This window comes from Pseudomonas sp. N-137 (assembly GCF_034555295.1).
Taxonomy (GTDB): Bacteria; Pseudomonadota; Gammaproteobacteria; order Pseudomonadales; family Pseudomonadaceae; genus Aquipseudomonas; species Aquipseudomonas rhizophila.
In genome coordinates, this window is sequence record NZ_JAXUDQ010000032.1 from 1 (window position 1) to 57,671 (window position 57,671).

A 57,671-nucleotide genomic window follows, 5' to 3' on the forward strand; every position below is an offset into this window, starting at 1 on the left:
CCCCATGTGAGAGTAGGTCATCGTCAAGATTAAATTCCGAAACCCCTATCTGCTGACGCAGGTAGGGGTTTTGTTTTAGTAGACGTTATCGATTTTCGCTGGCACGTTGCTGTTGAACGGGCCGGTCACAGAATTTCTTGACGACCATAGAGCATTGGAACCACCTGATCCCATCCCGAACTCAGCAGTGAAACGATGCATCGCCGATGGTAGTGTGGGGTTTCCCCATGTGAGAGTAGGTCATCGTCAAGATTGAATTCCCAGAACCCCTGTCTGCTGATGCAGACAGGGGTTCTGTCGTTTTGGGCCGGTAATCGGATCGCCCCTCATGATTGCTGGCCACACACGGCAAACCCTGTGGCCATTGCTATGCTGTGATAGTCGGGGCATCTGAAAAATGGCCCGCGACGTCACTGGTCATGGGGATTCCAATAATGAAAAACCCTTATGCTCCTGGCTTCTGGTGCGCCCTCGCAGCGTTGGTGTTGCTTTCGGCCACTTATTTCTATGGCGTCATGCTGACTCACCAGATCGACAAAGCACTGATCTTCCTCGATAGCGCGGCTGCGCTGATCGGTGTGATATCCATCGCAATCGTGGCCTGGGCATCACTCCAAGGGCAACGCATCAAAAAAAAGCATCTTGAGCAGGGCAAGACTCTAGTGCTGATCTGGGATACCAAGGTTGCATTACGCCGGGTCGAAACGGTCTTCGATCGTTACTTCTGGGGCAGTTACTGGCAGCCTGGCCGCACATTCCAGGAAGTCATGGGTGAACTCACCGGTACTCCATTGGAAAAAAGTCTCGAGGCCTTGAAGACCCAATGTGCGGCATTGGACAAACAGGTCGCCGAAGACGACTGGCACTGGCTGAGCAACGCTCGTGAGCTCTGCGACGTCGCTAACGCTATGGCCCGGGAGCGCTATCAACTGGACTTCTGCGATCCTCGCGCGGACTCATCGGGCGCGACGGTGATCAATCGTGATTTCGAAGTGTTGGTGTACACCTGGACGGCACGGCTGAAGACGTTCGACCATCAACTCGATGAGATTGAAGTTCAATATTCGTAGACCCTCTCTCAAGAAAACGCTTCCCCCCTTTAAACATTGGGCCCGCTGGCATGCCTGATGGTAATCTCCCTCCACTTCGCGGCGTCGAGCCACACCCTTAGCGGTGTCAGGGAAGACGACGGCTTTTTCAACCATGGATATTGATCGGATCACTCATGAATAAATCAGCAAGCGTACTTCTGGGAATCGTTGTGGTCGTCGGTGCAATCAGCGCGGGTGGCGCCTGGTACACCGGAACGAAACTCGAAGGAGTGCTGCAAACCGCCATTGCCGACAGCAACAAGCAAATGCAAACGGCCCTGGCCGGGTCAAATGGCACGGCTTCGATCGAGCTGGTGTCATTGGACCGTGGGACTTTCAGCAGCACCGCCCATTATCGCCTCAAAGGTGAAGGCGAGATGTTTGGTGATGAACCGGTTGAATTGCTGTTCGTCGACAACATCGAACATGGCCCGCTGCCGTTCTCGCGCCTGATGACGCTCAAATGGTTGCCGGTCATGGCTACCAGCCACACCGAACTTGAACGCACGCCGTTGACCGAGAAATGGTTCGTCGCTGCCAAGGACAAGTCGCCGCTCAAAGGTGTGGTCAACCTGGGCTACGACCAGTCGACCCACGGCACGTTCGAGTTGCTGCCCCTGGACACCAAGCTGGATGAACAGTCCCAGCTCAGTTTCTCTGGCCTGAAGATCGACCTGGCCTCCAGCGCCCAGGCAGAGAAAATCAAGGCTGACGGTTATATGGACAGCTTCAAGCTGACCACTGTTGCTGAAGACCAGACGCCGGTGCAAGTCGAGCTCAACGGCCTGACGCTCGCCAGCAACCTGAGCAAGAGCACTTATGGTTATTACATGGGTGATAACGTTTTGATGCTCAGCAACAGCAAGACTACTTTTGGTGAGCAGAAGTCGGTCTTGGGCCTGAAGAACTTCGAAATGAAGAACAACAGCACCGAAAATGGCACCAGCGCATCGGGGCGTGCTGATTACAAGGTCGGTGAGTTGTCCTTCAACGATAAGGCTATCGGTTCTGCGCAGATGGCGGTCAGCCTGAAGAACCTGGACATCCCGGCCACCATGTCGCTCATGCAGGTCTATCAAACCAAGCTGCAACCCTACGAGCAGGCGGCGGCTGAAGCGGCAGCAGCCGGTGAGCCAGCGCCAGAGCTGGTGCTGAGCGAGGCTGAGGAGGCGCAGGTCAAGGCCGACCTGGAAAAACTCCTGGCCGGCGGCCCGCAAGTGGCACTGGAAAATCTGTCGTTCACTACAGCCAATGGCGAAAGCCGCGCGACGCTGGTCATCGACCTTACCAAGCCGCAATCCATGGACCTGCCGCCTGATCAACTGGGTCGTCAGTTGCTCGCCTTGCTGGATTTCAATTTGAAAGTCTCCAAGCCGATGCTGGTTGATCTGTTGACCGTGCAGGCGCAAATGGAAGGCCAGACCGACGCCAAGTTGATCGCCGATCAGGCCACTGCCACCAGCGATATGTTCAGCGCGATGGCGGTGGGCACAGAGCTGGCAACGCTTGAAGGCAACGATGTGGTCACCAAGCTGCACTACGCCAACAATCAAGTTGATTTCAACGGTCAGAAGATGACAGTCGAACAATTCACCGCGTTTGTGATGAACAAGTTGGGTGGCGGCGTAACCATCCAGTAATCGACTGGAGCAACATCCAAAGCCCGGCCTGTGCATTGCGCACAGGCCGGTTTTTTTTGCCCGCGAAAATCTGCATCGATTCTGAAGAATTATGGCGTTTTGGAAAACGACCCGCTCCAGAGTGCAAAACTAGGTCCATTAGAGCTTGGCTGGATTCCTTTGATCCGGCTTCCTGTTTGATGGGCAAGGGGGCACTGCGACCCGGCTGGCCATGTAAGGATGCTGACGAATGCCGCGTACTGTGGGTCCCTTTATTCAATGTGGTTTGCGCCCGTTGTTTCGCCTCGCGCTGTGCAGCCAATTGTGCTGGCCGGTGCTGGCGTTTGCCGATACCGCCTATGACCAGATGGTGCATGACGCTCGCGCCGGCCATTACACGCCTGCATTGACCGCCTTGCGCCAGGTCCCGGCCGATCAGGCCAGCACCGCGCAAATCAGTGACCATCTGCAGATTGCCAGCTGGGCCGGTTTTGATGCCGAGGTGGTGAAAGTCTATGAAGCCCAAGGCCGCTATCGCGACCTGCCCGTTGCGGCGCTGACTGCAACGGCACGTGCCTATCGCAATCTCAAGCGTTGGGACTCGGCCACCGCGCTCTATCGCCAGGCTTTGATAGTCGAACCTCAGAATCCCCATCTGCAACTGGGTCTGGCCTTAACCCAGGCCGACGCCGGTAAACCCGACGAAGCAGTCAGTCGTGCCAGGACTATGGTCGCAGCCAAACCTGAGGACCCGACGCGTCGACTGGCCTTGGGATATGCCCTGACCCGTGCCAACAGTCCACACGAGGCGCTGTTCGAATACGACCAGGCCTTTACTCGCGCCGGCAACAATCTCGAGGTCGCCCGCGAATACATCATTGCGCTGCAACGTGCCCGCTTGCCTGAGCCGGCCTTGCGCCTGGCTCGTCTGCAACCCGGGTTGATCGATCAGGGCGTGCAGCGGCGACTGGAGGGCGATGTTGCGGCTGAACGGGTGCGCCTGGCGGACATGGCGAGCCGCAGCGAGAAGGATCGCTTCGTTATCGCAGACCGCGCCCTGGCCGATTACGACAAGCTGCTCGCCACCTGGACTCCGGTGGCCGAGGCTCATGACGATGTACTGCGCTGGCGCATCGACCGTATCGGCGCCCTGAACGCCCGTGCTCGACGAGCTGAAGTGATTGCTGAATACCAAAGGCTGCTCGCTGAAGGGGTTGCCATTCCCACTTATGCCTTGCGCTGGGTGGCGTCCTCCTATCTGGAGCAGCGTGAACCGGAGATTGCCGTCGACCTGTACCGCCGGGTACTGACGGCACCTGACGCCGATCCGGCGGACCGCTTCGAAGACAGCACCGCGCTCTACTACGCACTGCTGGAAAGTGAAAAATCCGAAGAGGCCCGTGCCCTGGCTGAAGACTTGGCCAAATCCCAGCAACCACGCGTCGAGCTCAAGGGGCTGCCCATCGGCAACCCCAATGACGAATGGATGGACGCACAACAACTCGCCGCTCAGGCCGGCACATATGGCGCCGACCTGCCCACCGCCGAGACGCGTCTGGCGACCCTGGTCAATCAAGGCCCCGGCAACATCGGGTTGCGACTGGCCCAGGCTGATTTGTACCAGGCCCGGCAATGGCCGCGACGTTCTGAAAGCCTGCTCAAGGAAGTCGAGACCACGACCCCGCGTAACCGTGAGCTGGAAGTCGCCCAGGCCCGCGCCGCCATGGATCTGCAGGAGTGGCGGCAGATGGACGCGCTGACCGATGACGTGGTCGCCCGGTACCCGGAGAACGCCCACGTCAAACGCCTGCAACGCCAGCGCGAAGTGCACGACATGGCTGAACTGCGTATCGAAGCCTACACCGGCAAGAGTTATGGCGGCGGCAGCGGCGATGCCGGTGCAGTCACCGGTAGTCGCGACTTCGGCATTGAAACGCTGCTCTACAGCCCACCCATCAGTGAAGACTGGCGGCTATTCGGTGGCGTCGGTTACGCCACCGGCGATTTCGAAGAAGGCACCGGCCACCATCGCTGGCAGCGTCTGGGTGTGGAGCGCCGCACCCGTGACATGACGCTGGAAGCGGAAGTCTCCAACCACTCTTACGGCTCCGGTGACAAGCAGGGGGCGCGCCTGGCCGTGGCCCGGGACATCAACGATCACTGGCAGTACGGTGGCAGCCTGGATTACCTCTCGGCCGCCACCCCGCTGCGGGCGCTCAACAGCGGTATCCGCGCCAACGGCGGCAGTGGTTTTGTTCGCTGGCGTGCCCATGAAAGCCGGGAGTGGCAACTGGCGGTCAGCCCATCGCATTTCAGTGACGGTAACAACCGTCTCGAAACCCTGCTCACCGGTCGCGAAGGCATTTACAGCGCTCCGCGGCTGCAAGTGGAGCTGGGCCTGGAAGTGGGTGCCAGTCGCAACAGCGGCTCTGACGAAGTCCCCTACTTCAACCCCAAGTCAGATCTGAGCGTCATGCCGACCGTCAGCGCCAATCATGTGTTGTACCGCCGCTACGAAACGACGTGGAGTCAGCAGTTCCAGGCCGGCGCCGGTACCTACAGCCAGCGCGACCACAGCACCGGTGCCATGGGCCTGCTCAGCTACGGCCAGCGTTTTATCTGGAACGACGTGCTTGAGGCAGGTGCCGCACTGAGTTGGCTCAACCGCCCCTATGACGGCGACCGCGAAAGCGATCTGCGCCTGCTTGTCGACCTCACCTACCGCTTCTAGAAGAGTTTGAAGATGCCTGTCATTTCGCGATTCATCCTTCTGCTGGGGGTCTTGCTGATCAGCGCTTGTGCCCAGCAAGCCCCGGCGTTCACACCGCCCTCACAGCGCCCGCTGGCGGCCAACGACGCCCCGTGGCCGAAAAACCATGTGCTCGGCATCGCCTATCACGACGTGGAAGACCGCGACCCCGACCAGGCGCTCGTGGCCGTGCGTACCGAACGCCTGATCGAGCAATTGGCTTGGCTGCGGGAAAACAACTACCAGCCGGTAACCGTGGACCAGATCATCACCGCTCGCAACGGTGGCCCGGAACTGCCGCCGCGGGCGGTGTTGTTGAGTTTTGACGACGGTTACTCAAGCTTTTACACCCGCGTCATGCCGATCCTGCGCGCCTATAACTGGCCGGCGCTATTGGCCCCGGTCGGTAGTTGGATCGACACGCCGTCGAACCAGCCGGTGGACTTCGCTGGAGTGCCGCGCAAGCGCTCCGAGTTTTTGACCTGGGAGCAAATTCGCGAGGTCTCGAAATCGGGCCTGGTGGAAATCGCCGCCCACACCGACGCCAATCACAAAGGGGTACTGGCCAACCCGCAAGGCAACCTGCAACCGGCGGCGACGACCCGGCGCTACGATCCCGCCACCGGTCGTTATGAAAGCGAAGCTGATTTCCAGGCTCGCCAGCGCAAGGACGTGGTGGCCATTTCCGAGAAGATCCGCAAGGTCACCGGCTACAGTCCGCGCGTGTGGGTCTGGCCCTACGGTGCCGCCGATGGCACCGCCTTGCAGGTGATTGGCAGCGAAGGCTACCAAATGGCCCTGACTCTGGAAGATGGTCTGGACAGTCTCAATAACCTGATGAGTGGCCCGCGTTTTCTGGTGGCCTCCGATCCGGATGGTGCGCACTTCGCCGAGAGCGTCGTCGGCGTGCAGACCATGGACCCCCTGCGGGTGGTCCATGTCGACCTGGATTACGTCTATGACCCGGATCCTGTGCAGCAGGAAGCCAATGTCGGCAAGCTGATCCAGCGCATCTACGACCTGGGCGCCAACACCGTTTTCCTGCAAGCCTTTGCCGATCCGAAAGGTGATGGTCTGGTGCATTCGCTGTACTTTCCCAACCGTCATCTGCCGGTACGGGCCGATCTGTTCGATCGGGTTGCGTGGCAACTGAAAACCCGGGCCAACGCCAAGGTCTTCGCCTGGATGCCAGTGCTCAGTTTTGGCCTGGATTCGAAACTGCCCCGCGTACAACGTTGGGACCCGGAAACCGGCCGCACGGGTGTGGACCCGGATCAGTACGTACGCTTGTCGCCCTTCGATCCGAGCGTGCGACGTGTCATCGGTGAAATCTACGAAGACCTGGCACGGATGAGTTCGGTGGACGGCGTTCTGTACCACGACGATGCCGTGTTTTCTGACTTCGAGGACGCCGGCCCCGCCGCCCTGAAAGTCTATGCCGCCAACGGCCTGCCGACGTCCATCGCCGCCCTGCGGGACGACCCAGCGGCGATGCAGCGCTGGACTCGTTTCAAGAGCCGCTACCTGATCGACTTCACCCACGAGCTCACTGCCAAGGTCCGCGCGATTCGTGGCCCGCAGGTGCTGACAGCGCGCAATATTTTTGCCGAACCGATGCTCAATCCCGAAAGCGAAGCCTGGTTCGCCCAGAACCTGGACGACTTTCTTGGCGCCTACAACTGGACGGCCCCGATGGCCATGCCGTTGATGGAAAAGCAGACCCGCGAGCAATCCGGTCCCTGGCTTGAGCGCCTGGTGGAGACCGTCAAGGCCCGCCCCGGTGCGCTCAAGCGCACGGTGTTCGAATTGCAGGCCCGTGACTGGCACAGCAAACCGGTCAGCGACATCGACGGCGAACAATTGGCCGAATGGATGGGACGCCTCAAGCGTTCAGGCGTGACCAGTTTCGGCTACTACCCGGACAACTTCATCGAAGACCAGCCCGCTGTGAAAACCGTGCGGCCGGCGCTCTCCAATAAGTGGAATCCTTGACATGCTCGACAGACTGCTCGCCCTGCTGGTGCTGGCGATCGTCCTTGGGGTGCCCCTGGGCCTGATCTTCCTGGTCACCGGGCAATTCCTGATGGACTTCGTGTTCTTTTACCCGCTGTTCATGTCCGGGCTGTGGATCGCCGGCGGCCTGTATTTCTGGCTGCATTGGGAGCGTCACTGGCCGTGGAAGGACGACACCCTGCCGCCGCCGCTGGCCGGGGAACCGCTGATCAGCATTCTGATTCCGTGCTTCAACGAGGGCGACAACGTCGCCGATACCATACACGCCGCGCTGGGCCAGCATTACCCGAACATCGAGGTCATCGCCATCAACGACGGCTCGAAAGACAACACCGCCCAAGTGCTCGACCAACTGGCGGCTGATGACCCGCGCCTGCGCGTGCTGCATCTGGCGGAAAACCAGGGCAAGGCCGTGGCCCTGCGCATGGGCGCCATCGCGGCGCGCAGTGAATACCTGGTGTGCATCGACGGTGATGCGCTGTTGGCACCCAACACTTGCGCCTACCTGGTGGCACCGATGCTGGACAATGCCCGCCTCGGTGCAGTGACCGGTAATCCGCGTATCCGTACTCGTTCGACTTTGATCGGCCGGGTGCAGGTTGGCGAGTTTTCCTCGATCATTGGCTTGATCAAGCGTACCCAGCGCGTCTTCGGGCGGATCTTCACCGTCTCCGGTGTGATCGTCGCCTTCCGTCGTACGGCCCTGCACCGGGTCGGCTACTGGAGCCCGGACATGATCACCGAAGACATCGACATCAGCTGGAAGCTGCAACTGGACCACTGGAGCATCTTCTACGAACCCCGTGCCCTGTGCTGGATCCTCATGCCCGAAACCCTGCGCGGCCTGTGGCGGCAGCGCCTGCGCTGGGCCCAGGGCGGGGCCGAAGTGCTGTTCAAGAACATCCGCGGCATCTGGCAATACCGCCACCGCTACCTGTGGCCGCTGCTGTTCGAATATTGCCTGTCCACCGGTTGGGCGTTCACGTTCCTGCTGTCGGTGATCTTCTGGGGCGCCGGTAAATTCGTCGAAATGCCAGCGGCCATCGCGGTCGATCACCTCATGCCACCGGCCTTCACCGGGTTGCTGTTGGCGGTGGTGTGCCTGATGCAGTTCGCGGTGAGCATCCTGATCGATCGCCGCTACGAAAAAGGTTTGTGGCACATCATGTTCTGGGTGGTGTGGTACCCATTGGTGTTCTGGCTGATCAGTCTGTTCACCACCTTGGTGAGTTTCCCGAAAGTGCTGTTCGGGCAGCATCAGAAACGCGCGCGCTGGGTCAGCCCGGATCGCGGCATCAAACCGTTCGATGACGAAGAAGAGGAAGTGATCCGATGAAAATTATCAGGACCCGACAAAGACCTTTTCTGGTGGTCATCGATGCGCTCTTTACCGTGCTGGCGTGGCTGGGCCTGTTGTATCTGTTGGTCAACGGGCTCTGGCCCCTGTTTGACAGCCAGGCAGGCCCGCGCCTCGGTGGCTCGCTCATGGACACGCTCGGGACGTTGCAGATATATGGCTGGATCGCCTTGGTCAATGCGGTGATCCTGATTACCTGGGCGCGCTATCAGCAGCGCAAAAGCCGCAGCTTCGCCCAGCGTCGGCTGCCAGCGCCGGTGGTGGACGATCAAAGCTTGAGCGAAAGCTTCAAATTGACCGACGCGCGTCTGGACACGTTGCGCCGGCCCGGCTCCAAGATCATCCATAACAACCAGGACGGTGATATCAGCCACGTCGTGGCGCATTTCCATCTGCTGAGCCCGGAACTGCAACCGCCGCCACTGGCACCACTGGAAAGGCCCCGGGTGATTCACCTGCCGGTCGATCACTCGGTGTAAGCGCTGCCGCAGGCTGTGATTGTTGATCTTGTTGCTTTCCAGTTCCTCGGAGATTTCCTTCAAAACGCCGCGTTCGCTCCCACAGAGTACGGTCAGCACAAATCAAAATGTGGGAGCGAGCCTGCTCGCGATAGCGGTATTTCAGTCAACATGGATGCCAACTGAACCATCGCCATCGCGAGCAGGCTCGCTCCCACAGGGGGATGGGTGATGTCGCGAATCACGGTCAACGCAGATCGATGTGGCGGATTCGAAGTTCATCGTAATTGTCACTGAAACCTGGCAGGCGCTGCGGCTATAGTTCGCAGGCCGTCCATGGCCTGATCTGCATAAGGTGCCCGGTATGACTCGATCGACTTCCCTTACTCCCTGGCTGGCGGCCATCGCCCTCGTGCTGTGCGCACAAGGGGCGGCCCAGGCTCAGGAACGTTTCACCCTCAGCATGCCAGGTGTGTCGGATAACCGGCTGTTCACCGCGGCGGCCGCCAGTGACGCCAACAACTGCGGCGGTAAGAACATTTCCCCGGCCTTGAGCTGGACAGCGGGCCCGCCCGGCACCCTCAGCTACGCCATTGTCATGCACGACCCGGACGGCCAGAAAGGCCAGGGAGTCGACCACTGGGTTCATTACGGCATCAAGGCCAGCACGCGGCATATTCCGACCGGCATGGGCACCCAGTCCGCCCTTGAAGGCGTAAGCGGTACCAACAGTAAAAACACCCGCGGCTATATAGGCCCTTGCCCACCTATCGGCGACAGCGCTCACCATTACCTGATTCAGATATACGCGCTCGACCTGCCCCCGCACGCCTTGCCAGCCGGCCTCACACGCCCTCAACTGATGGAAAGAATCAACGGTCACGTCTTGCGCAACAGTAGCGTAGTGCGTCGCTACCACCGCTAATCCAAGCAACAGCTCCCTGTGGCCAGGGAGCTTGCTCCCGCTGGGTCGGGCAGCAACCCTCAACCACAAAATTGGCATCACGCGCCAAAAGCGAGCACTATCGAGCCCCTGTTCATTCATACCGGAGGATGGCGATGACGCAGAAACCCGACGGCATCGCCCGCCTCAAGAACTGCCCCACCAAAGGCGACGAAATACGCCGGGCCATCGCCCAGAGCCGCAAGGATTTCCTGCCTGCTGAAGAGGCCGAAGACGCTGAGCCAGACCAACCACCGGCACGGCCCATGGACGACGGCCAAGACGCCTGAACCGTCCTTCTCAAAAACTTTTCTTGTTTAAATCTGCCCATGACTGCCACAACTCATCTGCCAGACGCCCGATTCAGCCGATCCGACTACAAAACCCTGGGCCTCGCCGCCCTGGGTGGCGCGCTGGAAATCTACGATTTCATCATCTTCGTCTTCTTCGCCCTGGTGCTCAGCCAACTGTTCTTCCCGCCGCAAATGCCCGAATGGCTACGCCTGTTGCAAAGTTTCGGGATTTTCGCCACCGGCTACCTGGCACGGCCCCTGGGTGGCATCCTCATGGCGCACTTCGCCGATCGCCTGGGGCGCAAGCGGGTGTTCAGCCTGAGCATCCTGATGATGGCCTTGCCTTGCCTGCTTATCGGCGTGATGCCGACCTACGCGCAAATCGGCTATTTCGCCCCGTTGCTGCTGCTGGCGCTGCGCATCCTGCAAGGCGCGGCGGTGGGCGGCGAAGTGCCGAGCGCCTGGGTGTTCGTGGCCGAACATGCACCGCTGCAGCATCGCGGCTACGCGCTGGGTTTCCTCCAGGCTGGTCTGACCTTCGGCTATTTGCTGGGCGCCCTGACCGCCACGGCGCTGGCGCAGATATTCACGGCAGCAGAAATTCTCGATTACGCCTGGCGCTTGCCGTTCCTGCTGGGCGGGGTCTTCGGTGTAATCGGCGTCTGGCTGCGCCGCTGGCTGAGCGAAACGCCGATCTTCATGGCCCTGCAAGCCAAGCGCGAGGGCGCGACGGAACTGCCGCTACGCACCGTGCTGCGGGACCATCGCCACGCCTTGTTGCCCGCCGCCATCCTCACCTGCGTGCTGACGTCCGCCGTGGTGGTGTTCGTGGTCATCACCCCGACCGTGATGCAAAAAAGTTTCGGCATGACCCCTAGTCACACGTTCGCTTTGAGCAGCCTGGGCATCGTCTTCCTGAACATCGGCTGCGTTCTGGCCGGCCTCATCGTCGACCGCATCGGCGCCTGGCGCACTGTCATGCTCTACAGCCTGCTGTTGCCGATGGGCATCGCCGTGCTCTACGCCAGCCTGATCAGCGGCGGCGCCTGGCTGGGCCTGGCCTACGCTGTGGCGGGCCTGGGTTGCGGCGTGGTCGGTGCGGTGCCATCGGTGATGGTCAGCCTGTTTCCGCCGAAAATCCGCGTGTCCGGCATCTCGTTCACCTACAACATTGCCTATGCCTTGTGGGCCAGCGTGACGCCTTTGGTGCTGATCGCACTGATGCCGTGGAGCCCATGGGTGTGCGTGGGGTATTGCGTGGTGATGGGCGCGGTGGGTGTGGCTGCGGCGGCGTATTTTCCCGCCCGGCATTCGAAGACCGCGCAGGCCTCGTTGGCCTGTGAATCGTAAGGACTCTGCCCCAGGTGCACGACTACACTCATGAATGACCCCGTTTCCAACTTGAGGAGGACGGCCATCATGAAGGCGCACAAGCACGACCTGCTGGAACAAGTCCTGATTGCCCACGGCGGTCTCGAGCGCTGGAACACTTTCAACACTGTCCAGGTCACTCTTGTGACCGGCGGTTCGTTGTGGGCCATGAAGGGGTTAACGCAAGACAATGCTCCACGGCAGATGACTGTCTGGCTGCATGAACAGCGCGCCTCGGTCATGCCGTTCGGTGCGCTGAACCAGCGCACCGCCTTCACGCCTGATCGCATCGCCATCGAAACCACCGAGGGCAAAGTGATCGCTGAGCGTTCGGACCCCAGGGCTTCGTTCTTCAAGCACGAGCAAACCACTGCGTGGGATCCGCTTCACCGTGCCTACTTCAATGGATATGCGCTCTGGTCCTACCTGACCATGCCGTTCCTGTTTACTTTTCCGGGTGTCACCAGCCAGGAGCTGGAACCCTGGAAGGAAGGTGGCCAGGTCTGGCGCCGCTTGCGGGTGAACTTCCCGGACACCCTCGCCACTCACTGCCCGGTCCAGGACTTCTACTTTGGCGATGACTATCTGCTGCGCCGGCATGATTACACCGTGGACGTGAGCGGTGGCCTGCCGGCGGCCCAGTATGTGGAGGACTACATCAAGGCCGATGGGCTGTGCATGCCCAGCAAGCGCCGGGCGTATCGGCGGGATGCGGACGATCAGGCGGTGGAGGGGGAATTGCTGGTGGCGATTGATATCAGTCAGGTTCGTTACGCATAACCGGCTGCTCAAAGACGCTCGCGCAGAAAATCCACAAAGGCGCGAGTTCTTGCCGAGCGGCGCCGGTCTTGGCTGAACACGGCGCTGATGGGCAGCGCTACGGGTTGATAAGCCTCCAGCAGGCTGGACACGGTTCCCTGGCGAACATCCGCGGCGAATAACCACTGCGGTGAAAGCGAAATGCCCAGCCCGCTAAGAACCATCTCGCGAATTGCCTCGCTGCTGTTGCTGGTGACATTGCCCTTGATCGTCACTCGGTGCTGTTTGTCCTGCTGGTCGAAACGCCAAACGTCGTAATGCTCCAGCAGCGTGAAGCCCAAGCAATTGTGGCGGGCAAGATCCGCCGGCTCCAGCGGTGTGCCGTGTTGTTGCAGGTAGGCGGGAGCGGCATACACCCGGCGCGGACTATCGCCGAGGGAAACCGCGACCAGCCCTTCGTTTTTCACCACGCCGATACGAATGGCGACGTCGATGTTTTCTTTCAGCACATCTTCATTTTGGTCGTTCAGTTTCAGGTCGATGTGAACCTGTGGATGGCGCGCCAAAAACTCCCTCATCAAGGGCGCAATGCACAGCCGCCCGAAACTCACCGGGGCGGCCACACGCAAAGGGCCGGCGATCTGCTCCTGGCCACGGGTGAAACTGAGCCGGGCCGTGTCGAGGCTGCTGAGTATTTCCTTGCTGTGGATATAGAAACGCTGGCCTTGGTCGGTCAGCGCAAGATGGCGAGTGCTGCGGGCAAACAACGCACCGCCAAGGTGTTGTTCCAGCGCGCGGATCTGCTTGCTAACCGCTGGTTGACCCAGGTTCAGCTCCCGGGCGACCGCCGAGAACGAACCGCGCTCTACCACTCGCACGAACATCTGCATCGCGTCGAATAGATTCATCGGGATTTGGCCTCTGGTTGGAATAAATCCTATCCATAGTTGCTTACTTATCGGAATGCGTCGACGGCCGCAACATGTACTCACCCACTCATTGGAGGTTTACTGTCATGAACAACACCATGTTCGCCGCCATTGCCCAAACCGCTCAGGCTCCGCTGGTCGTTCGCCACATTCCCCGGCCTGTTCCCGGCAAAGGACAGGTATTGATCAGGGTTCACGCCGCAGGGATCAATCCTCTGGATACCAAGATCGCGGCAGGTGGCGGCGCTCATGCCCGCCAGCCGCTGCCCGCCGTACTGGGTATCGATCTGGCCGGAACAGTCGTTGAGCTGGGAGAGGGCGTGCACGATTTCGCCCCCGGCGATGACGTGTTCGGCATGGCCGGCGGCATCGGCGGCGCCCAGGGTGCGCTGGCCGAATACATTGCCGTCGATGCTCACCTGATTGCGCTCAAGCCCGGTTCGTTGAGCATGCGCGAAGCGGCAGCCTTGCCATTGGTCTTCATCACCGCCTGGGAAGGGTTGGTAGACCGGGCCAATGTTCGGGCCGGCCAACAAGTGCTGATCCACGGCGGCGCGGGCGGCGTCGGTCAAATCGCCGTGCAAATTGCCAAGGCCCGCGGCGCCGAGGTCTATGCCACCGGCTCGGCCACCAGCCTGGATTTCATCCGTGAACTGGGCGCGACCCCTATCGACTACCGGGCGCAGGACACTGACAGTTATGTGGGCCTGCACACCGATGGCGAAGGTTTCGACATCGTTTACGACACCGTCGGCGGCTCGACACTGGATGCGTCCTTCAACGCAGTGAAAACCTATACCGGCCACGTACTCAGTTGTCTCGGCTGGGGACAACACAGCCTGGCACCGTTGTCGTTCAAGGGGGCGAGTTATTCCGGGGTGTTTACCTTGATGCCGTTGCTGACCGGCAAGGGGCGCGAGCACCATGGTCGGATATTGCGCGAAGCGGCGGCTTTGGTTGAGGCCGGGGTACTGCGCATCAAGGTAGACCCACATCGGTTTGGCCTGGGAGACGTGAATGAGGCGTTTGCGCAAGTAGCGCAGGGGCGTGGGCAAGGGAAGACGGTGGTAGAGATGGCGGGGGAGTGACGCGGTCTGCAACTGTTATCCGGAAGCCGCACCCATAAAATCGCCCCGGTCTGCAACGGCCGGGGTTTTGCCGCCATCCGCTGCCGCCAAAACTTGAGAACCCGTCCAAACTCCGTAGAATGCCGCTGTCACTATGCCACTACCTTTCAGGGACGAATTCAGACATGCGCGTTTTTGCCATATTCCTGGCCCTCTGCCTTATGGCGGGCTGTGCCTCCAAACCCGATTACTATGTCTCCGCCACTCCGGTAACGATTCCCCAAACCGCCACCTTCTGGATCGACACCTTCGACGTTGAAGTCGTAGGCAAGAACGATCGCTTTTTGCCTGACGAAAAGGTCCGTGAGCAATTGCACACCGACCTGATCGGCCGCCTGCTCGAGGACAATCGCTATGCCTCCAGCAAGGAAACCGCCGACTATCTGCTGGACGTCAACAGCGTCTACGCGCGACGTATTCAAGACACCCAAGGTGGCTTCATGAGCAAAATCGTTGCCGATGGCACGTTCCTCGCCAGTGTCGATTTCAGCTATCAGGTCAAGGTGAAGAAGGCCGGCGCCGAGGTCTTGCACTTTGCCCAGGCCCGTCAGGGGCTGATGCCGGGCGGCGCGATCGGGCAATTTCAGAACATGAGAAGCATGGTGGGCGCTCTGACCAACAGAGGTAACTCGGATGTCGAAGGCTTTTACACCGGCCAACTGAGCCGCTTTATCGCCGACGACCTGCGGGCCATTCCGTCCCGCTAGGCATGCTCGCGTATTAAAAGAATATCGTGGTCGTTAACCCGAACCACGAGTGCCTCGCGTCTGACCCTGTGAACGGATCATTCATTCACGAGGTTCAACCCATGTCCTGTCCTCCTTCATTCCTACGTCCTGCTGCCCAGGGCTTCGCCGTGACCTTGCTGGTGGCATTGGCCGGTTGTGGGTTGTCTTCGTCCCGGGAGGCTGCCACGCCGGCCGAACCACCGTCTGCGTCCCCCGCCCCGGTGCGGCAAAGCGAAGTTGCTAACGTGCGCGAGCCTCTGGTCAAGCGTATGGCCGCTCCGGCTTCGATGCCCTCGCCAAGGGTGAGGACCGATGCTGTCGCGGGGGATTACCGCGCCGAGCCCCGCGAGCAGTATGAAAAACTGCAGGACAATCCTATTCATAGTGTTGCCGAAACGCCGGTCTCGACCTTCAGCGTCGATGTCGATACCGGCAGCTACGCTAATGTGCGACGTTTCCTCAATCAAGGTAGCCTGCCGCCCGAAGGCGCCGTACGACTGGAGGAAATGGTCAACTATTTCCCTTACGACTATGCCTTCCCCACCGACGGTTCTCCCTTCGGCGTGACCACTGAAGTGGCCCCGTCGCCATGGAACCCTCACACGCGCCTGTTGCGTATTGGCATCAAGGCGAGCGATCGCGCCGTGGCGGACCTGGCGCCGGCCAACCTGGTGTTTTTGGTGGATGTTTCCGGCTCCATGGACCGACGCGAGGGCCTGCCGCTAGTCAAGAGCACCCTGAAGTTATTGGTGGAGCAATTGCGCGAGCAGGACCGGGTGTCTCTGGTGGTGTACGCCGGCGAATCCCGGGTGGTGCTCAAGCCGACCTCGGGCCGCGACAAGGTCAAGATCCGCAACGCCATCGATCAGTTGGACGCCGGCGGTTCCACCGCAGGTGCGTCGGGGATCGAGCTGGCCTATCAGATGGCTCAGGAAAGCTTTATCGACAAAGGCATCAATCGCATCCTGCTGGCCACCGATGGCGACTTCAATGTCGGTGTCAGTGACTTCGACAGCCTCAAGCAAATGGCGGTGGACCGACGTAAAAGCGGTGTATCCCTGACCACGCTGGGCTTCGGTGTGGATAACTACAATGAACACCTGATGGAGCAATTGGCCGATGCCGGTGATGGCAACTACGCCTACATCGACAACTTGCTTGAAGCGCGCAAGGTATTGGTGGACCAGCTCAGCTCCACCCTGGCGGTGGTGGCGCGGGATGTGAAGTTGCAGGTGGAGTTCAACCCCGCTCAGGTCAGTGAGTATCGGCTGTTGGGGTATGAGAACCGCGCGCTCAAGCGTGAGGATTTCAACAACGACAAGGTTGATGCGGGCGAAATAGGCGCCGGGCACACGGTGACCGCGTTGTATGAAATTGTTCCGAAAGGCGAGCAGGGCTGGTTGGAACCGTTGCGTTATGCGAGCACACCCAAGCTGGAGGGCAAGGCAGGGGAGTTGGCGATGCTGCGCGTGCGCTACAAGCCCGTTGAAGGCGGGAGCAGTCGATTGATCGAGCATCCTGTCGCCAGTACGCAAAAAAATGACAAGGCCAGCGACGACTTGCGCTTCTCGGCCGCTGTGGCCGCCTTCGCCCAACAGCTCAAGGGGGATGGCCGCTACACTGGGACGATGAGCTTGAAGGACACCGCGCAATTGGCCCGTTCCGCCCGGAGCGATGATCCGTTTGGGCTGCGTGCCGAATTTGTCCAGTTAGTGGAACTCGCGCAGAGCCTTGAGCGCTGATCCTGACCACGACGAGGATCAAATGTGGGAGCGAGCCTGTTCGCGATAGCGGTGGATCGATCACGATCATTATTGACTGATCCGACGCAATCGCGAGCAGGCTCGCTCCCACGGTATTCTCTTGTCGCCTGCCAGAACTGTGTTGACCGCAAAGGAGTTCGTCACCGACATGCCCGCTCCGCATGATTGTCCCAGCGACGAATCGCTGCTGGCCCGCTACCGCGATGGCGACGGGGCGTGTTTTGAAGTCCTGTACGCCCGCCATCGACAGGGGCTATATCGTTTTCTGGTGTCCTTGAGCAACAAAGCCGAACTGGCCGAGGAAGTCTTCCAGGAAACTTGGCTCAGCCTGATCCGCAGCACTACCCAGCCACAAGGACGGGCGAGTTTTCGTACATGGTTGTTCCAGATTGCCCGCAACCGCTTGATTGATCACTGGCGCAAACACGGTGTCCGCAACCCGCTGCACGACAGTTACGACGAACAGGTTCATGTCCAGCCCGACGACACCAGCAACCCCGAACAGCAGTTGAGCCTGAGTCGCGATCAGGCCCGCCTGGACGCCGCGTTGCAAGCCTTGCCCGAAGACCAGAGGGAAGTCTTCCTGCTGCGACTGCACGGCGACCTGGAGCTGCCGCAGATCGCCGCCCTGACCGGCGCCCCGCTGGAAACGGTAAAAAGCCGCTTGCGTTACGCCCAGCAGAAATTGCATCGACTGCTGGCCGAGGAGGTACCCGCATGATTGATTCCAAACACACCCCGAAGCCCGATGACGAAATGCTGATCGAGCATTTTCGCCAACACACCAGCGGCGAACCGCCCGTGTCCCTGGACGCTTTCATCCTGGCTGCCGCCCGTCGCGAAGCCCCGACGCCTACGCCCAGTCTGTGGAAACGCTGGCTACAGGCCTGCCAATGGCCGCGCTGGCAGATGGCATTCGCCACGGTCGCCGGGGTCGCGTTGATGATCGGTCTGGTGGTTCGCTCGCCAGTACCTCAGAGCGACCTGTCCGCGCCAGCTCCGATGGAGTTTTCCGCCAATCGACAGGAGTCCGCGGTCGCCGCCGCACCGCCGCCCGCCATGTCCGCTCCCGCGCCGATAGCCCGCATGGCAGCACCCCAGGGCGAAATCGCTCAAGCCCCGGCAAGCGCTGACCACGCCTTGGCGGAAAAGCCTGCGGCGAAAATGAGCAAACGCGTGCCCGCTGCACGGCCGTCGCTGGAGCAGGAACTGCTGGAAATCCTGCGCTTGCGCGAGGCGGGTGAGGACAAGGCTGCTGATGAAAAGCTGCTGGCGCTGCATCAGCGCTTTCCCGAGGAGGACTTGCCGGCGCGGTTGGAGGCGTTGCGCAAGCGTTGAGTGAAATCAGCGTCCACAAAAAAGCCCCAGGTCGCAAGACCTGGGGCTTTTGATTCTGCAGATGGTGCACCAGGCGGGATTCGAACCCACGACCCCTGCCTTCGGAGGGCAGTACTCTATCCAGCTGAGCTACTGGTGCGACGCGGGCGCCATGATACTCATATGCAATGCGGGCGTCCATGCTGCTGATTTGCCGGTGTTTTCATAAGCATAGGTGGGTATGGGCTACGCTGATCAGAAAAAGCAGGCAAATTCAGGTTTTTTGTTCTTTTTTTCGAACAGCCTATTGTCCTTCCCCCCCCATCGGCCCTAGGATTCGTTTGAGATTTCAAACGCTCTTGTCTGGGTGCTGAACCGCACGTCTGTGCTTATGTGCGTTATTTCTGTGCTTCAGCCCGGTGGATGATTTCCCTGACGGCAGCCCCTGAGGCGCCTTTCTACAAATCTAATTCGCTCCGCGCGCGCGCGGTGCTGTTAAGGAAAGCCGACATGCAGCTTAAAGACACCCAGTTGTTCCGCCAGCAAGCCTTTATCGATGGCGCTTGGGTCGACGCGGACAATGGTCAGACGATCAAGGTTACCAACCCGGCAACGGGTGAAGTGCTGGGCACGGTGCCGAAGATGGGCGCTGCCGAAACCCGGCGGGCGATTGAAGCCGCCGACAAGGCGTTGCCGGCCTGGCGCGCCCTCACCGCCAAAGAGCGCGCCAACAAGCTGCGCCGCTGGTACGAATTGCTGATCGAAAACCAGGATGACCTCGGTCGCCTGATGACCCTGGAACAGGGCAAGCCGCTGGCCGAAGCCAAGGGCGAAATTGTTTACGCCGCCTCGTTTATCGAATGGTTCGCCGAAGAAGCCAAGCGCATCTACGGTGATGTGATTCCTGGCCACCAGCCCGACAAGCGCCTGATCGTGATCAAGCAGCCAATCGGTGTGACTGCTGCCATTACCCCATGGAATTTCCCGGCTGCGATGATCACCCGCAAGGCCGGCCCGGCTCTGGCCGCGGGCTGCACCATGGTCATCAAGCCGGCTTCGCAAACCCCGTTCTCGGCGCTGGCGCTGGTTGAGCTGGCCCACCGTGCCGGCATCCCGCAGGGCGTGCTGAGCGTGGTCACCGGCAGTGCCGGCGACATCGGCGGCGAGCTGACCAGCAACCCGATCGTGCGCAAGCTGTCGTTCACCGGCTCGACCGAAATCGGTCGTCAGTTGATGGCCGAATGTGCCAAGGACATCAAGAAAGTCTCCCTGGAACTGGGCGGCAACGCGCCGTTCATCGTGTTCGACGACGCGGACCTGGATAAGGCCGTCGAAGGCGCAATCATTTCCAAATACCGCAACAACGGTCAGACCTGCGTCTGCGCCAACCGTCTGTACATCCAGGATTCGGTGTACGACGCCTTCGCTGAAAAACTCAAAGTGGCAGTCGCCAAGCTCAAGATCGGCAATGGTCTGGAAGATGGCACCACCACCGGTCCCTTGATCGACGGCAAGGCAGTTGCCAAGGTGCAAGAGCACATCGCTGATGCGGTCAGCAAAGGCGCGACCGTGCTGGCTGGTGGCAAGGCCATGGAAGGCAACTTCTTCGAGCCGACTATCCTGACCAACGTACCCTCGAGTGCCGCCGTGGCGAAGGAAGAAACCTTCGGCCCGTTGGCGCCGCTGTTCCGCTTCAAAGACGAAGCCGAAGTGATCGCGATGTCCAACGACACCGAGTTCGGCCTGGCCTCGTACTTCTATGCCCGCGACCTGGGCCGTGTGTTCCGCGTGGCCGAAGCCCTGGAATACGGCATGGTTGGCGTCAACACCGGGTTGATCTCCAACGAAGTCGCGCCGTTCGGCGGCATCAAGGCCTCGGGCCTGGGCCGTGAAGGCTCCAAGTACGGCATCGAGGATTACCTGGAAATCAAATACCTCTGCCTCGGTATCTGATTCTGCTGCAAGCGCAAAGGGCACGAGAGCGCTGTCCCTTTGCGCGTTTCACCCGTTCTGTTTCTTGTGGCCGGAACGCTGTGACAGTCGATCATCGCATGCTGTCGCAGTTGCCTCCCGTCCATGTACGCCTTGACCCACGCCGACCGATGAGCGGCGAATGAGGACATATTCAATGAGCAACAAGACCAACGCTTCCCTGATGAAACGCCGCGAAGCCGCTGTACCACGCGGTGTTGGCCAGATTCACCCGATCTTCGCCGAATCGGCGAAGAATGCCACGGTAACCGACGTTGAAGGCCGTGAATTCATCGACTTCGCGGGCGGTATCGCGGTGCTGAACACCGGCCACGTACATCCGAAAATCATCGCCGCCGTGACCGAACAGCTGAACAAGCTGACCCACACTTGCTTCCAGGTGCTGGCTTACGAGCCGTATGTGGAACTGTGCGAAAAAATCAACGCGAAGGTGCCGGGTGATTTCGCCAAGAAAACCCTGCTGGTGACCACCGGTTCCGAAGCGGTGGAGAACGCGGTAAAAATCGCTCGCGCCGCCACGGGTCGCGCCGGTGTAATTGCCTTCACCGGTGCCTACCACGGCCGCACCATGATGACCCTGGGCCTGACCGGTAAAGTCGTGCCGTATTCGGCCGGCATGGGCCTGATGCCCGGCGGCATCTTCCGCGCGCTGTACCCGAACGAACTGCACGGCGTGAGCATCGACGACTCCATTGCCAGCATCGAGCGTATTTTCAAGAACGACGCCGAACCACGTGACATCGCGGCAATCATCATCGAGCCAGTACAGGGCGAGGGTGGTTTCTACGTGGCGCCCAAGGAATTCATGAAGCGCCTGCGCGCCCTCTGTGATCAGCACGGCATTCTGCTGATCGCTGACGAAGTACAGACCGGCGCCGGTCGGACTGGCACCTTCTTCGCCATGGAACAAATGGGTGTTGCCGCCGACCTGACGACTTTCGCCAAATCCATCGCCGGCGGTTTCCCGTTGGCCGGTGTCTGCGGTAAGGCCGAGTACATGGACGCTATTGCCCCTGGTGGCCTGGGTGGCACCTACGCCGGCAGCCCGATTGCCTGCGCTGCTGCGCTGGCGGTGATGGAGGTGTTTGAGGAAGAGCACTTGCTGGATCGCTGCAAGGCGGTGGGCGAGCGTCTGGTGACTGGCCTCAAGGCCATCCAGAAGAAATACCCGGTCATCGGCGAAGTCCGTGCCCTGGGTGCGATGATCGCCGTGGAGTTGTTCGAAAATGGCGATACCCACAAGCCGAACGCGGCGGCCGTGGCTCAGGTTGTGGCCAAGGCCCGCGACAAGGGCTTGATCCTGCTGTCCTGCGGCACCTACGGCAACGTCCTGCGGGTGCTGGTACCGCTGACCTCGCCAGACGAGCAATTGGACAAAGGCTTGGCAATCATCGAAGAGTGCTTCTCCGAGCTCTGATTGTACGAGCCCTGAGCTGTGCGCTGACCCACAAAAAACCCGCTTCGCAGCGGGTTTTTTCATATTCGGGAACATATTCCCAAGGGTAGAGCTGTCTGCAACGGCCACCATTGGCTAAGGTGCAAGTATTGCGAGGGAGCGATGCTGCATGACTGCCGTGGATTTACCCGCTGTACCCCGTGTGTTGATCGCCGAGGCCGATCCGGTGTCTCGGGAGCTGCTTGAGCAGGTGCTATCGGGCATACGCTGCGATGCCCGGGTGGATACGTGCGGCGAGGGCCAGCAGGCCCTGAATCTGCTTGCGCACAACGCCTATGACCTGGTGATCGCCGATTGGGAATTGCCGGGCGTCGATGGCCTGAGCATCCTGCGGGGCCTTCGCCAGCAGCATCGAAAACCGGTGTTGCCGTTCATTCTCATGAGCCGGCGCAACGACAGCGCCAGCGTACGTGAGGTCTTGCCGCTGGCGCCTGCGGCCTACCTGACCAAACCCTTGAACCGGGAAGACCTGACCCAGCGTTTGCAGGGGCTACTGTTGAGCAGCGCAGAGGATTGCTCCACCGACGTGTCAGCCCCGGAGCAGACCCTGACAACCTTTCTGGAGCGTCGACGTGATTCTTCCGAAGGCGCGCCGCTGATGACCGATGTGCAAGTGGCAGTCAAGCGCAGCCTCAACCCCGGCGGTCTGGACCTGAAACTGCTGGAAGAAGAAATCCGCACCGACCCGCAAATTACCGCCGTGCTGATTGCTGCGGCCAACAGCGCTGCGCAGCATCAGGGCGGCGGCCTGGTGCAGACGGTCGCGCAGTCGCTGCATCAGCTTGGTACCGGGCAGAGCATGAACCTGATTCTGGGGCTGACCCTCAAGCGCTGTGCCCGGCTCAGTGTCCCGTGTCTGGCGGACTATGCCGAGCGTTACTGGGAGTTGTCGCTGCACACCGGTGAGTACGCCCGGATGCTGGCGCGGCTGCTGGATCTGGAGCAGGAGCGTTGCTATTGCGCCGGGTTGTTGCATCGCTTGGGGGACTTGGCGTTGTTGCGATGCCTGGAGGAATGGACGCAGGCCGGCGGCGAGCTCGACGAATCGGAGGAGGTGGGCAATTTGCTAGATCAGTTCGGTGCCAGCTTCGGTTCCGCGCTGCGCACCCGCTGGCGTCTGCCGCTGGAGCTGCGGGAGTTGATTGCGGCGGCCTATGGCCTGGGCGGCGGGGTTTACTCCCGCGAGGCACTGGTGATGAACATGGCGGCGCAAATGGCCCATCTGACCGAGCATGAAGGGCTGGAAGAGCTGGCCCGTGGGCGCACGGCGCGTTTGCTGAAGATCGGATTGCCGGAGTTGATGCGATTGCGCCGCAAGTAAGGCCGCTGACCAACCCTGTGGGAGCGAGCCTGCTCGCGATGAGGGGTGTGCCATTCACCGATGCGCTGGCTGTCAGTCCGCCATCGCGAGCAGGCTCGCTCCCACAGGGGGTATGACTGGAGTTTTGCTGACGCCTTGGCGACGAGATTGCTCAAGCCGCAATGATGCGATTTTTCCCCTGGCGCTTGGCTTCGTACATGGCCGCATCGGCGCGGGAGAACAGGGTGTCGAGGCTCTGATCTTCGGCGGTAAGGCTGGTCAAGCCTTGGCTGACGGTGATGCCGAAGCCTTTCTCCCCGCTGCGGAAAGCCAGGCGCTGAATCTCGCGCTGCAGACGCTCGGCGACTTGCAGTGCCATGTCCGGGGCACAGCCAGGGAACACCGCGGCGAATTCTTCACCACCGATTCGTCCAAACAGATCACCGCGTCTGAGAACGGAACGTCCGCTTTCGGCGATTTTCTGCAGCACGTTATCGCCTTCCTGATGACCGTAGGTGTCGTTGATCACTTTGAAATCATCGATGTCCAGCAACAGGAACGCCATGGGTGTGCCCTGCAGTCGTGCCTGCTCGAATTCACGGTGAGCGCATTCGAAGAAGTGGCGGCGATTGCTGCTCTGAGTCAGAACGTCGGTGGTTGCCAGTCGTTGCAGTTCGCTTTCCAGCAGCTTCTTTTCAGTGATGTCTTCGGCAATGCCCACCACGATCACCGGTTGCCCCGACTCAGCCTTACGGTTGATGAAGCATTTGTCGCTCAGCCAGCGGATCTGGCCATTGGCAGCGATGATGCGGTACTCACGATCCTCCACGGCACCTTTGACCAGCACTTCGGCCAGGCTGCGCTCCGCGTATTCGAGGTCGTCGGGGTAGATTGCGTCGCGCCATTCATTGAAATCAGCCAGCACCAGACCTGCCGGCCGACCGAAGATTCGTTCATAGGCGGGGCTGACATACAGGACCTGTCGGGTTTCCCAGTTGAACGCCCAGAGCACCGCGTTGACGCTGACCAGCAATGAGCTGAATAGCTGCTCACGCTCGCTCAGGCGCGCGACTTCGCCCTGGGCGTGCATCAGCGCCATGAGCGTCTGGGCCGCTTCGGGCCAGTGAGGTTGGGACGAATCCTGTAGGTTCTTGTCGACCATCGGCACAAATCTCAAAGAACGTGCACTGCTGTGGATTGGCACGCGCTTGCTCCAAAGCCCGCCAGTATGGCGAAGTGCTCTTTGAGATAAGGGATTCGGGGCGAAGTTCCTTTTCAGGCGACGAAGGGCGGGGTGCAGTGTCGGAGTTGCCGAAGGCTGCGATCTTTTGATCCTGATCTTTCGTTCACCTGGATGCGCCACCTGCGATCAAGACCACGGCGCAGGTTTGTTGCTGCCGGGTTGCCGTGAAGGCAACGAACTCTTGTTTCAGGCTCATGGCGTCTCTCGTAGGCCAAAGCATGAGGGCTTTCCGGCGAAATTCTTAGGGGGTAGAGGCCATCGCGGGGTGACGTTCTCCAACACGCTACTGGCGTATCAGGGCATGCTCATCAAGGCCATTCTCAGACGCTTGATCAGTTTCGGGGTCTTGAGACAATCGGCCGGGCGTTTGTTACCCAGGGCGGGCACGGTCTGTTCCAGCCACCAGAACCCTTCCTTGAGCCCCCTTTTTCCGTAGAGCACCACTGCCATGTCGAGGTTGTCATCCATGGCCTTGGCCAGCATGCGGGCGTTGTCGTCGAGGTAGTCCTCTTCGTACAACCGCACGAAAGTTTGCCAATCGGCATCGCCGACGTATTCGTCTTCCAGTCCCATTTTAAAAACCTGCAAAGGAAATCAAGTTGCTGCCGGTCGGGTTTCGCGCCGACGGTGCCAGGATCCCATCATAACCATTGGCCTTGGCCCAGGCGCCTATTTGATGAGTCTGGGTGTATTTGTTGCCGGTAATGCTCTTTAGCGAAACCCCCAGTTGTTTACGCACATCAGCCCGGGTCAGATCCAGAACGTTGTTGAGTTGCACTTTCTTGCTTACCAACACCCGGGTGGAAAGGTCCACACCCCAGTGGTTGACCTCGCCCATGGCGGTCTTGCGTGAGTTGGCGCCATAGACACCACCCAGTCCGGGGGCGGTGTAACGATGTCTGGAGGCAACGTTCCACTTGTGCGCCGTCCAGGTTGTGCTGATCCGTCCTGGCTCTTCAAAGCGATAAACCGTCCGGTTGACCTTGCGGCCCTTAGGTGGCGTCGAGCACTTCATCAGACCCGAGGGGTCGATCCAGCTCACCGGGTTTGGCGCGTACTGGTAGAGGTTCAGCCCACCGGCCAAACCGATGGGGTCCGGTGTGGTAAAGCGACCGATGTCCGGGTCGTAGAAGCGCAAGGTGTTGTAGTGCAGCCCGGTTTCCCGGTCCAGGTATTGGCCCTGGAAACGCAGGTTCTGCTCTTCGATGTAATACGGTTCGCGTAGCTCTTCTACGGTGTTGCCCCACACCTGGTAACGGGCCCGCCAAAGAGTGTGTCCGTCGGCTTCCGAGAGTTGTTCGGGCAGACCGTTGGAGTCGTTGTGGTAGTAACGGATTTTCTGGTGTTCACCCAGGCCGTCGACCCTTGCCAACGGTTCGTGGCTGTCGTCGGCGTAGATGTACAGGCTGGTCTGGTTGTCGCGGTGTTCCTGCAACAGTTGCAGTGCATCCCAGGTGAAGCGGGTGCGGCTAAGCAGGGTGGCATGGCGGTCGTATTCGGCTTTTTCGATGCGCCGGCCCAGCGGGTCGTAGGTCATTTTCACGACCGAGCCGTTATCGTTTCTAACCTCCACCAAACGCTGTTCGGCGTCGTAGCGCATGCGCTGGACACCCCGCCGGGCGCTGCGCTTTTCCACCATGCGGCCGAAACCGTCATAGCGGTAGCGCTTGTCCTGATAGGTCAGCAAACGGTTATGAGCGACCCGTTCGGTGCCCAGGCTATCGAGCAAGTTGGCGGCCGGATCATAGGCGAAGCCTTCACGCTGGCCCTGGAGGTTGTCCTGGCTGGCGAGAATGCGTCCGGTGGCGTCGTAGTGCAGCAGATGGCGATGAGGGGCGTCAGGCTGGCTGTCGAAGCGTTCTACCAGTTGATCACTGCTGTCATAGCCAAACAGTGATTGCGCCGCCGGTGGTAACAGCGCGGACTGGCCCTGTTGCCGACGTTGGCGTGCGCGCAGGCGACCGCTGCGGTCGTATTCGCTGCGGGTGCTGAGGCGCCCTTGGGTGCGCAGCACTTCACGGTGCAGGCGGTCGCGTTCGAAGTCGCTGATGACCTGGCCGTCAAGGTTGATCTGGTGCAGGTGGCCGCTGCCGTAATGCAGGCGGTTTAGCCAGCGACCATCGGGGAGCCGCGTCTGGGTCAGATTGCCCAGCTCATCGTAGCGATGCTCCAGGCGTCCGGCCCAGCCTTGCTCGGCGATCAGTTGCCCAAGAGCGTCGTAGTTCAAGCCGATGCTTTGCTGCTCACCGGTAAGCGCGGTGAAGGTGATGGCGTTGACCTGATCGAGCGCGTCATAGCGGTACTCGGTGCGCCCGTCTGTAGTGACTTTGGCCACCAGCCGACCCATTGCGTCGCGCTCCAGCTCATGGGTGATCGATGCTTGCGGCGCGAGGTCCAGGTCGGTGCTGCCCGCAACCGCGAGCACTTCCATGCGGGTGACGTTGTCCAGTGGGTCGTAGGCGTAGCGTTTGAGGCTGCCGTCCAGGCTGTGCTGGGCGGTCAAACGGTCGCCAGCGTCCCAGGCAAACCGGTAGCATTCACCGTTTTCGTTGGTCAGCGCCAGCAGGCGGCCGTAGTTGTCGTAGCTCAGCTCTACCCGTCGACCATGCGCGTCGGTACGCACGCGCAGTTGCCCATTGAGGGTGTGCTGGAAATGCGTAGTGTGCCCGGCGGGGTCGCTGTAGCCGATCAACTGGCCGCTCGCATCGCGCTGATATTGCTCGGTACGTCCGTCCGGTAATTGCTTGGTCAGCAGCCTGCCTTGGTCGTCATAGCTGAAAAGCGTCCGTTCCCCCAGTGCGTCGGTGCTGCTGAGCAACGTCCCGCGCTCGCAATAACTGAACCGTGTGGTGTAGCCGGAACAATCAGTGTGCTCGCTGAGCTGGCCAAGGGGCGTCCAACGCATGGTTTTGCGTTTGCCGATGGCGTCGACAACTTCCACCACCTGACCGTGGGCGTCATGGCGATAGCGGGTGACGTTGCCCAACGGATCGGTTTCGCGAATGCGGTTGCCACGCGAGTCATAGCGGTACTGCCAGGTATTGCCCGCGGCATCGGTTTCGGTCAGGGGCAGCGCCCAGTGTTCGAGCCACAGTGTTGACTCGCTGCGTCCGAGTGGGTCAGACGTCTGGCAAAGGTTACCCGCCTCGTCATAACTGAATTGATGTTGTCCGCCGTTGGGGGCGGTTGCCGCCACCAACTGGCTTTCCTCGTTCCACTGGAAGGCCCAGGTACGGTCCAGGGCATCGGTGGCTTCGGTGATCTGATACCGCCTATCCCAGCGACGGGTGCTGATGCGATTCAAACCGTCGGTGATGCGCGTAGTCCCGGCAGCCAGGTCGTAGTCAAAGGCGTAAGTGTCGCCCGCGTCGGTCCAGTGGCGAACAACCCGCCATTCTCGCTTTTCGATTAAGGCCCATTCGTAAAAGCAGCGCAGCCCGGTGGGCAGTTGGTGCTCTACCATGCGCCGTCCGGCATCGTAGGCGTAGCGGCGTTTCACGTAACCGTTGGATTGACGGACCTCGGTCAGATCACCCTGGGCGTCGTAATCGTAGTGCATCAGCACTTCACGGCGTTGATCAGCGTAAAGCCGGTCTATCCGGCTGACCCGTTGCGGCCAGCGTTTGTGGTACGCCAGCGCGATGCTGGTCAGGTCGAAGGTGTCTCGCAACTGTACCAACCGACCTGTGTCGTCGTAGTCGAGGTAGATGCGGTTGTCATTGCGGTCGCCCAACTGACTCAGGCGCAGCAGCGATGCATGGCCCGGGGTGGGTTCGAACAACCGGTACAGGCCGTCTGAGCTGTCGATCAGCAATTGGCCATTGGCATGCCGTCGTACGCTGAGCCCTTCACCGGGACTGAACACGGCGCCGCCCAGAGGGATGGAACCCATGTCGATGCGCCGGCCCTGTTCATCGGTGTAGACCAGCGTTTCACCGCCCTCGGGGTGAGGCAGGATCTCGACGCGCACCTCGTAGGCTACGCTCCAGCCCGCACCGAACATACCTTCGCGGCGCTCGTCGCGGCTGTTGTAGAAGCGTTGCCAGTCGATTGGCAAGATGCCGGGCAGGACGAAGTCCATCTCCTCGACATCGCCCAGAACTTTGGCCCCGGTGGCGGCATGCACCGGGTTCGACGAACCCATAGTAGCGTTGGCCGCGGCGCCCATCGCGCTGCTGACCGCCATCGACGCCGCGCCGCCCACCAGCATGCACGGCAGGTTACTCAGGAACTTGCCTTTGCCGCCCTTGAGCATCAGCAGCGCGGTGACTGCCAGACCGACGCCCGGAGTCTTGCCGCTGCGAATCTCGCGCACCACCACCGAGCCGCCGCCAATGGTGACATCGGGTGAAATCAGCCCGGATGACACGACCTTGGCATCGCAGGTGCTGCGGTCGCCGCTGCGCACTGCTGGCTGGCCGTTGATGGTGACTTTGTCCGATCCTTCGGCCAAAAACTGCGGCGGCATCGGCGGATGTTTCATGCACGCGATCATATCCAGCGGCTTGGGTACGGCGCCGGGCGCGGGTGTTGCAACAGTGGGGCGCCACATCTGCGAGAAAAAGTTCTCGGCCATGTCCAGATAGCTGGGCTCGGCTTGCGGCTCAAGTGCCTCAAGCTCGGTGCCTGCTGGTGCGACATGGGATTGAATCGCCCCAGCGGCGCGAGCGGCTGGGATGTTGTTGGTCAGGGTGTTGGTTGAGCCGGTGAGGATGTTCGCTTGCACCGTGGGCGGGAACAGCGCGTTGCCAATGCCTTCGCAGATATTGCTCAGCCCTTCGTCGGCCCCGGTCTTGCTCATGGCAAGGCCAACGACGGCACCCACCACGGCGCCGAGCAGGAAGCAACCTAACCCGCCTGTGGCGACTGTGATGCCCGTAGCCGCCACCACCGCAGCCGTCGCTAGGGCGGTAATCGCAATGTTGGCTGCTACCTCCAGCACGCCTCCAAGAATGTCAGCCATCATTGAGGTGTGGTCCAGCGCATCGCCCAGCCGGGCGGCCCAGAGAGCGTCAGACATGCAGTTCGCTCATCAAGCCGGAACGTCAAACAACAACGAGCCCTTGATCGTCGCCCAATGCGCTGCTTCAGCATCACCGAGCTTCTCGGCTTTGACGTAGCTCAAGGCAAGCATCTTGCGCGTGCCGGGCAGTACCAGGGCGAGCTGAAACTGGAAGACCTTTTCGTTGCCCTTGTTGAACTGGCTGCGCAGCTCGATGCCTTCGACTTCCTGATTGGCGCCCAGGCGCACGGCGACGCCCGGTTGAGCGCGCAGGTCCTGGACCTGTTTTTCCAGGCGTTTGAGCTGCTCGTCGAGGTTGCTCTGCAGGGTTTCGCCGTCGGCCAGCAAGCTGCGGCTGACGATCAAGGAGGTGCCCAGTTCAGGGAACTTGAGGATGTTGATCGTTGCATCCAGCAACTCGCTGGGCGGCAGCTGGAACTGGAATTCATTGATGCGGTAAGTCATGGCGCATAAATCTCGAGGTTAACCCTTGGGGAACGCGGCAGCGATATTGGCGTCGATGCTGGCCTTGACGCCCTGGCCGTCGGGCGTGGCACCGGGGCCGCCGCCGTTGTTCAGGTGCAGCACGCCGCCGGTGTTGAATTCGGCATCGCCGCTGGCATAGAAGCTGATTTGCACGCCGGTCAAATTGATCTGGCCGCTGGCGTTGAGCTCCAGAATGCTTTCGCCGCAGACCAGGCGCAGGTTCTCGCCCACTTCAATGACGTAGCTCTGGCTGATGCTGTCGGTCTTGCGCAGGCCCACCGACAGGATGTCTTCCTGCTTGACGATGCGCAGGCGGTTGTTGCCGATGGTCACCGTCTCGTTGTGGCCGATGCTCTTGTTGCGGTCGTGACCCACCGAGTGGCTTTCATCGACCTCCACCACAATGTCCTGGTTGCGCTCGGCATGGATGTACAACTGCTCGGCGCCTTTTTTGTCTTCCATGCGGATTTCGTTGAAATTCGCTGGGGTGCCGCCCTTGCTCGAACGGCTTTTCATGCCGCTCTGGGTGGCGTTTGCGGGCAGGTCATAAGGCACGGTCTGTTCGGCGTTGTAGACGCGACCGGTGATGATCGGCCGGTCGGGGTCGCCTTCCAGGAAGCTGACAATCACTTCCTGGCCAATGCGCGGGATCTGCATCGAGCCCCAGTTTTTCCCGGCCCAGGACTGTGACACGCGAATCCAGCACGAGCTGTTTTCGTTGGACTGGTCGTGACGGTCCCAGTAGAAATGCACCTTCACCCGGCCGAACTGATCGGTCCAGATTTCCTCGCCCTTGGGGCCGACCACCAACGCGGTCTGCGGGCCTTTGACGATGGGGCGATGGGTCGTGGGCAGCGGCCGGTAGCTTTGTTGGGCGACGATGCAGGTCAGGCTGCTTTCGAACTGGGCCGAAGGCGCGCCGCCGCCGGTTTCACCGCTTTCCTGGGACACGTAATAGCGGGCGCCGACGATCAGGTATTCGCGGTTCTGGTCCTGGCGGGTGAAGCCGGTGAGGCTGAACAGGTGGCCCGAGCCCAGGCCGCGAGCGTTGCCGGCCAGCTCCACTTGCTCGTGCAGGGTTTGCAAGGCTTCGATGCGGGTGCGGGCGTAGTGTTCGCCGTCTTGGCTCTGGACATAGGTGCCGGGGTAGTCGTACAGCGGATAGTCGCCGGCGGTGTGCGGGCGCGGCATGGCCGAACGCACGTCGATGCGCGCGCTGGGGCGCTGGAAGTCGTAGTCGTTGAGTTCCAGCGAGCCGGGCTGCACTTCCTGGGCCAGGTGCCAGTCGTGGATATGGTCGCGCTCGCGCTGCTGTTCGTTCTTGGGGTAGTAGGGCACCGAACCGTAGCCGGGCACCGTGGTGTGGGCACCATAGGCGTCGGCCAGCACCAATACATGACGGCCCTGTTCGTGGCGGAAGAAGTAGTAGATCCCTTCCTGTTCCATCAGGCGACTGACGAAATCGAAGCTGGTTTCGCGATACTGCACGCAGTATTCCCACTCGCGATAGGGGCGGCTGAGGGCGTCTTCGAAGTCGGAAAAACCCAGGTCGCGAAACACCTGCTTGATGATCTGCGGGATGGTCAGGTTCTGGAAAATCCGGCAATCGGAGGTACGGGTCAGCAGCCATAGCCAGGGCCGCAAGGTCGCCTGGTAACTGGCGAACTGGCCTTGGTCAACGTTCTGGCTGAAGCGCGAAACGATGCCGTGGAAATGCCGCTCGCCGCCGCCGTCCAGTTGCAGGCTCACGCACATGGGTTTGCCGAGCACCTGGTTGAGGTCGATGGCGTTGTCCAGCGAGTGCAACTGCAACTCGTAGTTGAACAGCCGCCCCAGCTCTTCGCCGCCGCCCATGTCCTTGAGCAACAGCACCTCAGGTCCCAGGGGGCTGGTGATTTTGGCCAGGCGTGAGGCTTGGTTGAATAACATCGAGTGTCCCGTGCAAGTTGTAATAGCTGAAGGAACGCAACCCCCACTGTGGAAGATGCCACTGTGGGAGCGAGCTTGCTCGCGATGGCGGCGTATCAGTCAACATTGATGTTGAATGTACTTGCGCTATCGCGAGCAAGCTCGCTCCCACAGGGTTTTACGGTGTTCCTTACCGTCAGGCCGCGTCGCTGAAATCGTACTGCAATTCGTTATCCCGGGCGCTGATCCGCACGCCGGCCAGCGCCTTGCCTTCGAGCATGCGGGTCAGGAACTCGCGGCTCATGTCCGGCAGCAGGCTGTTGGTCAGGATGGCGTCGATCATGCGTCCGCCGCTTTCGGTTTCGGTGCAGCGCGAGACGATCAGGTCGATCACCGCGTCGTCGTAGTCGAAGGCGACTTTGTGGGTGTTCTCTACGCGCTTCTTGATGCGGTTGAGTTGCAGGCGGGTGATGGCCTTGAGCATCTCGTCGCTGAGCGGGTAGTACGGAATCGTCACCAGGCGACCCAGCAGGGCCGGCGGGAAAATCTCCAGCAGCGGCTGGCGCAGGGCCTTGGCGATGTCCTCGGGCTCGGGCACGTTCTGCGGGTCTTTGCAGACCTGGGCAATCAGTTCGGTACCGGCGTTGGTAGTCAACAGAATCAAGGTGTTCTTGAAGTCGATCACCCGGCCTTCACCGTCCTCCATCACGCCTTTGTCGAACACCTGGAAGAAAATCTCATGCACATCCGGGTGGGCTTTTTCCACCTCGTCCAGCAGCACCACGCTGTACGGTTTGCGCCGCACGGCTTCGGTCAGTACGCCGCCTTCGCCATAGCCGATGTAGCCCGGTGGCGCGCCCTTGAGGGTGGACACGGTGTGGGCTTCCTGGAACTCGCTCATGTTGATGGTGATGACGTTCTGCTCGCCGCCATACATGGCTTCGGCCAGGGCCAGGGCGGTTTCGGTCTTGCCCACGCCAGAGGTGCCGGCGAGCATGAACACGCCAATGGGCTTGCTCGGGTTGTCCAGGCCGGCGCGGGAGGTCTGGATGCGCTTGGCGATCATCTGCAAGGCGTGGTCTTGGCCGATGATGCGTTTTTTCAGGTGCTGGTCGAGGTTGAGCACCGTTTCCAGTTCGTTGCGAGCCATGCGGCCCACCGGGATACCGGTCCAGTCGGCGACCACCGAGGCCACGGCCTGGTAGTCCACGGTCGGCAGAATCAATGGGGTTTCGCCTTGCAGCGCGGTCAGGCGCTGTTGCAGGTCCACCAGTTGCTCGCGCAGGGCGTGGCTTTCGTTGTCGCAAGCTTCGCTGTTGTCTTCGCTGTCCACCACGCCGACGCGCTCGCGCAGGGTGGCACGGGTGGCGAGCAACTCGTCCACCAAGGCTTTCTCTTCGGCCCAGCGGCCTTCCAGCTCGGCCAGGCGTTCGCGTTCGGCGCTCAGCAGGTTTTCGCTCTGGGTCTGACGGCTGCCAATGGCAATGCCGATGGCGTGTTCACGGGCGATGATTTGCAGCTCGGTTTCCAGCGCTTCGATGCGCCGACGGCTGTCGTCCACTTCGGCCGGCACCGCGTGCAGGCTGATGGCGACACGGGCGCAGGCGGTATCCAGCAGACTCACGGATTTGTCCGGCAACTGGCGCGCCGGGATGTAGCGGTGGGACAGTTTGACCGAGGCCTCCAGGGCTTCGTCGAGGATCTGCACCTGATGGTGTTTTTCCATGGTCGAGGCCACGCCGCGCATCATCAGCAGCGCCTTGTCTTCGGACGGCTCGGCCACTTGCACCACCTGGAAACGCCGGGTCAGGGCCGGGTCTTTTTCGATGTGCTTCTTGTACTCGGCCCAGGTCGTGGCCGCTACCGTGCGCAGGGTGCCGCGGGCCAGGGCCGGCTTGAGCAGGTTGGCCGCGTCACCCGTGCCGGCAGCGCCACCGGCGCCCACCAGGGTGTGGGCTTCGTCGATGAACAAAATGATCGGTTTGGGCGACGCCTGGACATCTTCGATGACCTGACGCAGGCGCTGTTCGAACTCGCCTTTCATGCTCGCGCCGGCCTGTAGCAGGCCGACATCGAGGCTGCGTAGCTCCACGTCCTTGAGCGATGGCGGCACGTCGCCGGCGACGATGCGCAGGGCAAAGCCTTCGACCACGGCGGTCTTGCCCACGCCGGCTTCACCGGTGAGGATCGGGTTGTTCTGCCGGCGGCGCATGAGGATGTCCACCAGTTGGCGGATCTCTTCGTCGCGACCGACGATGGGGTCGAGCTTACCGCTGCGCGCCTGTTCGGTGAGGTCCACGGTGAAGCGCTTGAGGGCTTCCAGTTTGCCCATGGCGCTGGGGGCCATGGCGCCGCTGGCTTCGCCCGGCACGGCGCCGGCGTTGAAACCGTCGCTGGCGGTCAGGGCGTTTTCCGGGGAGTCGCCGACGTATTCGTCAAAGCGCTCGCTCAAGGCCTCGACCTTGACCTTGTCGAACTCCGACGACAGCCCCAGCAACGCATGGCGCAGGCTTGGCGTCTTGAGAATACCAAGCACCAGGTAACCGGTGCGCACCTGGCTTTCGCCAAACATCAGGCTGCCGTAGACCCAACCGCGTTCCACGGCTTCTTCAACGTGGGAAGACAGGTCGGTGATGGAGGTCGAGCCCCGTGGCAGGCGGTCCAGGGCTTCGGTCAGGTCGCGGGCCAGGCGTGCCGGCTCGATATTGAACTGGCGGATGATGCGGTGCAGGTCCGAGTCCTGCAGTTGCAGCAACTGATGAAACCAGTGGGCCAGTTCCACGTAGGGGTTACCGCGCAACTTGCAGAACACGGTGGCGGCTTCGATGGCTTTGTAGGCCACGCTGTTGAGTTTGCCGAACAACGCGGCGCGACTGATTTCACCCATGCTCATGGCTCCTTGAGGTCTGTGAGGTGTTGGCCTGTTCGGCGTAATGCCGGGCCAGTATTAAATCCTTGGCATCTGTTTCGGGGCGTCCCAACCAGGTGTTGAACCCCAGGCGCAAACTACCGTTGAGTTGCAGCGCCGGTACTTCGGGTTGTTCCAGGATCAGGTTCAGGTCCCAGTCCAGTTCATGGCCCAGGTATTCGGCGACCCAGGCCACCAGCTCGTTGAAGGGTTGGCTGCCGGGCAACATGCCCATGTAGTCATCGAGCTTGAGTGGCCCCAGGCGAATGCGGAATTTGTGCTGGCGATCCCACACGTAGCGGCCCAGGCAAAAGTCCACGCCCAACTGATGGGCGCTGACGCCCACGCGGCTGCGTTCTGGCAGTTCCAGCCATTGGCCGACGTATTCTTCGATCTCCACCGGCAGGCTGAAGTACTCGCTGATGATGGCCTTCAGGCCGTCCGGGTAGCGGGTTTGCGCCGACAAGTGGCCGCTGTAATGCAGCTTCGCCGTGTCGGGGATCAGCCCCTGCTTGAGCAGGCTCGGCATGCCCCGACCACTGAGGGCGGCCAGGCGCGCCGACCAGTAGTCATCGTCCGGGCGATCATGGCTGACCGTTGGCCGCGCTTCGGCCCAGGCCCGGTAGAATAGGCTGAGCAGGCGATGGTGGAACACATCGAGGAACCGTTTGCTGGTGCTGTCGGCGTTGTTGCGCTGACGTTCGCGCACGTATTCGGTGATGTGCAGCGGCAGCGGGCCGTTGGGGCCGCCGAGGCCGAAGAAGAACTGCTCCAGGCGTGCCGGCGCACCGTCGAGGCCCGGTTGCACCGAGGCCAGGGTCGCCGGGGCGAAGGTGCATTCGGCCTGTTGCCCCAGGCGCAGCGGGTCATCGGCCAGGCGCAATGAATGGCCCAGGCGCGGCAGCTCGGGGGATTCGCACTCGATACGGCGCAAGGCCTGGAAGAAGTCGTATTCCCAGGGCTCCTGGTGCATCGCGTCCAGGGTACTCAAAGGGTCGGACGACGTCCGGGCTTGGCTTTCCATCGCATGATCTCGCCGCGTTCGGTGGTACGGATCACCGTTTCGGTAAAACTGTTGATCGACACGTAGCGTGCCAGGAAGCGCTCGAACACCGCACCGAGCAAAAACACCCCAGTGCCGCGAAACGCGTTTTCATCGAATTCCAGGGTGATTTCCAGGCCCCGACCAAACACGATCGGGCCGGGCATCGGCAGGCGTCGGGTGCAGGCCTTGCTGCTGACTTCGCGCAGGCCTTCGATCTGCAACTGCACCGCCGCATCGTTGCTGTCGCCGTACAGGCGCAGCAGTTCGCGCAGGGCGGCGGCGCCCTGGCCTTGCTCGCTCAGGGACAGGTAATTGAGCGAGAGCTGGCTGATCAAACGCCAGGCCTTGGCGTCGTGGGCATGGCTGGCCCGTGGTCGACTGGGGCCGGCGACGCAACGAATCGCGCCGACGGGCGCGCTGTCGGCCAACGTGAAATCAGTCTTGCCGTTGCCCACACTCATGAACAGCGGTAGGTCGCGGTTGGTGCACAGCGCCGTCACGCCCAGTTGGCGCAGGTCGTGGCGATAGGGCGCCTGCTGGCTGTCCACCAGGCTGACGAAGGTTTCGCTGCCCACGTAGGTCGAGCGCGGGCCGTTGCGTCGTTGGTCGCTGGACAATACTCGTGGCTCACGCCGTATTGTGTAATAGGCCTGGTCGCGGCCATAACGGGACGGATCGCGCACGGCATAGAACGGCAGGAACGGCTGCTCCGGCCCGGTGCCGTGGCCGGTGAGGCCGGTCAGCGAATGCACTTCGAAATCCATCGGTCGGGTGCGGTCGGCGATGACGTGATGTTCGTTGACCCGCTCCGAGAGGTGGATGCGATCCAGGCGCTTGGGGAACAGGTTGATCGCCGGGGTGCAGAACGGCAGGAACTGCGCGGCGCCGACGCTGCCCTCCAGGCTCGGGTCGTGCCGGTCGAACAGCACGATCAGCTCCAGCTCCTGACCGTCGCAGCGCTTGACCGCGCGGCTCAATTGGGTGAAGTCGACGAACAGGAACCGATGGGGCAGGGCGAAGTATTCCTGCAACAGGCGATAGCCCTGGAAGGCGCGCGAGACCACGGGCAGCGCGGCATCGGCATCGTCGAAACCCCGCGAGCACAGCGCGTCCTGAGGCAAGCGTTCAACCCAATCGCCGCCGGGCTTGCGGGCGAACACCGCGCAAGCATTGCTCAGCAGTTGTTCGTAGAGACGGAAGGGCTGTTCGTCGGCACCGCTGAGGTACAGCGGCAGGTTGTCCAGGGGCAGGCTGTTGAACGGCAGTTCGGCGCCTGTACGCAGGGTCAGGCGCAGGCCGGCCTTGGCCTTCGGTTCGCTGGCGGCCAGGCGTCCGAGCACGGCGGACGGGTTGCCGAAGTACTCGGCCTGGCTGACCTGCAACGGCCACAGCGTCACCGCGTGGGCGGTGCGGTACTCGCAGCAGGTCTGGGTTTCACGCCCCAGGGCGGCGCGCAGGACGGTGTCCCGGGGCAGCGCAAAGCCGCCGCTCAGCGAGCCCTCATCGGGGTCGGTCTGCAGTTGCACCACGGTCATCGACGGCGTGGGCGCCAGATAGTGGGGGTAGGCGATTTCCAGCAGGTTATGGGTGAAGGTCGGGTACTCGGCATCGAGCTTGAGCTGCACCCGCGCCGTCAGGTAGGCGAAGCCTTCCAGCAAACGTTCGACGTACGGGTCGGCGCAGTCCATCCCGGACAACGTCAGCCGACTGGCGATCTTGGGGTATTCCTTGGCGAACTCCGCCGCGCTTTCGCGCACGTGGTGCAGTTCCTGGTTGTACAGCTCCAGCAGGCGCGGATTCATGGGCGTCTCCGCTGGTCGGCTTGGACCACGCGCACGTGGCCGGTTTCCAGGTCCAGGTCGGTTTGCAGCATCAGGCGCAGCGGCACGGGCTGCGCCCAGAGGTCACCCTCGATCTCGAAACTCAAGGCGTTGTGGTTCATCTCGGCGGTTGCTCGGGCTCGCACCCTCAGGGTGTGGCGCAAGATGCGCGGTTCGAACGTGGCGATGGCTTGGTGGATCAACGCTTCCAAGGCCGGAAGGTCGACGTTCGATGCGCTGTTGCCGGCCAGCGCCGGCAACCCGAAATTGACCACAGACGTGCCTGCCGGGGTGTGCAGCGTGGCGTCGGTATCGAGCAACGATGTGGTGTTGAGCAACCACGCCAGGTCACGCAGCACCGAGGCTTTCAACTGGGTGAGCGACAACACGCGCTTGTCGGCGCTTTCCTTGGGGTTGCTCGGATCGTCGTCGGTCAACCGGTCCAACAGGGACGGTTGCAGGCGATCGCGGGTGGCGATTTCGGTTACCACCGAAAGAGCGCCGTATACATTTTTTGATCCCATTGGCCAGGGCCGCAGGAGGCGAATTGGCTCACATCCGAGACCTCCAATGTTTCCTTGACCAGGCGTACTGCTTGAATTTTGGTCAAGCAATCGCGGCTGGGAGCGGGCATGTGTTCGCTGCGTTCGACCAAGAAAATCGGCACTTGGTTGAAGGTCTCCACACGCAGTTGCTTGTCCGGGCCCAGGCTGAACTGGCAAGGCCATTCCATATCGAGCGTCAGGTGGCTCTGGTCAGGTTTAACGAGCGTGCAGCGACCTTGAACGTCGATCAGGCTCACCGGATATCCGACGAAAACTGCTTGCGTCAGGGCTGCCGGAGCGACTGTTTCCTGCCCGGCGCACGCGCTTAGACTGACGAGGCTTACCGCCAGCGCCGAAAGAAACAAAGGGCTGCGCATCACGAAAGCTCCCAGAACCAGATGGCCTTGGATCTTGAGAACAGATCACCGCTCTTGGTCAGGCCACGGTTCCACAGGTCGATGTGATCACCAGTAGGTCGACCGGCAGTGTCGCTGTTCTGTTGGTAGCAGTCTTTGAAGAAGATGATTCCGGTTTTGCCCATCAGTGTTGTGCGGTCTGCCACGCTGGTGGTGTAGACCTTCGGTGGGCCTAGGCGGTTCTTCCTCCATAGCCAGTTGGCCAATGACTCCGCGCCGCGGGCATGTCCATGGGCGCATTTGGGATCCAGCGTATAAGTCGATGAGTTGACCGGTAAGGTCTTTTCTCCGCACAAGGCGATGCTCATACGAATAGCGCACTGGTTGACATAGGGACCGTCGCAAGCCGGACTGGCGGACGGGTAGGGCGGATAGCTGTTCCACAAATTGATAAACGAAGGCTTGGCCATGACTCAGATACCGGGTGGGAAAGGATTGGATTCGAGCAAGCACCAAACACCCCCGGCGCCTGGCACCGGGGGCGTGTTCGATCACACCTTGACGTTCTGACGGATGTTCCAGCCGAACTTGACCGGGCCGCCTTCCTTGGTGCCGTCGGCTTTTTGCGGCTGATAGTCGACCATCACCTTGGCGAAGTTCAGGGTGACGTTTTCGGTCAGGCGATCATCGTTGCCCGAGCCGCCGGTGCTCAGGGACGTGATCAGCACTTCTTCAAGATTGATGATCATGTACTCGACCTGGCTTTCACCACCGGCCTTGCGCACGGTCAGCTTGACCTTGTCGATGTGCTTGCCGCTGGCGCAATGCATCATCAGGTTGGGCGATGCCTTGTCGACGAACTTGGTCAGCGACAGGTCCTGCACGTTGACCTTGCCCGCGCCACCGCCACTGCCCACGTGCATGTTGCCGGACTGGGACATGCCCCAGCTCCAGTTCAGGACATCGATCTCGTCCTTGTGGGCCTTGTCCATGGACTCGCCCTTGATGTCGCCGATCTTGATGAAAATATCAACAGCCATGTTTTCTCCCTGTGTGGTCTCTACCACATTGTTTGATTGACGCCGACCTTGCGAAATCTGTTCTGCTGAACGCTACGAAGGCGATCTCCAATTCACTGAAGACCCCCTGTGGGAGCGAGCCTGCTCGCGATGACGGCGTGTCAGGCAACGCAGGTGGCGACGGATCCACCGCTATCGCGAGCAGGCTCGCTCCCACATGTTTACCGCGTACCGTTCAACAGGTTTTTACGCACCCTTGGCCGAAGGCAGTTTCGATACCAGGCGCAGCGACACAGTCAGCCCTTCGAGCTGATAGTGCGGGCGCAGGTAGAACTTGGAGTTGTAGTACCCCGGGTTGCCTTCGACTTCCTCGACGATGACCTCGGCGGCGGCCAGTGGGTGCTGGGCCTTGGTGGTCTCGGTGGAGTGCGCCGGGTCACCGTCGACGTAGTTGAGGATCCAGTCCTGCAACCAGCGCTGCATCTCGTCCTTCTCTTTGAAGGAGCCGATCTTGTCGCGCACGATGCACTTGAGGTAATGGGCGAAACGGCAGGTGGCGAACAGGTACGGCAGGCGCGCGGCCAGGTTGGCGTTGGCGGTGGCGTCCGGGTCGTCGTATTCGGCCGGTTTCTGCAACGACTGGGCGCCGATGAACGCGGCGAAGTCGGTGTTTTTCTTGTGCAGCAGCGGCATGAAACCGTTCTTCGCCAGCTCCGCTTCACGGCGGTCCGAAATGGCGATTTCGGTCGGGCACTTCATGTCCACGCCACCGTCATCGGTAGGGAAGGTGTGGGCTGGCAGGTTTTCCACTTCACCGCCGGATTCCACGCCACGGATGCGCGAGCACCAGCCGAAGTGTTTGAACGAACGGTTGATGTTCACCGCCATCGCATAAGCGGCGTTGGCCCAGGTGTACTTGGAGCTGTCGGCGCCGTCGGTGTTTTCTTCGAAGGCGAAGGCTTCCACCGGGTCGGTCTTGGCGCCGTACGGCAGGCGCGCCAGGAAACGCGGCATGGTCAGGCCGATGTAACGCGAGTCTTCCGATTCACGCAGCGAACGCCAGCCGGCATATTCCGGCGTGGTGAAGATCTTGGTCAGGTCGCGCGGGTTCGACAGTTCCTGCCACGAGCCCATGCCCATCACGGTCGGCGATGCGGCGGCAATGAACGGCGAGTGCATGGCGGCGCAGACCTTCGACAGCTCGCCCAGCAGCTCCACGTCCGGTGGCGACTGGTCGAAGTAGTAGTCGCCCACCAGGCAACCGTACGGTTCACCGCCGAACTGGCCGTATTCTTCTTCGTACATCTTCTTGAAGATCGGGCTCTGGTCCCACGCGGTGCCCTTGAATTTCTTCAGGGTCTTGTGCAGGTCGGTCTTGGAGATGTTGAGCACGCGGATCTTGAGCTGCTCGTCACTCTCGGTGTTGTTGACCAGGTAGTGCAGGCCACGCCAGGCGCTTTCCAGCTGCTGGAAGTCGGGGTGGTGGATGACCTGGTTGACCTGGGCGGTGAGCTTGGCGTCGATGGCGGCGATGATTGATTCGATCGACTTGATGGCGTCGTTGGACACCAGGTCAGTCTGCGCCAGGGCCTGCTCGGCCAGCGTGCGCACGGCGGTTTCGACGGCTTCGCGAGCGCGCTCGGTCTTGGGCTTGAATTCTTGCATCAGCAGCGAGGCGAACTCGCTGGGTACTTCGGTGGTGCCCAGGGCCTGGGACTGATTTTCACGTGCTGATTCGTTCATGATCATTCGTCCTGATTAAGCCTTGGGCTCGTTATCGGCGGGCTTGGGCGCGCTGGCCAGGGCCTGCAACAGGGCAGGGTCCTTGATCGCTTTCATGATGATTTCTTCGGCGCCAGTCTTGCCGTCCATGTAGGTCAGCAGGTTGGCCAGTTGGGTGCGCGCTTCGAGCAGCTTGTTCAGCGAGTCGACCTTGCGGGCCACGGCCGCCGGGCTGAAGTCGTCCATGCTTTCGAAAGTCAGGTCCAGGCTCAGGTTGCCTTCGCCGGTCAGTTCGTTGGGAACATGGAACGCCACGCGAGGCTGCATGGCCTTGAGGCGCGAGTCGAAATTGTCGACATCGATTTCAAGGAATTTGCGATCGGCCACAGGTGCCAGAGGCTCGGCGGGCTTGCCGGCCAGGTCCGCCATCACCCCCATGACAAAGGGCAACTGGACCTTTTTCTCGGCGCCGTAGAGCTCGACGTCGTACTCGATCTGCACTCGAGGCGCACGGTTGCGCGCGATGAATTTCTGAGAACTTTGCTTCGCCACGTTGCTGCTCCTGGTCGCTTGAGCGACGGTGTTGGCGTCATCGGGGGTGCCGGTGACGTGACTGCGTGATCCGTTCGCTTTTATTCGCTGTCTGGGCCGCGCAGGTTTTCAAATTGACTCATGCCGTCGGGAATCAGGTTGCGCACGATGGTCGCAAAGTCGGCGTTCACCAGAATCTTGGCCCGATTCAACAGCACCGGCAGGGGGCTGGAGGGCTCTTGACGGGCGTAGTACGCGAGAATCCGGTCCAGGCTGCGCAGCACGTCGTCGCGGCTGTTGATTTCGCCAGGGGCGGTGCTGCGTGGCGCGCCCGCGCTCGGCGCGGGGGCGTGTTCAACCGGCGCGGTGTTGTCGTCGCCGCTGCTGATGACTTCGGGCAGGGCGCTGTCGCCGCTCTGTGGGGCGAACTGGCCGAGAATCTGCAGGGCCATCTTGAGCGGTTGCTTCAGCGGGCCAAGGTCCACGCCTTGGGCGGAACCGACTTGATCGCTGACGTGTTGCTCGATGGCTTCGGCGGCGCTGCGGGCTTCCAGCAGGGCGGCGCGGGTGATTTCCAGCTGCTCGGGATCACTGTCGAGCAGGGCTCCGGCGAGCTGTTCAGCGCCGAGGCTTTCATTCGGGAAACTTTGCAGGCCGCTGGCATTGGCGGCGGCGCGCAGGCTCACGGCACCGAAGGTGCGCGAGCGGGCCAGAATGCTTTCGCGCAGCAGGCCAATGGTGATATCGGATGTCAGGCCGGCGAGGGCGTTGATGCGCACGGTGGGATCGTTGTCGTCCTCGGCGTCCAGGCGCGGATGCAGCTCGGCCCAGTACTGCTTGAGCAATTCGCTGGTCAGCGTCAACACACGGGCCAGGCCCGGTATGCCTTCCAGGGCCAGGGAACTTTGCAGCAGGAAATGGGTGATGCGCAGGTCTTTGCTGCGTTGCAGCAGGTCCAGGCTTTGCTGCTGGATGCTGCGCCACTCAGGGGGTTCGGCAGGCAATATCGAATCGCCCATGCTGCGCTCGGGCTGACCTTGGGAATCGCGTTCCAGGCGCAAGAAATCCGCGTCATATTCCAAATCTTCACCGCACGGCGAAGTCGCGGATACGGCGGCGAGCAGCAGAGGCACATCCACTTCGTTCGATCTCCCTATCGCCCGCTGAATAACTCGGGCAGTGCACACGCAAGTTCCGAATGGAACTCCACATGTTCCTTGAGGCTAATGGCTCTTTAGATGCTTAATGATCTTAAAGTGCCATCACGTATATTCAAGAAGTTGTGCATTTTTGGTGTAGTACTTATGGCTTGTCAAGGTAAGCTATTTCCCCTGTGTGACAGTTGTGAGGCGCTTAACAACCTGCGCGACCAGTAGGTCAAGGCAGGCACTGATGCAGGTTTTTTGTCATGCAGGCGGGTTAATATCAGCAATCATGCTGGCAAAAAGCCGTTTCGCAGTCGGTTGCAAAGGTTTGTCGGCGAGTCGTTCGGGCGTAGATCCCGGCACTCGATCGCATGCGCAAGTGTTCAGCAAGGAGGCAAGATGGCGCTGTGTTTGACTATCACTAGTTATCACAAGATTACCCCGGGCCAGTGTTCTGAAAAGTCCATGGACCAGGGAGTGATGGCAATTGGCCGTAATTCCGATAATGACTGGGTATTACCGGACCCTGAGCGCCTGGTTTCCGGCAAACATTGCGTTATTCAATACAAAGACGGGCGTTATTACTTAACCGATAACAGCACTAATGGTGTGGAATTGGTCAAGGCCGGTGTCCGTTTGCGCAAGGGCAACAGTGAGCCGCTGCAAGACGGCGAAGTTATCCGCATTGGCGATTATGAAATCCAGGCGCGGGTGGATTTCAACCTGCCAGTCTCCGACAGCAATCCGTTCGCTGAGGCGCCCAGCAGCTTCGAAGCCTTGATGGGACATCAGGGTGCCGGCTTGAATACACCTACGCCGATGCCCGTGGCTCCCCCGGCCCATTTCCAGGGCGCCTCGGCCATGGACACCTTGCCCGACCTGTTCGACTTCCTGAGCCCGGGCAGTGTCCCGCCGGCCACCCAGCCTGACCATGTGCCGGCCCAACAGCATGATTTCCGTCCACCGACGCCCATTGCTGCTCCCAGCCCGCCGCCGGTGATCGAGCCTGTGGCGCAGGCCTCGGCCTCGGTGATACCGGAGGACTGGGACCCGTTCAGCGACAAGCCCGCGCCCGTGGCAGTTGCTCCGATTCCTGTCGCTGCGCCACCGGTTGCGCCACCGCCCGTTGTCGAGCGGCCTGTCGTAGAGCCGCCTGTCGTAGAGCCGGTGCCGACACCCCCGCCTCAGGTCCACGCCACCGCCGAACCTGCGCCGCTGCGCGAGGCGCCGGTGACCAGCGTTCAAACCCCGGCCACGCCGCCCAAGCCGCTCGACGCCGCCCAGCCCGACCTGTTGCAAGCCTTCCTGCGCGGCGCCGGGCTGGATCAGTTGCGCCTGGACCAGGCCCAGGCCGAGGCGCAGATGGAAAGCATCGGGCGCAGCTATCGGCTGATGGTCGAAGGCTTGATCGATGTCTTGCGTGCCCGCAGCAGCCTCAAGGGCGAGTTCCGCATTCAGCAAACGATGATCCAGCCGGTGGAAAACAACCCGCTGAAGTTCGCCCCCAATGTCGAGGAGGCCATGTTGTTGCTGCTGCGCCATGGCAATCAGGCGTTCATGGCGCCGGATGTGGCGGTGCGTGACAGCTTCGACGACCTGCGCGCTCACCAACTGGCAGTGATGGCCGGCGTGGAAGCGGCCATCAAGCATTTGCTGGCGCGCTTTGAGCCGGCGCAACTGGAAGAGCGCATGGGCAAACCCGCTGGTCTGTCGAGCATTTTCAACGGCTCGCGACAGGCTCAGTACTGGCAGCAATTCACCGAGCTCTACAGCAACATTTCCCGGGAAGCCCAGGAGGATTTCCAGGACCTGTTCGGACGCGAATTCAGTCGCGCCTACGAAGAGCACAGCGCGCGACAGCGCCGCCTATAACACTTTTAAAAGCAATCAACGGATAGCTCAAACGTCATTGAGGACGCAGGATGATTTTCAGGTTTTTACTCGCAGTCGCCACCGTGCTTCTGCTGACGGCATGCGCCAAGGATGCGGCCGATCCACAGTCCGAAGAGGCTGACACCGCCGCCGTCGAACTGCACTTTCACGCCATTGCCGGCCTCAACCCCGGCGCCACCGGCCATCCGGCGCCGGTCCGGGTGCGAATTTTCGAACTGAAAAATGCCGCCACCTTCGCCCGCTCCGATTATTTCGCCCTGGCCGAACGGGCCCAGGCGACCCTCGGTGCCGACCTGATCGATCAGGACGAAGTGCTGGTCCAGCCCGGTCAGCAGTTGAGCCTGCAACGCGATCTCGATCCGGCTACCCGCCATATCGGCGTGCTGGTGGGCTATCGCGAACTGGACCGGTCACTGTGGCGCACGGTGATGAATGTCCCGCCGCGCCAATACACCGAATACCAGATCAGCCTCGACGTGCGCGCCGTGCGCAGCGCCGTCGTCGTTCCCCCATCCAGCCCTGCCCAATAAGCAATCGGAGCCCCCATGTCCTGGAACAATCGCGTGGTCTGGTCGGAAGGCATGTTCATTGGAACGCAGCACTTCCAGCAGCATGACCGTTACCTGGAAAACCTCATCGACGCCCGTAGCCGTCCGCTGTCGGCCGGCGCCTGGGGTTTTTCCCAATTGCTGATCGACCAGGGCCTGCTGGCCCAGGGCAAGCTGGCGATCGTTTCGGCGCGGGGCCTGCTGCCGGACGGCACACCGTTCAACATCCCCGAGGATGACCTGGCGCCGACTCCGCTGAACGTCGATGACAACCTGCGCGATGGTCTGGTGTATCTGGCTTTGCCGCTCAAGCGTGCCGGTGCGCGTGACACCGTTGACGAAGGTGAAGCCCTCGGCGCTGCGCGCTACGTGAGCCAAGTGTGCGAAGTGCGTGACGATAACGCACCGTTCGAGAACCGCGCGCCGGTTGCCTTGGGTTCGCGGGCCTTGCGCCTGTTGACCGCGCAGGACGGCATCAGTGACTACGCCGCCATCGGCCTGGTACGCATCAAGGAGAAACGCGCCGACCGCGCCCTGGTGCTGGACGACAGCTACATCCCGCCGCTGCTGGATGTGGCCGCCTCCAAACCGTTGGCCGCGTTTCGCAGCGAACTGTTGGGCCTGCTCCATCAACGCGGCGAAGCCCTCGCCGGGCGGGTGGTGGCGTCCGGTGCCGGGGGCGCCTCGGAGATCGCCGATTTCATGCTGCTGCAATTGGTCAACCGCGCGCAGCCGCTGATCCAGCACCTGAGCCAGTTGAGCCCGTTGCACCCCGAACGGTTCTACAGCGAGCTGGTCAGCCTGGCCGGTGAGTTCTCGACCTTCACCGCCTCGGGGCGTCGGCCGCAAGAATATCCGCAATACCAGCATGATGACCTGGCGCTCAGCTACGCGCCGGTCATGCAAGCCCTGCGTGAGGCCCTGTCGATGCTGATCGACAGCAAGGCCACGCCGATTCCGATTGTCGAGAAAGCCTACGGCATCCACGTGGCGATGCTGGCCGACAAGACCCTGCTCGAGAGCGCCAGTTTCATCCTGGTGGTGCGTGCCGATGTCCCGGCCGAAACCCTGCGCGGTCGCTTCGGCCAGCAGAGCAAGGTCGGTTCGGTGGAGCACATTCGCGATCTGGTCAACCTGCAGCTGCCGGGCATCGGCCTGCTGCCGTTGCCGGTGGCGCCACGCCAGCTTCCGTACCACGCCGGCTCCACTTACTACGAACTCGACCGCGGTAGCGATCACTGGCAGCAATTGAGCAACTCCGGCGGGTTCGCGTTCCACATCGCCGGCCAGTTCCCGGGGCTGAATCTGGCTTTCTGGGCGATCCGAGGATAAACCGCGATGAGCAACGACGATCGTACTCAGTTCATGCCGACGCCCGGTGGCCGTGGCGCCGACCCATTCCGCCCGGACTCTGGCCGTCCGGACCCTGGTCGTCCACAGCCGGCGCCCGCACCGCTATCGATGCCGGCCGCCCCGGTCCTGACCGGCAAGGCCCAAGGCCTCAACCCGCTGGAAAGCGCGGCCGGTCCGCTGCTGGCGCTGTTGACGCGCCTGCGCAACACCATTGCCCATCCGGCTCCGGCCAGTCTGCGGGCGCAACTGTTGGCGTACCTGCGTCAATTCGAGGAGCGCGCCGAAGCCGCCGGCGTGGTGCGCAATGACGTGCTGCTGGCTCGTTACGCCCTGTGCACCGCCCTGGATGAAGCCGTGTTGAGTACCCCCTGGGGCGGCACCAGCGACTGGGGCAAACAGAGCCTGCTGATCACCGTGCACAACGAAGCCTGGGGCGGTGAGAAGGTGTTCCAGCTTCTGGAGCATTGCCTGCAAAGTCCACGGGAACGCTTGTACCTACTGGAGCTTCTGTACCTGTGCATGTGCCTGGGTTTCGAAGGGCGCTACCGGGTGATGAACGACGGGCGCAGCCAACTGGAAGCCTTGCGCGAGCGCACCAGCGCGGTGATCCGCAGCGCCCGTGGCGACTACGAGCGTGAGCTGTCGCCGCACTGGCGCGGCGTCACCGTGGCCCGGGATCGGCTGGCGCAATTCATGCCGCCGTGGATCGCCGTAGCCATCGGCGCGGCCTTGTTGCTAGCGCTGCTGTTCGGTCTGCGCATGAAACTGGCTTCCGATGCCGAGCCGGTGTTCAAGAACATCCATGCCCTGGGAGAAATCCCGGTGCAGGCCATCGACCGCCCCGTGGTGCAGCCCAATGTAATCGAGCGACCACGCCTGGCCGGTTTCCTGGCCGATGAAATCCGGGCCGGTCGGGTCGCGGTGGAAGATGCCGTGGATCGCTCGGTGGTGACCATCCGTGGCGATGAACTGTTCGCCTCGGGCAGCGCCAGCATCTCCGACGATCTTGAGCCGCTGATGCTGCGCATCGCCGATGCCATTCGCAAGGTCAAGGGCCAGGTCCTGGTGACCGGCCACAGCGACAATCGCCCGATTGCCACCCTCAGGTTCCCATCCAACTGGGCGTTGTCCGAAGCGCGGGCCAAGTCGGTGCTGCAAATCCTTTCGGCCAAGACCGGCCAGGCCGAGCGCTTCAGCGCCGAAGGCCGCAGCGACACCGAGCCGTTGGCTTCCAACGCCACCGCAGGGGGGCGTGCGCGCAATCGTCGGGTTGAAATCACAGTATTGGCGGAGGGGGTCGAGTGAAGGCGTTTTTCAGTTTTATGATCCGCTGGGTCATCCCGCTGCTGGGGCTGATCGCCCTGAGCCTGATCATCTGGTTCGTCGGCCCGTTGCTGGACTGGCTGGTGCCCGAAGGCCGTCGTTGGGCGTTGATCATCCTGGTGTTTGCGGTGTGGATCGCCTACCGGGTGTTTCGCATCATCCAGGCGCGCCGGCAGGCCGCCGAAGTCATGCGCAGCCTGGCCGCACAAACCCCGCCCGACCCTACCAGCATCGCGACGGCCGAAGAACTCGAAACCCTGCGCCAGCGCATGGACGAAGCCTTGGCGCTGTTGAAGAAAGCCAAGCTGGGTGGGGACGAGCGCCGCAACCTCTACGAACTGCCGTGGTACGTGATCATCGGCCCGCCGGGTTCGGGCAAGACCACTGCGCTGGTCAACTCCGGGCTGCATTTCCCGTTGGCCGCGCAACTGGGCGCCGGCGCGGTACGGGGCGTGGGCGGCACGCGCAACTGCGATTGGTGGTTTACTGACCAGGCGGTGCTGCTCGACACCGCTGGCCGCTACACCACTCAGGACAGCGACGCGACTGTCGACAAGGCCGCGTGGCTGGGCTTTCTCGGGCTGCTGAAAAAACAACGCGCCCGTCGCCCGATTGACGGTGCGTTCATTGCCATCAGTCTGTCGGACCTGCTGCTGGGCAGCGACGCCGAGCGCGCGGCTCATGCTGCGGCGATTCGCTTGCGCATCCAGGAGCTGTACACCCAACTGGGCGTACGCTTCCCGATCTACCTGATGCTGACCAAGCTCGACCTGGTGCCCGGGTTCATGGAGTTCTTCGACAGCCTGAGCAAGGAAGAGCGCGCCCAGGTCTGGGGCATGACCTTCGCCCTGGACGATGGCAAGAGCAACGACAGCCCGTTGGCGCATCTGCAAAGCGAATTCGCCGGCCTTGAGCAGCGCCTCAACGACCGCCTGGTGGAACGCTTGCAGCAAGAGCGCGACCCGGCGCGGCGCGACTTGATCTACGGTTTCCCGCAACAGTTCGGCGCGCTGAAAGATTGTCTGCAAAGTTTCCTCGAAGGCGTGTTCAAACCCAATGCCTTCGAAGAGCGTGTGCTGCTGCGCGGGGTGTATTTCACCAGCGGCACCCAGGAAGGCAGCCCGATCGATCGCTTGATCGGCTCCATGGCCCAGAGCATGAATCTGGACCGTCAGCACCTGGCACGCCAGACCGGCACCGGGCGCAGTTACTTCATCGAAAAACTCTTCACCGCCGTGGCGTTCGCCGAGCGTGGGTTGGTGGGCGTCGATCCCAAGGTCGAGCGTCGACGCAAGTGGATCGCCCGGGGCGTATTGGCCTCCACTGTGGCTTTGGTGCTGGTGGTTTCGACGTTGTGGTGGATCAGCTATCGGGCCAACCAGGCGTACATCACCCAGGTCGATCAGAAAGTCGCGCCGCTGGGTCAGGCCGTGCAGAGCCTCAGTCCGGCACAACGCGATGTCCTCGCCGTATTGCCATTGCTCAACGCCGTGAAGCACCTGGCCGACGACGCGCCCGATTGGGCCGAGGGCCTGGGTCTGTATCAGGGCGACATGCTCGAAGCCGAGTCCGGCAGTGTCTATCGCAAGTTGCTGATCGCCGTGTTCGCGCCACGCTTGCTGACGCGTATCGAAGAGCAACTGCACAGCGGCGGCAGTTCGGATTTCCTCTATGAAGGATTGAAGGCCTACCTGATGCTCGCTGACAACGAGCACTACGATGCCGACTTCATCAAGGCCTGGGTTGCCCTGGATTGGGACCGCAGCCTGCCGCGTGATCTGCCGGCCGATCAACGGCTGGCCCTGGGCGAGCATTTACAGGCGCTGTTCGAGCGTCGTCCGCCCACCGCCCGCCTGGACCCGCGCTTGATCGAAGACCTGCGCCGGCAATTGCAGCAACTGCCCGTGGCCCAGCGCGTCTATGACCGGGTCAAGCGCCAGAAACTGCCCGAGGGCATCGCAGATTTTCGCCTCAACGAAGCCGCCGGGCGCGACGCTGCACTGGTGTTCAGCCGCAAGAGCGGCAAACCCTTGGGCGAGCCACTAAGCGGGTTCTTCACGGTCAAGGGCTACCGTCAGGGCTTTTTGCTCACCAGCTTGAACCAGGCTGGAACGCTGGCTGAAGAGCAATGGGTGTTGGGTCGCGACGAGGCCGGGCAGCAGGACGTCGCCAGCCTGGCCGCCGAAGTGCGCCGCCTGTATTTCCAGGACTATCAGCGCCAATGGGACGCCTTGCTGGCCGACATCGACTTTGTGCCGATCACCAGCGTGGCCCAGGCCGCCGATGTCTTGCGGGTCCTGTCCGGGCCAAGTTCGCCGTTGAAAAAACTGCTGGTGGCGGTGGCGAAAGAGACCGACCTGCAACAGGAGGAACGCTTGCTGGCGGCCCAAGGCGAGCAGGTCGAAGGCGGTGTGGACAAGCTCAAGGAGCGCCTGGGCAGCTTGCTCGGCCAGGAGCAAGCGGCGCAAAACGCACCCCAGGCCAGCGTTGATCCGGTCACTGCGCATTTCGCCGAGCTCAACAGCATCGTCAGCAAAAACGAAGGCGAACCGGCGGCTATCGATGGCCTGCTCGCCGACATGAATGCCTTGTACGTGCAGGTCAGCGCCATGGTCGGCGCCAGCGGCGACGCCCTGCTCGGCGAAGCCAAGAACCAGGCCCAGGCTGCTGCCACACGGGTCAGCCTCAACGCCGAACGCCAGCCGCCGCTGGTGCAAGGCCTGGTCAAATCGGTGGTCAACTCCACCACCAACAGCATGATGGGCGGGGTGCGCAATCAACTGAACGCCGCCTGGACCAGCGAAGTGGTGAACATCTACCGCCAATCCCTGGCCGGTCGTTATCCCATGTCGCCGGGCAGTGCGCGGGACGCAACCCTGGACGACTTCGGTCAGTTCTTCGGCGTCGGCGGGGTGATGGACAACTACTTCCGCAAATACCTGCAGCCCTACGTCGACACCTCGACCCCGGCCTGGCGCTGGCAGCCGGGTGCGGCACAGAAGCTCGGTATCGCCCCTGGCGTGCTGCAAACCTTCCAGCGTGCGGCCACCATCCGCGATGCGTTTTTCCGTTCCGGCGGCACCCAGCCGATGGTGCGCTTCGAGCTCAAGCCGGTGGCGATGGACTCGACCATCACCCAGTTTTTGCTCGACCTCGACGGCCAGCAACTGAGCTACGACCACGGCCCGAGTCGTCCGACCGCCATGCAGTGGCCCAACCCCGGCAGCATCGGCGTGGTACGGATCTCGATCCTGCCGCCCTCGGCCAATGGTCGTTCTGGTATCACTCTGGACGGCCCGTGGGCCTGGTTCCGCCTGTTGGAACAATCGGACCTGACCGCCGGCAACTCGCCAGACCGCTTCAACCTGCGGCTGCGGGTCGACGGCGCCAGCGCCTCTTACGAGCTGCGGGCCAACAGTGCCTTCAACCCGTTCAAGAGCCGCGTGCTCAGCGGCTTCAGCCTGCCGGAGCGTCTATGAGTACACCGGGCTTCTATGGAAAGTTGGCCAGCCGCGGGGACTTCGTCAGCCGGGGCTTGCCCCAGAGTTTTATCGGCCCGTGGGATTCGTGGCTGGCGGCGGGATTGCTCGCCAGCCAGACCGGCCTGGGCGAGCGTTGGCTGGATGCCTATCTGGTCAGCCCGCTGTGGCGCTTCATGGTCGCGCCCGGGGTCTGTGGGCCCGACGCCGCCGTGGGCGTGGTGATGCCGAGTATCGATCGGGTCGGCCGCTATTTTCCGCTGACCGTCGCGGTGTTGCTGGACCCCGACGCGGACCCGGCGTCCGTGGTGGGCGGTGCGGACGAGTGGTTTGAGCGGGTGGAGAACCTGTTGCTGAGCACGTTGAGTGTGGAGGCCAGTTTCGAAGCGTTCAACGAACAGTTGGAGACCCTCGGCAGCCCGATGTATCTGCCGCGCACGCCGGGCAGCCGCTTTGCCAGCCTGCATCGCTTCGACGCCACCGACCCGCAGCGGCGCATGAGCGCCCTGGCCGAAGCGGCCTGCGAAGGCGTGAGCGTGTGGTGGGGCCAGGGTTCGGAACGTATCGCGCCCGGTCTGATGCGCTGCCAGGGTTTGCCGGCCGCCGCTGATTTTGCGCAATTTTTGCTCGGCCAAGAAGGTGTTGTGTAGATGCGTCCAAGTGCTGGGAAAGCCTTCAAGTCTGCAAGCAAGAGCCATGTCGGCATGGTTCGCCAGGTCAACGAAGACGCGTGCCTGGAACTGCCGGAAAACGGCCTGTGGGTGGTCGCCGATGGCATGGGTGGGCACGCGGCGGGCGACTACGTCAGCAGTCTGATCGTCGACAGCCTGCGCGGCATTGCCGCGGGCCGTTCGCTGGACGAATACGTCGCCGCGCTGCACAGCGACTTGCTGCGGGTCAACGCCGCCGTGCGTGAAGAAACCGCCAACCGTGGCGTGACCATGATGGGCAGCACTGTGGTGGTGCTGGTTGCGCGGGACCTGCGCGGCATGTGCCTGTGGGCCGGTGACAGTCGTTTGTATCGCCTGCGCGACGGCAAGCTCGACAGCATCTCCCGCGATCACAGCTACGTCCAGGACCTGCAGGACAGTGGCCTGCTCAGCGAAGCCGAAGCCCGGGTGCATCCACGGGCCAACATCGTTACCCGTGCCATCGGGGTCGAGGCGCAACTGAATCTGGCGATGGTCGAGTTGCTGCTGGTGCCCGGCGACAGCTACCTGCTGTGCAGCGACGGCCTGACCAAGACCGTCGAGGACGATGAAATCCGTGAAGTCCTGAACCACGACGATCCCGGTGAGATCGCCAGCAGCCTGGTGTCCCTGGGCCTGATGCGTGGCGCGCCGGACAACATCACTGTGGTTGTCGTGAAGGTGCCGTCATGAGCTTGACCTTGAACATTGTCATCCCTGGCTACGACATCGAAGGGCCGATCGGTGAAGGCGCGATGGCCAGCGTCTACCTGGCGACCCAGCGCTCGCTGGAGCGCAAGGTGGCGCTGAAAGTCATGGCGGCCGCGTTGGCGGCCGACCCGACGTTCTGCGAGCGCTTCCTGCGCGAAGGCAAGACCCTGGCGCGTCTGTCCCATCCGCACACGGTCACCATCCATGACATCGGCAACGTCGGTGAGCTGTATTACATGGCCATGGAATACCTGCCCAACGGCACGCTCAAGGAGCGCATCGCCGCCGGCCTGTCGCCGGAGCAGGGCCTGATCTACATCCGCCAGATTGCCTCGGCCCTGGGCTACGCCCATGGCTTGGGCCTGGTGCACCGTGACGTCAAGCCGGCCAACATCCTGTTCCGCGCTGACGGTACGGCGGTGCTCTCGGACTTCGGCATCGCCAAGTCCCTGGACGACCGCACCCAATTCACCCAGGCCGGTTTCGCCGTCGGCACGCCCAGCTACATGAGCCCGGAACAGGCCCGTGGGCAAGACATCGACGGTCGGGCCGACCTGTATGCCCTGGGCGTGGTGCTCTACGAAATCCTTGTCGGCAAACTGCCGTATACCGGCAACGACGCGCTGTCCACGGCCCTGGCGCACTTGACCGAACCGCTGCCGGAGTTGCCGGTGCATCACGGTCATTACCAGGACGTACTGCGCAAACTGCTGGCCAAAGACCCGGCGGAGCGTTTCCCGGATGCAGCGGCTCTCTTGCGGGCGCTGGACAATCTGCCCGAGGAGTCGGCGCAAGCGACGCTGATCCGGCCGTTGCCGCTGCCCGTGTCGACGCCACCGAGCGGCGATGACCTGGCTGGATTGACTCCGGTGTCCATCGATATTCCGACAGGGCCGGCACAGCCGCAATCCCAGCCCAAGCCAACCCCGCCGCCGGTGAGCCCGACTCAACGCTCTAGCGTTTCGTCGCAGCCCAAGACCCCGCTATTCGCCCTGGCCGCCGTCGCGGTGGCCGTGGCGCTGGCGTTGGGGGGTGGGGCTTATTGGTGGCTGTCGGGCGATGGTGGAGAAGCCACGAAGCCGCCGATTGTCTCGACGCCGCCGGTAAATCCACCACCGGTGAAAACTCCGGAAGTGCCCCCGGCAAAACCGCCTGTGGCAACGCAGGCCGATGGCGGCCAGCGTCCATTGTTGATGGCTGGCAAGAAAACCCTGTTCCAGCGAGTGCTGAGCAAACCGGGCGCCAAGCTCACTGAAGAAGCGGGCGCTGCGCCGGGCAAGGCGTTGCCGGCGTTTTCCGTGCTGTACGTGTATGAGCGTAAAGACCTCGATGGCAGCCCCTGGTTGCGGGTCGGCGCGGCCACGGACGGGCGCAGCGACGGCTGGTTGCCGGCCACGCAGGTCAGCGACTGGAAGCAAAGCCTGGTGCTCAAGTTCACCGAGCGTTCCGGCCGTGCGCCGGTAATGTTCCTGCGCCAGCCCGGCGAAGTGGAAAAGCTGCTGGCCGACCCTTCAGCGGCCAGGAATGTCTTGCTCAAGGCCCAGCAGAACCGTGAAGACAATCAGCAAGTGCTGGCCCTGGAACCGGCCGCCAGCGCCGTGCCGCAGAATCAGTTCTACCTGTTGCCGATCTTCGATTCCCGCGAAAGCTTCGATGAGACCGGCCAGCCGGTGCAGTTGCTGAACGTGGCCTCCATCGATCCCGGCAACACGCCGAAGGCTACCCCCAACACGCCCATCAGCACCGCCAGCGCCGACGCGTTCCGTACCGCCGTGGTGCTGGTGGTGGACACCACCGTGTCGATGCAGCCCTACATCGATCAGGTCCGCGACGTGGTCCACGAACTGCAAAGCCGCATCGCCGAGCGTGGCGAGCTAGACAGTGTCAGCTTCGGCATGGTGGGTTTTCGCAGCAGCACCCAGAAAACCCCCGGCCTGGAATACGTCGCCAAGACCTTGATCACCTTGGAGCAGGGCCGCGACCCGCAACGCTTCATGGAGATGGCGCGACAGGTCAAGGCGTCCACGGTGTCGAGCCATTCGTTCAACGAGGATGCGTTTGCCGGCGTCATGGAGGCGGTGGAGGGCATGGACTGGTCCGGCTATGGCGGGCGCCTGATTCTGTTGGTCACCGACGCTGGCGCCCTGCGCAAGAACGATCCGTTTGCCGCCACGCAAATGAACGAGGCCGAAGTGCGGCAGGCGGCGCTGGGTAAACAGATCAAGATCTACGCTCTGCACCTGCTCAGCGACGCTGGCAAGAAAACCCACGGCGGTGCGCAGAGCCAATATCGCACCCTGACCGCCGACGCCAACCCGCAGATCGGTGACCTGTACATTCCGGTGCCGGGCGCCGATGTGCGCAAGTTGGGTGAGCGCGTCGACGAGATCGGCTCGGTGTTCGCCGACCTGGTGCACCAGGTGCGCAGCAACAAACCGCAAAGCGTGCCGCAGTTGGGCGCGGCGCCGAGCCTGAGCGATAAATCGGCGGCGGTGGGCTACGCGATGCACATGGACTTTTTGGGACGCAAATCCGCCAGCCAGGCCCCGCAATTGGTCAGCGCCTGGACTGCCGACCGTGACCTGACCAACCCGGCGCTGCCGGCGTTCCAGGTGTGCGTGATGCTGACCAAACTGCAACTCAACGACTTGCAGCAGTCGCTGAAGCTGATCGTCGATGCGGCGCGCAAGACCCAGACTTCGCCCAAGGATTTCTTCCAGGAAATCGCCAGCGCCAGTGCCTACATGAGCCGTGATCCTTCGGCGTTGCGCAAGGGCGGCAACCTGGCTGATGGCGGGATTCTCGGTGAGTACCTCGAAGGGCTGCCGTACCGCAGCAAGTCGCTGAACATGACCCAGGATTTGTGGCTGTCCCTGAGCGTGGCCGAGCAGGAAGATTTCATCGACGAGCTGGATTCGAAAATCCGCCTCTACGAGACCTTCCACAACGATCTGGCCAACTGGGTGCGGTTCGGCGATGCCGAGCCGGGCGATGCCCTGTACCGCGTTCCATTGTCGACGCTGCCGTGATGCTGAATATGAGCGCCGTACACAAAAGCCGGGGCGTCGGCAGCCAGCGCTACAGCCTGGTGATTCCACGGCTGCAATTGCGTGCCGGCGAACAACTGGCGGTGGTCGGCCCCAGCGGTTGCGGCAAGAGCACTTTGCTGGATCTGCTGGCCTTGGTGCTGGCGCCGGATCAGGCCGGGCAGTTTGACTTCACACCGGCCAACACGCCGTTGGACATCGCCGCGCTGTGGCGTGCGGGGCAGCAAGGCGCCTTGGCGGACCTGCGCAGCCGGCATCTAGGTTATGTGCTGCAAACCGGTGGTTTGCTGGGTTTTCTGGACGTGCGCGGCAACATCGAGTTGTCGCGCAAACTGCTTGGCATGGCGGATGACGGCAGCGTCACGCGCCTGGTCGGTCAACTGGACATCGCCGACCAACTGGGCAAGAAGCCGGCGGATTTGTCCGTCGGCCAGCGCCAGCGGGTCAGTTGCGCCCGCGCCTTGGCGCATGGGCCGCGCCTGTTGCTGGCGGATGAACCCACCGCAGCCCTCGACCCACTGAGCGCTGAGCGGGTCATGCGGTTGCTGGTGGCCCAGGCCCGCGATCACGGTGTGTGTTGTGTGGTCGCCACCCACGATGAGTCACTGGCCCGCGCCAGCGGTTTGCAGGTGCGGCGCATCAGTTGTCGTCGCGACGCCGATGGTGGCGTCACCGCAACCCTCGGGGAGGCTTGCTGATGCGCGGCGCGCTGGTGGCTTCCCTGGCCTGGCAGGATTACCGCAACGATGCCTGGCTGTCGGCCTGTTCGGTGCTGGCGCTGGTGGCGGTGGTGGCGCCGTTGCTGGTGCTGTTCGGCCTGAAATTCGGTCTGGTCAGCAGCCTCACCGAGCGCCTGGAGAATGACCCGGCTACCCGGGAAATCATCCCGCTGGGCGGCGGCCGGTTCAGCGCTGAGTTCGTCGAGCAATTGGGCCGGCGCAACGACGTGGCGTTTGCCCTGGCCCGCACGCGGCAGATTGCGGCCACTGCGGATTTGAGCCGCGAGGCTGAGCCCGTCACCGTCGAGATGATCCCCACGGCGGCCAATGATCCTTTGTTTGAGCGCCTGCCGGTGCCGCAAGGCCTGGATCAAGTGGTGCTCAGCCACACCGCCGCCGAAAAACTCGGCGCCAGGGCCGGTGATTGGCTGCAGGCCAGTTTCGGTCGGCAGGTGGCCGGTCGTAGCGAGGCGCAGCGCACGCGCGTGCAGGTGTTGCACGTACTGCCGCTGCAAGCCTTTGCCCGGGATGGTTTGTTCGCGCCGCTGGCGCTGCTGGAAGCGGCCGAGGATTACCGCGACGGTCGCGCCGTGCCCGCGTTCGGCTGGCCGGGCGACGCGGTGGGGCAGAGCGCGCAGCGGGTCTACCCGGCGTTTCGCCTGTACGCCCGCAACCTGGGTGATGTGGAGCCGCTGCGCGAGTATTTCGCGGCGCAGAACCTGCTGGTGTCCACCCAGGCCCAGACCATCGCACAGGTGCAATCGCTGAGCCGCAACCTGTCGATCGTGTTCTGGATCATCGCCGGGTTGGCGTTGGCGGGAGCGTTCGCGGCGATTTTTGCCGGTGCCCTGGCGGCGGTCGAGCGTAAGCGCCGGGAACTGTCGGTGTTGCGCCTGCTGGGGGTTTCTACGGCG

44 protein-coding genes, 1 tRNA gene and 1 rRNA gene (1 of these 46 running past the window's edge) are annotated in these 57,671 nt (G+C 62.0%); 29 read left to right on the forward strand and 17 right to left on the reverse strand.

Features of this window, described 5'->3' with window-relative positions:
* Positions 1-136: 136 nt before the first annotated feature.
* The 11 genes from rrf to T3A99_RS26615 all read left to right on the forward strand — a co-directional run bounded on the left by rrf (position 137) and on the right by T3A99_RS26615 (position 12,674).
* Positions 137-252: ribosomal RNA gene (gene rrf / locus T3A99_RS26565) — 5S ribosomal RNA — on the forward strand.
* A 182-nt stretch (positions 253-434) separates the two neighbouring features.
* The gene (locus T3A99_RS26570) at positions 435-1,070 is read left to right on the forward strand and encodes an NADH:ubiquinone oxidoreductase subunit N (RefSeq protein ID WP_322834957.1); all 636 of its coding nucleotides are present in this window, start codon (positions 435-437) and stop codon (positions 1,068-1,070) included.
* A 155-nt stretch (positions 1,071-1,225) separates the two neighbouring features.
* Positions 1,226-2,731: a YdgA family protein gene (locus tag T3A99_RS26575; RefSeq protein WP_047230326.1), complete on the forward strand. Its 1,506-nt coding sequence runs from the start codon at positions 1,226-1,228 to the stop codon at positions 2,729-2,731.
* 229 nt (positions 2,732-2,960) lie between these two features.
* Positions 2,961-5,441, forward strand: coding sequence for a poly-beta-1,6 N-acetyl-D-glucosamine export porin PgaA (gene pgaA / locus T3A99_RS26580; RefSeq protein ID WP_322834958.1), 2,481 nt, complete (start codon positions 2,961-2,963; stop codon positions 5,439-5,441).
* A 12-nt stretch (positions 5,442-5,453) separates the two neighbouring features.
* On the forward strand, positions 5,454-7,451 hold the full coding sequence (gene pgaB / locus T3A99_RS26585; RefSeq protein ID WP_160891509.1) for a poly-beta-1,6-N-acetyl-D-glucosamine N-deacetylase PgaB: 1,998 nt from the start codon (positions 5,454-5,456) through the stop codon (positions 7,449-7,451).
* Position 7,452: 1 nt separating this feature from the next.
* Positions 7,453-8,808 (forward strand): poly-beta-1,6-N-acetyl-D-glucosamine synthase, encoded by a 1,356-nt coding sequence (gene pgaC / locus T3A99_RS26590; RefSeq protein WP_076383117.1) that lies wholly within the window; start codon positions 7,453-7,455, stop codon positions 8,806-8,808.
* Positions 8,805-9,308 carry a poly-beta-1,6-N-acetyl-D-glucosamine biosynthesis protein PgaD gene (pgaD, locus tag T3A99_RS26595; RefSeq protein WP_047230322.1) on the forward strand — a complete coding sequence of 168 codons (504 nt, stop codon included), beginning with the start codon at positions 8,805-8,807 and terminating at the stop codon, positions 9,306-9,308. The genes pgaC and pgaD overlap by 4 nt, the downstream gene beginning before the upstream one ends.
* Before the next feature lie 343 nt (positions 9,309-9,651).
* On the forward strand, positions 9,652-10,212 hold the full coding sequence (locus T3A99_RS26600; RefSeq protein WP_047230321.1) for a YbhB/YbcL family Raf kinase inhibitor-like protein: 561 nt from the start codon (positions 9,652-9,654) through the stop codon (positions 10,210-10,212).
* Between the two features lie 134 nt (positions 10,213-10,346).
* Positions 10,347-10,520, forward strand: a complete 174-nt coding sequence (locus T3A99_RS26605) for a hypothetical protein (protein ID WP_322834959.1) — start codon at positions 10,347-10,349, stop codon at positions 10,518-10,520.
* Positions 10,521-10,559: 39 nt separating this feature from the next.
* The gene (locus T3A99_RS26610) at positions 10,560-11,873 is read left to right on the forward strand and encodes an MFS transporter (protein ID WP_107321441.1); all 1,314 of its coding nucleotides are present in this window, start codon (positions 10,560-10,562) and stop codon (positions 11,871-11,873) included.
* Between the two features lie 69 nt (positions 11,874-11,942).
* Entirely contained in the window at positions 11,943-12,674 is a 732-nt protein-coding gene (locus T3A99_RS26615; RefSeq protein WP_160891510.1) for a hypothetical protein, read from the forward strand.
* 8 nt (positions 12,675-12,682) lie between these two features.
* Here T3A99_RS26615 and T3A99_RS26620 read toward each other — a convergent pair whose 3' ends face one another.
* On the reverse strand, positions 12,683-13,561 hold the full coding sequence (locus T3A99_RS26620) for a LysR family transcriptional regulator (RefSeq protein ID WP_160891511.1): 879 nt from the start codon (positions 13,559-13,561) through the stop codon (positions 12,683-12,685).
* A 107-nt stretch (positions 13,562-13,668) separates the two neighbouring features.
* On the opposite strand from T3A99_RS26620, the gene T3A99_RS26625 reads away from it, so the two are divergent.
* From T3A99_RS26625 to T3A99_RS26645, 5 genes are all read left to right on the forward strand, one after another.
* Positions 13,669-14,670: a zinc-dependent alcohol dehydrogenase family protein gene (locus T3A99_RS26625; protein WP_322834960.1), complete on the forward strand. Its 1,002-nt coding sequence runs from the start codon at positions 13,669-13,671 to the stop codon at positions 14,668-14,670.
* A 164-nt stretch (positions 14,671-14,834) separates the two neighbouring features.
* Complete coding sequence (locus T3A99_RS26630) at positions 14,835-15,416, forward strand: hypothetical protein (protein ID WP_322834961.1); 582 nt, start codon at positions 14,835-14,837, stop codon at positions 15,414-15,416.
* A 101-nt stretch (positions 15,417-15,517) separates the two neighbouring features.
* Entirely contained in the window at positions 15,518-17,179 is a 1,662-nt protein-coding gene (locus tag T3A99_RS26635) for a vWA domain-containing protein (RefSeq protein WP_322834962.1), read from the forward strand.
* 169 nt (positions 17,180-17,348) lie between these two features.
* Positions 17,349-17,921, forward strand: coding sequence for an RNA polymerase sigma factor (locus T3A99_RS26640; protein ID WP_322834963.1), 573 nt, complete (start codon positions 17,349-17,351; stop codon positions 17,919-17,921).
* Positions 17,918-18,538, forward strand: coding sequence for a hypothetical protein (locus tag T3A99_RS26645; RefSeq protein WP_107323125.1), 621 nt, complete (start codon positions 17,918-17,920; stop codon positions 18,536-18,538). The genes T3A99_RS26640 and T3A99_RS26645 overlap by 4 nt, the downstream gene beginning before the upstream one ends.
* A gap of 62 nt (positions 18,539-18,600) precedes the next feature.
* Here the strand turns inward: T3A99_RS26645 and T3A99_RS26650 are convergent.
* Positions 18,601-18,677, reverse strand: a tRNA-Arg gene (locus tag T3A99_RS26650).
* Between the two features lie 350 nt (positions 18,678-19,027).
* On the opposite strand from T3A99_RS26650, the gene gabD reads away from it, so the two are divergent.
* From gabD to T3A99_RS26665, 3 genes are all read left to right on the forward strand, one after another.
* Complete coding sequence (gene gabD / locus T3A99_RS26655) at positions 19,028-20,470, forward strand: NADP-dependent succinate-semialdehyde dehydrogenase (protein WP_076383110.1); 1,443 nt, start codon at positions 19,028-19,030, stop codon at positions 20,468-20,470.
* Between the two features lie 175 nt (positions 20,471-20,645).
* On the forward strand, positions 20,646-21,926 hold the full coding sequence (gabT, locus tag T3A99_RS26660; RefSeq protein ID WP_047226758.1) for a 4-aminobutyrate--2-oxoglutarate transaminase: 1,281 nt from the start codon (positions 20,646-20,648) through the stop codon (positions 21,924-21,926).
* A gap of 148 nt (positions 21,927-22,074) precedes the next feature.
* Positions 22,075-23,286, forward strand: a complete 1,212-nt coding sequence (locus T3A99_RS26665) for an HDOD domain-containing protein (protein ID WP_076383109.1) — start codon at positions 22,075-22,077, stop codon at positions 23,284-23,286.
* 151 nt (positions 23,287-23,437) lie between these two features.
* On the opposite strand, the gene T3A99_RS26670 is transcribed toward T3A99_RS26665, so the two are convergent.
* The 15 genes from T3A99_RS26670 to tssA form a co-directional block, all read right to left on the reverse strand.
* Positions 23,438-24,427 carry a GGDEF domain-containing protein gene (locus tag T3A99_RS26670; protein WP_047226760.1) on the reverse strand — a complete coding sequence of 330 codons (990 nt, stop codon included), beginning with the start codon at positions 24,425-24,427 and terminating at the stop codon, positions 23,438-23,440.
* Positions 24,428-24,802: 375 nt separating this feature from the next.
* Positions 24,803-25,081, reverse strand: coding sequence for a hypothetical protein (locus tag T3A99_RS26675; RefSeq protein ID WP_107323122.1), 279 nt, complete (start codon positions 25,079-25,081; stop codon positions 24,803-24,805).
* Position 25,082: 1 nt separating this feature from the next.
* Entirely contained in the window at positions 25,083-29,528 is a 4,446-nt protein-coding gene (locus tag T3A99_RS26680; protein ID WP_322834964.1) for an RHS repeat-associated core domain-containing protein, read from the reverse strand.
* Between the two features lie 12 nt (positions 29,529-29,540).
* Entirely contained in the window at positions 29,541-29,975 is a 435-nt protein-coding gene (locus T3A99_RS26685) for a DcrB-related protein (protein ID WP_047226763.1), read from the reverse strand.
* An 18-nt stretch (positions 29,976-29,993) separates the two neighbouring features.
* Positions 29,994-31,925: a type VI secretion system tip protein TssI/VgrG gene (tssI, locus tag T3A99_RS26690; RefSeq protein ID WP_047226764.1), complete on the reverse strand. Its 1,932-nt coding sequence runs from the start codon at positions 31,923-31,925 to the stop codon at positions 29,994-29,996.
* Between the two features lie 175 nt (positions 31,926-32,100).
* On the reverse strand, positions 32,101-34,791 hold the full coding sequence (tssH, locus tag T3A99_RS26700; RefSeq protein ID WP_047226765.1) for a type VI secretion system ATPase TssH: 2,691 nt from the start codon (positions 34,789-34,791) through the stop codon (positions 32,101-32,103).
* The gene (gene tssG, locus T3A99_RS26705; protein ID WP_322834965.1) at positions 34,784-35,836 is read right to left on the reverse strand and encodes a type VI secretion system baseplate subunit TssG; all 1,053 of its coding nucleotides are present in this window, start codon (positions 35,834-35,836) and stop codon (positions 34,784-34,786) included. The genes tssH and tssG overlap by 8 nt, the downstream gene beginning before the upstream one ends.
* The gene (gene tssF, locus T3A99_RS26710; RefSeq protein ID WP_047226767.1) at positions 35,800-37,659 is read right to left on the reverse strand and encodes a type VI secretion system baseplate subunit TssF; all 1,860 of its coding nucleotides are present in this window, start codon (positions 37,657-37,659) and stop codon (positions 35,800-35,802) included. Before tssF ends, tssG begins: the two co-directional genes overlap by 37 nt.
* Positions 37,656-38,168 (reverse strand): type VI secretion system baseplate subunit TssE, encoded by a 513-nt coding sequence (gene tssE / locus T3A99_RS26715; protein WP_047226768.1) that lies wholly within the window; start codon positions 38,166-38,168, stop codon positions 37,656-37,658. The genes tssF and tssE overlap by 4 nt, the downstream gene beginning before the upstream one ends.
* Positions 38,162-38,599, reverse strand: a complete 438-nt coding sequence (locus tag T3A99_RS26720; RefSeq protein WP_322834966.1) for a hypothetical protein — start codon at positions 38,597-38,599, stop codon at positions 38,162-38,164. The genes tssE and T3A99_RS26720 overlap by 7 nt, the downstream gene beginning before the upstream one ends.
* Positions 38,599-39,048, reverse strand: coding sequence for a type VI secretion system amidase effector protein Tae4 (locus T3A99_RS26725; RefSeq protein ID WP_047226770.1), 450 nt, complete (start codon positions 39,046-39,048; stop codon positions 38,599-38,601). The genes T3A99_RS26720 and T3A99_RS26725 overlap by 1 nt, the downstream gene beginning before the upstream one ends.
* An 81-nt stretch (positions 39,049-39,129) precedes the next feature.
* Positions 39,130-39,618: an Hcp family type VI secretion system effector gene (locus T3A99_RS26730; RefSeq protein WP_047226771.1), complete on the reverse strand. Its 489-nt coding sequence runs from the start codon at positions 39,616-39,618 to the stop codon at positions 39,130-39,132.
* Between the two features lie 225 nt (positions 39,619-39,843).
* Entirely contained in the window at positions 39,844-41,340 is a 1,497-nt protein-coding gene (gene tssC / locus T3A99_RS26735; RefSeq protein WP_047226772.1) for a type VI secretion system contractile sheath large subunit, read from the reverse strand.
* 15 nt (positions 41,341-41,355) lie between these two features.
* Entirely contained in the window at positions 41,356-41,871 is a 516-nt protein-coding gene (gene tssB / locus T3A99_RS26740; protein WP_047226773.1) for a type VI secretion system contractile sheath small subunit, read from the reverse strand.
* A gap of 80 nt (positions 41,872-41,951) precedes the next feature.
* On the reverse strand, positions 41,952-42,989 hold the full coding sequence (tssA, locus tag T3A99_RS26745; protein WP_322834967.1) for a type VI secretion system protein TssA: 1,038 nt from the start codon (positions 42,987-42,989) through the stop codon (positions 41,952-41,954).
* 405 nt (positions 42,990-43,394) lie between these two features.
* Here tssA and tagH point away from each other — a divergent pair, with 405 nt between their 5' ends.
* The 10 genes in view from tagH to T3A99_RS26795 are tightly spaced (at most 50 nt apart) and all read left to right on the forward strand, a layout consistent with a single transcriptional unit that may run on beyond the window.
* Complete coding sequence (gene tagH, locus T3A99_RS26750; protein WP_173406405.1) at positions 43,395-44,867, forward strand: type VI secretion system-associated FHA domain protein TagH; 1,473 nt, start codon at positions 43,395-43,397, stop codon at positions 44,865-44,867.
* A gap of 50 nt (positions 44,868-44,917) precedes the next feature.
* Positions 44,918-45,418, forward strand: a complete 501-nt coding sequence (gene tssJ / locus T3A99_RS26755; RefSeq protein ID WP_047226776.1) for a type VI secretion system lipoprotein TssJ — start codon at positions 44,918-44,920, stop codon at positions 45,416-45,418.
* A 15-nt stretch (positions 45,419-45,433) separates the two neighbouring features.
* Positions 45,434-46,768, forward strand: coding sequence for a type VI secretion system baseplate subunit TssK (gene tssK / locus T3A99_RS26760; protein WP_107323116.1), 1,335 nt, complete (start codon positions 45,434-45,436; stop codon positions 46,766-46,768).
* Between the two features lie 6 nt (positions 46,769-46,774).
* Positions 46,775-48,094, forward strand: a complete 1,320-nt coding sequence (locus tag T3A99_RS26765) for a DotU family type VI secretion system protein (RefSeq protein WP_173406406.1) — start codon at positions 46,775-46,777, stop codon at positions 48,092-48,094.
* Positions 48,091-51,591 carry a type VI secretion system membrane subunit TssM gene (gene tssM / locus T3A99_RS26770; protein WP_076383102.1) on the forward strand — a complete coding sequence of 1,167 codons (3,501 nt, stop codon included), beginning with the start codon at positions 48,091-48,093 and terminating at the stop codon, positions 51,589-51,591. Before T3A99_RS26765 ends, tssM begins: the two co-directional genes overlap by 4 nt.
* Entirely contained in the window at positions 51,588-52,241 is a 654-nt protein-coding gene (gene tagF / locus T3A99_RS26775) for a type VI secretion system-associated protein TagF (RefSeq protein WP_173406408.1), read from the forward strand. The genes tssM and tagF overlap by 4 nt, the downstream gene beginning before the upstream one ends.
* Positions 52,242-52,973, forward strand: a complete 732-nt coding sequence (locus T3A99_RS26780; protein WP_047226781.1) for a PP2C family protein-serine/threonine phosphatase — start codon at positions 52,242-52,244, stop codon at positions 52,971-52,973. It begins immediately after the preceding gene.
* Positions 52,970-56,020 carry a serine/threonine-protein kinase gene (locus T3A99_RS26785; RefSeq protein WP_173406409.1) on the forward strand — a complete coding sequence of 1,017 codons (3,051 nt, stop codon included), beginning with the start codon at positions 52,970-52,972 and terminating at the stop codon, positions 56,018-56,020. The genes T3A99_RS26780 and T3A99_RS26785 overlap by 4 nt, the downstream gene beginning before the upstream one ends.
* Positions 56,020-56,736 (forward strand): ABC transporter ATP-binding protein, encoded by a 717-nt coding sequence (locus T3A99_RS26790; RefSeq protein WP_322835000.1) that lies wholly within the window; start codon positions 56,020-56,022, stop codon positions 56,734-56,736. The genes T3A99_RS26785 and T3A99_RS26790 overlap by 1 nt, the downstream gene beginning before the upstream one ends.
* Positions 56,736-57,671, forward strand: the 5' portion of a protein-coding gene (locus tag T3A99_RS26795) for an FtsX-like permease family protein (RefSeq protein WP_047226784.1). The gene runs 261 nt beyond the window's last position; only the first 936 of its 1,197 coding nucleotides appear in the window; its start codon is at positions 56,736-56,738; its stop codon lies off the right edge, out of view. Before T3A99_RS26790 ends, T3A99_RS26795 begins: the two co-directional genes overlap by 1 nt.

What these genes read in the sequence shown, in the direction of transcription:
- T3A99_RS26570 (WP_322834957.1), top strand. Translation starts at nt 435, where the DNA reads ATGAAAAACCCTTATGCTCCTGGCTTCTGGTGCGCCCTCGCAGCGTTG.
- T3A99_RS26575 (WP_047230326.1), top strand. Translation starts at nt 1,226, where the DNA reads ATGAATAAATCAGCAAGCGTACTTCTGGGAATCGTTGTGGTCGTCGGT.
- pgaA (WP_322834958.1), top strand. Translation starts at nt 2,961, where the DNA reads ATGCCGCGTACTGTGGGTCCCTTTATTCAATGTGGTTTGCGCCCGTTG.
- pgaB (WP_160891509.1), top strand. Translation starts at nt 5,454, where the DNA reads ATGCCTGTCATTTCGCGATTCATCCTTCTGCTGGGGGTCTTGCTGATC.
- pgaC (WP_076383117.1), top strand. Translation starts at nt 7,453, where the DNA reads ATGCTCGACAGACTGCTCGCCCTGCTGGTGCTGGCGATCGTCCTTGGG.
- pgaD (WP_047230322.1), top strand. Translation starts at nt 8,805, where the DNA reads ATGAAAATTATCAGGACCCGACAAAGACCTTTTCTGGTGGTCATCGAT.
- T3A99_RS26600 (WP_047230321.1), top strand. Translation starts at nt 9,652, where the DNA reads ATGACTCGATCGACTTCCCTTACTCCCTGGCTGGCGGCCATCGCCCTC.
- T3A99_RS26605 (WP_322834959.1), top strand. Translation starts at nt 10,347, where the DNA reads ATGACGCAGAAACCCGACGGCATCGCCCGCCTCAAGAACTGCCCCACC.
- T3A99_RS26610 (WP_107321441.1), top strand. Translation starts at nt 10,560, where the DNA reads ATGACTGCCACAACTCATCTGCCAGACGCCCGATTCAGCCGATCCGAC.
- T3A99_RS26615 (WP_160891510.1), top strand. Translation starts at nt 11,943, where the DNA reads ATGAAGGCGCACAAGCACGACCTGCTGGAACAAGTCCTGATTGCCCAC.
- T3A99_RS26620 (WP_160891511.1), bottom strand. Translation starts at nt 13,561, where the DNA reads ATGAATCTATTCGACGCGATGCAGATGTTCGTGCGAGTGGTAGAGCGC.
- T3A99_RS26625 (WP_322834960.1), top strand. Translation starts at nt 13,669, where the DNA reads ATGAACAACACCATGTTCGCCGCCATTGCCCAAACCGCTCAGGCTCCG.
- T3A99_RS26630 (WP_322834961.1), top strand. Translation starts at nt 14,835, where the DNA reads ATGCGCGTTTTTGCCATATTCCTGGCCCTCTGCCTTATGGCGGGCTGT.
- T3A99_RS26635 (WP_322834962.1), top strand. Translation starts at nt 15,518, where the DNA reads ATGTCCTGTCCTCCTTCATTCCTACGTCCTGCTGCCCAGGGCTTCGCC.
- T3A99_RS26640 (WP_322834963.1), top strand. Translation starts at nt 17,349, where the DNA reads ATGCCCGCTCCGCATGATTGTCCCAGCGACGAATCGCTGCTGGCCCGC.
- T3A99_RS26645 (WP_107323125.1), top strand. Translation starts at nt 17,918, where the DNA reads ATGATTGATTCCAAACACACCCCGAAGCCCGATGACGAAATGCTGATC.
- gabD (WP_076383110.1), top strand. Translation starts at nt 19,028, where the DNA reads ATGCAGCTTAAAGACACCCAGTTGTTCCGCCAGCAAGCCTTTATCGAT.
- gabT (WP_047226758.1), top strand. Translation starts at nt 20,646, where the DNA reads ATGAGCAACAAGACCAACGCTTCCCTGATGAAACGCCGCGAAGCCGCT.
- T3A99_RS26665 (WP_076383109.1), top strand. Translation starts at nt 22,075, where the DNA reads ATGACTGCCGTGGATTTACCCGCTGTACCCCGTGTGTTGATCGCCGAG.
- T3A99_RS26670 (WP_047226760.1), bottom strand. Translation starts at nt 24,427, where the DNA reads ATGGTCGACAAGAACCTACAGGATTCGTCCCAACCTCACTGGCCCGAA.
- T3A99_RS26675 (WP_107323122.1), bottom strand. Translation starts at nt 25,081, where the DNA reads ATGGGACTGGAAGACGAATACGTCGGCGATGCCGATTGGCAAACTTTC.
- T3A99_RS26680 (WP_322834964.1), bottom strand. Translation starts at nt 29,528, where the DNA reads ATGTCTGACGCTCTCTGGGCCGCCCGGCTGGGCGATGCGCTGGACCAC.
- T3A99_RS26685 (WP_047226763.1), bottom strand. Translation starts at nt 29,975, where the DNA reads ATGACTTACCGCATCAATGAATTCCAGTTCCAGCTGCCGCCCAGCGAG.
- tssI (WP_047226764.1), bottom strand. Translation starts at nt 31,925, where the DNA reads ATGTTATTCAACCAAGCCTCACGCCTGGCCAAAATCACCAGCCCCCTG.
- tssH (WP_047226765.1), bottom strand. Translation starts at nt 34,791, where the DNA reads ATGGGTGAAATCAGTCGCGCCGCGTTGTTCGGCAAACTCAACAGCGTG.
- tssG (WP_322834965.1), bottom strand. Translation starts at nt 35,836, where the DNA reads ATGGAAAGCCAAGCCCGGACGTCGTCCGACCCTTTGAGTACCCTGGAC.
- tssF (WP_047226767.1), bottom strand. Translation starts at nt 37,659, where the DNA reads ATGAATCCGCGCCTGCTGGAGCTGTACAACCAGGAACTGCACCACGTG.
- T3A99_RS26720 (WP_322834966.1), bottom strand. Translation starts at nt 38,599, where the DNA reads ATGCGCAGCCCTTTGTTTCTTTCGGCGCTGGCGGTAAGCCTCGTCAGT.
- T3A99_RS26725 (WP_047226770.1), bottom strand. Translation starts at nt 39,048, where the DNA reads ATGGCCAAGCCTTCGTTTATCAATTTGTGGAACAGCTATCCGCCCTAC.
- T3A99_RS26730 (WP_047226771.1), bottom strand. Translation starts at nt 39,618, where the DNA reads ATGGCTGTTGATATTTTCATCAAGATCGGCGACATCAAGGGCGAGTCC.
- tssC (WP_047226772.1), bottom strand. Translation starts at nt 41,340, where the DNA reads ATGAACGAATCAGCACGTGAAAATCAGTCCCAGGCCCTGGGCACCACC.
- tagH (WP_173406405.1), top strand. Translation starts at nt 43,395, where the DNA reads ATGGCGCTGTGTTTGACTATCACTAGTTATCACAAGATTACCCCGGGC.
- tssJ (WP_047226776.1), top strand. Translation starts at nt 44,918, where the DNA reads ATGATTTTCAGGTTTTTACTCGCAGTCGCCACCGTGCTTCTGCTGACG.
- tssK (WP_107323116.1), top strand. Translation starts at nt 45,434, where the DNA reads ATGTCCTGGAACAATCGCGTGGTCTGGTCGGAAGGCATGTTCATTGGA.
- T3A99_RS26765 (WP_173406406.1), top strand. Translation starts at nt 46,775, where the DNA reads ATGAGCAACGACGATCGTACTCAGTTCATGCCGACGCCCGGTGGCCGT.
- tagF (WP_173406408.1), top strand. Translation starts at nt 51,588, where the DNA reads ATGAGTACACCGGGCTTCTATGGAAAGTTGGCCAGCCGCGGGGACTTC.
- T3A99_RS26780 (WP_047226781.1), top strand. Translation starts at nt 52,242, where the DNA reads ATGCGTCCAAGTGCTGGGAAAGCCTTCAAGTCTGCAAGCAAGAGCCAT.
- T3A99_RS26785 (WP_173406409.1), top strand. Translation starts at nt 52,970, where the DNA reads ATGAGCTTGACCTTGAACATTGTCATCCCTGGCTACGACATCGAAGGG.
- T3A99_RS26790 (WP_322835000.1), top strand. Translation starts at nt 56,020, where the DNA reads ATGCTGAATATGAGCGCCGTACACAAAAGCCGGGGCGTCGGCAGCCAG.